A 49987-nucleotide genomic window follows, 5' to 3' on the forward strand; every position below is an offset into this window, starting at 1 on the left:
TCAATTCGCGGCTCCATGTCTAACTCATCTCCTTTTATCTTTCGTTCTAGAAGATGATTGATCTCGTTTTTTAAATTATCATTTAAAATCATAGCTTGTAGTAATTCATGAAAGTCAATTGGTGGTACTGTTTTATACTCTTCAATCCATTTGCAGGCCAAGATAGGTCGAAGCACATAAAAGTACTTCTTTATTTTCACTTCAGAGCCTTGTAGATATTCTCGATAATTGTTTTTCGCCATATTTAAGTAATGGTACAAGCTTGCATTTGGATAAAAGACTTCAGATTCTAAGGCTCGCAATTTGTCGACAAATGAGTACTGTTGAAAATAAATAATATTACTCCGCATCCACTCCAAAAGAGGTGGATTACTCTTTCTAAACAAACGCAAAGCTTTTGTGATTTCCCAACCACTTATATCTAATAAATCATTGATCGGTACTTCAATTACATCTCTCTTCTTACCAATTCCTTGTGGATCAATCGAAAGATACCACTCTGGTTGATGAACATAAATAAATCGTACATCGTAATCGCTATCTTTAGAAGGAAAACCCCAAGCACGGCTTCCCGATTCGACAGCATATAAAACCTTTACTTGAAATTTTTCTTCAATTTCTAGCAATTTTTTTAGGATAATTTCATTCATTAAAAGAACCTCCCCAAATTTAAATTTATATTTTATTTACGTTAACTTTATTCTTTGTACTTTTGGACAGTCAGAATGCTTATCGTGTCTACCGATCTTTCACTTAACTATGATATATTAGCCTGGTTGTTTTGGGCATCAAAGAGGTATTCTAACAATATTTGCTAAAGTTAGGTTTGGTTACGGCTACTCACTCTACCAAATCAATATCGCGTTAGCAAGCATAAAAAGCAGGGAGTTCATTCGTAATTTCCCTGCTTTTTTATATTATTTTTTTGGCTTTAAAGAGAAACGTTACATCGTTGCTGCCGAAGAAGCAGCTGCTTGATCAGCCTTGACACAATCGATAGCGACAACGATCGCTATGATGACGCCCTCCATTTCTTGATCCAATATTTGAACTTGGTAGCTATCGCCCCAAGTAAACCATTCCTTACTTACTTTTCCTACAACTTTTCCATGCTGTAACACTTGAAAATCCATATCCCACCAGTTACCATGTACCTCCACACCTGCTGCATCAATCGTATAGCGGGCCTTAAAAAAGGAAAACTCCTTCTTTATCGTTAACACTTCCCGGCCATCTACTTCTACAAAAAACTTAGGTAAAAAACTGAATACCTTTTTTGTAATGAGCGCTATTTCCTCTCTTGTTGTATCCATAATGGAGAAAGTCTTTGGAATTTGCATAAAGCTGCCCTCCACAAAGTAAACATCTCTCTCCTGCTGATCCTTTACCGTAAATTTGCCACCTAGGCTGAATACCTTTTGTTTTATATAAAGTTGCTTCATACGACGGCCTCCCTCCGATATAATATAGTACTTAAATTATACCATTGTTCGAATTTTGGTACTCCGAAGACAAGCATAAATAGGATACATTAGAGAATGAAGTTACTCAGATGGAGCATATAAAGCAACAAACACTATTATCAAATGCACAAAAATCCTTTGATGAATTACTTGCTTTAATTGAGAGTATTCCCTTACGAAATAGGAAATTATCGATTGAGACAACCGAGAGAGATAAAAATTTCCGTGATATTTTGATGCATTTATATGAATGGCATGCAATGCTTGAAAGATGGTATCGCGAAGGAAGGGATGGGGATTCACCCGAAATGCCAGCTCCAGGTTATAAATGACGCAATATTGACGATCTTAACTTACAAATCTGGCGAAACTAGCAAGATGTAAAATTATCTACAGCTATAAAAAGAGTAAAACTCAGCCATCAGCGAATTATGCGACTAATGGAAGGTCATAATGATGAAGAAATATTTACAAAAAAGTATTACAAATGGACAAAAACGAGCAACCTCTATAGTTATTTTGCAGCCAATACTACCAATCACTACAAGTGGGCAATTAAAAAATGTGAAATCCTAGCGGAGCAAATTAAAAGTAAAAAAACCACCTAAGACGATATAAAATCAAGGTTTTAGGTGGTATTTTTATTGATTTCATATACTTTTGTTATTCCGTATTAATCGAAAATGGAACGATTAAAGCATTTTACCTGTATAGAAAGAGCTAGCTAATTGGTCAAAATCATAGTCTTTCAATTCTTCTAAAGTAATATTTGCATGCGAACCTTCATGTACCATTAAATTACTGTTTGGACCAAGATGGATTAAAATAACTGGTTTGTCAGTGGCGTAAGCATAACCAAGTTCCCACGCTGTTCCACTGTCCGAATAGTTACCATGATAGATACCTACAACTATTTCCGCCCACTTAATATGTTTTATATCGTTCATAAATGTTTCAATGGACCATTGACGTGAACCCACCTCAACACGTTCATCAATTGGATTTCGAAGCGGTGAAAATACTTTCAAACCTTTTTCTGCCAAAATTGCCTCCACCTGTTCTAAGCATTCAATCTCCTTCTCATTAAAAAAGGGACTAGCTAAATAAACTCTTTTCATTATTTTATTCTCCTTCCATTTTCGATAATTATTTACAACGGTTGAACCTTTAACACTTCTTAGCCAATTGTATCCCAAATGCTCTTCCATTCAAACACCTCGAATAAATACTAAAATCCTTTTTAGAAATTAGCTACCAAGCAAGGATCTATTTGCCAATCTTTTATATTAAGGTTCTCTGTTACTAATGTAAATGCGTTTTCCCAATAAACACTTATAATATTTAGAAGAGTGATACATGTGCAAACAAATAAGCCTGCCTTAATAGGTGAGCGAGAAGTAAACTTCTTGAAATATAAAAAGTATTGATACAGGGATTCTTACTTCCGGAAGAAAAATATTTTCCTCCCCACCCTTTTCTATACAAAAAAACTTCTAGCCGATAAACAGGGGCTAGAAGCTTTTTTAAAATCAGAGTAGTTAATCTGGAAACAGTCATTCCAATAACTCACTTGAACAAGTTAATGGTCGTTATAATGATCGGCGCGCTAAATACAACATCGATCAGGAATGCACCAACAATTGGCACGACCAGGAATGCCGTGCGAGAAGGACCATACTTGCTCACGGTTGCGGACATGTTCGCCATTGCGTTCGGTGTTGCACCAAGTCCGTGGCCTAAGAATCCAGAGATCATAACAGCCGCATCATAATCCTTGCCAAGCATTCGGAACATCACAAAAATGGCATACAAGACGAGGAAGCTAACTTGTATCAGTATAATGCCGATGAGTGGTAGTGCAAGATCTGCTACTTCCCATAGCTTGATGCTCATCAGTGCCATCGAGAGAAAGATCGCAAGCGAAACGTCACCGATTAAGTTGATCTCTTTCATATTCACCGTACCCTTTATAAAGCGATCGGCAAGATTCCGAACAATAACCGCCACGAACATCGCCCCTATATAGGACGGCAGGACGAAGCCGGTCACATTCGTAAACAAATCACCAAGATACGTTCCCGCTGCCATGGAGAACGTGAGAAGAGCAACCTGGACCATGAATGACCACTCTTGAATCGGCTTCTCATCTTTCTCTACATACCCTTCTATTTTACCCGATGACGGCTTTAAGTCATGTTTTTTAATTAGGTACCGCGCAACCGGACCACCGGAAAGGCTTCCGCAAATCAGGCCAAGGGTGGCGGCGGCCATCCCAACCGTCAAAGCTGAGGAAATGCCCAAGTCCTCAATCGTCTGTCCGTATGCCGCAGCTCCCCCATGTCCACCGTTCATCGAAACTGCTCCAGCCATGACACCTAGCAGTGGGTCAATTCCAAACAATTGAGCAAACGAAACACCGATGACGTTTTGAACGAACACCGTGACGCCACACAAGAGCAAATAGATGACTAAGAGCTTCCCCCCCAGTTTGATGAGCTTGAAGCTTGCCCCAAGACCGACCGTCGTAAAGAAGGCGATCATGAACAGCGACTGTAGCGATGTATCCAATGTAATCTCGACAATCCCCGTAGTTTTCAATACAAGCGCTAAAGTAGCGAATATCAAACCGCCGACGACAGGCGCAGGGATCAGGAACCGATTAAGCAATCCTATCCGGTTGACAAGTGCCATTCCCAACAAATAGAGAGCTACTGCAAGGAACAGAGTTGTAATTTGATTTAGTTCAATCATATATCTTCACCTTTCTTAAAAGCTTTACCTCTTCATTGATGAATTTCCCACAGCCGAACCTTCATTCAGCCGTTTCCATCAAAATTTAGGTTAACTTTGGATATTTTAAAGCTTGTCGTTTTATTACTTACACATATGTACCGAATGAATGTAGCCAAGCTGGTCACGGCATGATACGAATTCCGTTTCTCCCACAAACACATATATGAAGCCGAGCTTATCTGCTAGTGAAAAAGCTCTGACATGTTGCACTCGTCTCACTGCAGATTTTCTATTCAAAGATTGCAACTACTTTCCTAATAAAAAGATTTACCCCAAAATAATAAGGGTACACAAGGAAACATCCTCATACTATAACAATCAATCCTAGTATTAGCACGGTAAAAATTTGATATGCCTTAGTAAATTTTAATTTTTTCTCCATTAATAAGTTACTCTTTTCAATCGGTAAGCGCTTTCATCCATAAAAGATGGATTTATACTAGTATTTTACGGGAGACCTATTGAATCCTACAAAATCCGACATTTTCAGTTATATATTTTAAAAACGGTGCATATTACTCTTTTATTCAATTAGCTGTCGCTAAACTTTTCATTTGCTTCAGCATCGTTCGACTTGATAATTTGCATAATATAAAAGAAAAACCACCTAAATCGTTGTCATTTCAACGTTCCAGGAGGTCTTCTCTATAATTCGAACTTACTTATGATAAGGTTCACCGTAACGCATCTAAATGAGGTTTTTACCTTTTTTGTTAAAATGATTTTACTAGAAATTAAATAAAGAACAGTACTGATAAAAATGCTATTAACCTCTCAAAGTATTTACATCTAATCAGAAGTATATATCTCCCCAATCTGTGCAAAATTGAGAGGCACTGCAATTGGCCAAGCTCAAAATTATTTGGCTTTTAACCGCATTGCTTAAGGGCAGAATAAACATACTCTCTCATGTAAACCTTCTAAGACTTCTTCTGGCACTTCCCTGACCTTGATATCCTCGCCTAGGAAAAGCAGCCAATTTGTTATTTCGGTCAATTCTCCTGAATTATTAACATTGATAAAAGTCTTTAGAATGGCTGTGGTTTGGTAAGGATTTGTATAGGAAATTGAAACTTTTAAAGGATGGTATTTTTTGAACTGGGCAATTGCCTTTGGGCCAAGTTCAAGGACAAGGTTGATTACTTCTTCCTGCTTACTTAGTTTTTCTAAAATATTTTTCTTACTTAATCTTTTTTTCGTAGGGTATGGTTCGACATTGGTGAGATTGTCGACGGGAAAAATCTCCCTATTCTCTTCCTTTAAGTCAAATCCTTCAATCAGCCAAAGGCTTTTTTCACGATAAAGGTGCAAGAGATAAATTGGATAAGTCTTTACTATCTTCTCTTCTTCGATAGTAATCAATAAATAGCGATCCAAAAGAAGGATTTGGATAAGTTTTTCTAAAATAGGATGGGGGAGGTCTGACAGATCAAGTAGGTCGGGATTATTAGGGTTAGTTCCTTCAAAAAGCAAGATTTGATTTAAAAGAACGAGGTCATCTTGCTGGTTTTCTGAAATGAGGCCTAGTAATTTTTCAGCTAAAGACTGACGGCTCTTTAGATAAGGGAGTTGTTGATTTCTTGTGGCCATAAAGGCAATAAAGAGAGCTTTAATCTCATTATCGGTGAAGCGGACAGTGGGCAGGACAGAATTGTTCATGACAAAATAGCCCCCATCCCTTCCAACTTCAGCAACAAGGGGCATCCCCATGGCTTCAATTTCTCTGATATCTCTAATAGCGGTTGAACGAGAGATGTTAAATTCTTGCATGATCTCAGAAATTGTAAAGTGGGATCGGTTGTTGATATACCGCATGATAATATTAATCCGTTCAACTTTTTTCATCTGGACCTCCTAAACAGTATCATTTTTTGACTCTATTAAAGACTATTATAAACTCATCAAGTGAAAAGACAAATCATTTGATAAATTTTAAAAAAGAGGAAGGTTTTGAAAATGGCAAATTATACTTTAGAAGAAAAAGACAGCTTTATCGTTTTAGGTTTGGGAACTGAGCTTACGAGCGATTACACAGACTATGCTGGCATAAACAAGGAAAAGTCAGTCTTTTGGCAGTCAGTCAAACAAGATGGACGGCTTGACACGTTAAAAGCCCTAGCCACAAATGAATACATTTTCGTCGTTAACGAAGCCGTGAATAACAAGATGATGCATTATGCTGGTGTCATGACAGAGGGAACATTACCAGAAGCAACTAGAGTTATCCAATTTCCTAAGGGAGAATACCTCGTTGTTAAAGGGGAAGCGAATACAGATGAAGAGTTGAGTAACAAACTTACTGGCATTGCCTTTGGAGAAGCCTTGCCAGAAGCAAATAATGTTGCCTATGTTGGTGGCCCAAATACAGCTGTTGTGATGGGGCAGCGAAACGGCTTAGTATTTGGTGAAATGTGGATTCCTGTTGTTAGGAAATAAAGGGAGGTGTCTATTTAGGAGTTGATTATTCGGAAAATTTGTAACGTTTAATAAATTTCCACTTAAAACAATGATTAGGAGGGATCAAATGAGTAAGGTTATTGGTGCGGAAACAACCGCGAAGTTAGAAACCCAGCTCAATGGAAAATTGATTGCATATTGGTCAGTCACATTACTACTCGTAGGATCAATTTCGTTAAGTGGTATCGGGCAACTGATGCAATTGGGGGGAAACATTGAGTTAGTGACGAATATTGGTTACCCATTATACATCACGAATATTCTTGGGACTTGGAAAATACTTGGAGTCATCGCTATCGTCGTGCCACGCTTTCCTAGACTTAAAGAATGGGCTCACGCTGGTCTCTTCTTTTTAATGACTGGTGCGGCTTTGTCTCATGCGTTTGCTAACGATTATGGGGAATACGGGTTTCATATTATCCTTCCTCTTTCATACGCTGCACTCAATATCGCTTCATGGGCGCTGCGTCCGAAGAGCCGCAAACTATAAAGAGGGTTGAACTTTTTGGTGAAATGTGGATTCCTGTTGTTAAAAAAAGATAAATGGAGGATTGGGAAATGTCCTATATAGTTGATTTTAAAAATGTGTCTACGGTTGATTTAGAGTCTTCACCTGTAGTAGAAGCGCTTGCTGGTTTACGTGCGAACGAGGCCCGTTACTTTATGAACAAATATAAGCATGAATTTACGGTTGTACCTGCTAGCGAAAGTCAGGAGACCCTTGATTATGTGAACCGAATTTTGAAAGAAGAACGTGAAATTGAGTTTGCTGCCAAACCTTTAGAGACTTCACGTTTTCAAGTGGAAAATATCAAATTTGCCTATGTCTTTTATGAGGATGGTCTTGCGATCAACGTCATGTATACGGTTGATGACCCTAAGAAACGGGCCGTTGGTTTTAAGCTTTCTGAGGGGATGGAAGTACCAAAGGAATTAGAAGGAAAGTTTAAGTTTGCTAGGCAGAAGTCTAAACTTGCTGGAACAATTCGAGGCTCATTTTTTGTAATTAAAGGCGAATATTAAAGTCTACAAAAGTGCATATGGAGGATTCAACCATTTTTTGTAGTTGTGTTCAATCAGGATTTTTTTCATTTTGATAAGAAAATCCTGATTGAACAAAAACAACCATTCATGTTACAAATGTTCATCTAGTCACTCAAAAATTAAAATAGCACTTCTCCCATCAAACTTTTTCTAAAAACCTCATTTACTTATGATACGGTTCATTTTTAATGATTCGAAAAGCACGATAAATCTGCTCCACCAACACTAACTTCATCAACTGATGAGGTAAAGTCATTTTACTAAAAGATAATTGTTCATCCGAACGCTTCATCACGTCCTCATGCAAACCAAGAGATCCACCAATAACAAAAGCAATTTTGCTTCGTCCATATGTCATTAACGACTCTAAATCACTGGCAAGCTGCTCGGATGACTTCATCTTTCCTTCAATCGCGAGCGCAATTACATAAGTATCTACTCCGATTTTAGAGAGAATGCGATCTCCTTCTTTTTTCTTCACGATTTCCATATCGGCTTCACTTAAATTTTCCGGTGCTTTTTCGTCCGGCACTTCCACCAAATCGATTTTTGCATAGCTACCTAATCGCTTTGAGTATTCCTCTATCCCTAATTTTAAGTATTTTTCTTTTAACTTCCCTACTGATACAATTTGTATATTCACAAGTTATCCACCTTTACATTCTGTTTACAAACAAGTTATACACATAACTTATACACATATCCACAATAGTTATCTACATATTGTGTCTTATTTTTCATTCTCTACAATATATATTGCGGCGACATCACAGTATGTGCATTTTGTGGATAACTTTTCATCCTCTTTTAATTCTTCAAGCATTGGAAAGGTTTTTTGTTCTGCAACGAACATGTCCAAAGCTTGATTTATATGGGTTTCACAACTGAATATTCTCAATTTTATACTTCCTTTCGTTTTCCGAATAATTTAATAAGTTATACACAAATCATTCGTGCTTATCCACAATCTATTTTATCAAATGAAAAACGAGTAGGAAAGAACAGCATTTCTTTTCCTACTCGTTGTGTAAAACTTTTATTTACAATTCACAGTTATCCACATGTTTATAATGTATCTGTTTCTTTTAATGCAATCGTTAGTTCCACTAATTTTCCTTGGCGATATACTTTTACTTTCAGCTCATCTCCAATTTCTTTTTCATTGTATAAATGTTTTCTTAGCTCAATCGTGTTTTCTATTTTTTGACCATCCATTTCCACAATTACATCATAAGGCTTCATTCCCGCTAAAGCTGCTGGAGTGTTTTCTATTACTTGATCTACCACAACTCCTGTTGTTACTTCAGCTGGTAATTTTAATGTATCACGTTGATGAATCGCAGGTACATTTGTTACATCGACCAATGTAATCCCCATAGATGGACGATTTACTTTTCCGTTAGCCTCTAAGTCTTCTATAATTGGAATAGCGGAATTAACTGGTATTGCAAGTCCCATACCTTCTACGGTAGACTCTGAAATTTTCATCGAATTTATTCCTATTAATTGTCCTGCTAAATTGATCAATGCTCCACCACTATTCCCTGGGTTAATCGCTGCATCTGTTTGTAAAACTTCTGCTTGCCAATCTTCTACACCATCTCCGTTTATATCAGTAGGTATAGCACGATCTTTACCAGATACAACACCTGTTGTGACAGAACCATAGAAATCAAGCCCTAGTGGGTTTCCAATCGCAATAACAGATTCTCCTTGCTTTAATGCATCTGAATCTCCAAACTCTATGACTGTATCCACACCCTTATCATCGATTTCTAAAACTGCTAAGTCTGTCCATACATCACTACCAACTAATTTAGCTTCCACTTTTGCACCATCTGCTAAAGTTACTTCTACTGCCTTTGCACCTTCGATTACGTGATGATTCGTAATAACATATGCTTTACCATTTTCTTTTTTATAAATTACACCGGAACCTGTTCCAGCTTCCTGTTCTGATTGGGATTGACTCCAAAAATTCGTTACTGATTGGATATTTGAAACTCCAACTACGGCACCCGACGCTTTTTCTACGGCGCTTGTCACGTCTGTAGTTATATCAACGGAAAGTTGTTCTGTTTTTGCATTAGTATTAGTTGTTTTGGTTGCATTGTCGGCTGGTAAATTTGGCACGACGGAAGGTACTAAAAACCATACAAGTAAAGCTCCGACTAATACACCCGCTAATGCACTAAAAAAATAACCAGCTACACCTCGTTTCTTTTCCCTCTTTACTTCTCGTTTTTTTACTACTGTCTCTTCTATTTTCGATTCTTCTTGTGGACCGTATGGATTATTTGGTTCCATGTTTTATCTTCCTCTCTTTTTTATGTAACTGTTTGTACAGTTACTTTACCCAACTCACATTAAAATAAGATGAAAATTGGTTGAAAGATAAATAAAAAAGTTCCAAAGCCTGAACTTTGGAACTTTTACTATTTAAACGGAGACCAATTCGGTTGGAATATTCGCATCTGTATCGTGAAGATGTACATATTCTCCTGCAACTACTCCACAAGATTCTAATGTTTGTGCAACACTCATTCGTGCAAGATCTTTCATATTATTATCTTTACTTAAATGCGATAAATAAATATGCGTATTTTTGATATCCACCACTTCACTCATGGCAACTGCTGCATCTTCATTGGATACATGCCCTACGTCACTTAATATTCTTCTTTTAATTGACCAAGGATATCTTCCCATTTGAAGCATACTCACATCGTGGTTGCTTTCAAAGACAAATGAATCTGCTCCTTTAATATGTCCTTTCATCCTGTCGCTAACATACCCGGTGTCGGTTATTAAGACAAGTTTGCGACCATTTTCATGAAAGATATAAAACATTGGATCTGCTGCATCATGTGATACTGCAAAAGATTGAATGTCCATACTACCAAATGATTTCACCGCTTCCATATCAAATTGGAATCGTTGTTCAACCGGCACATTCCCAATAAGGTGATCCATTGCTAGCCACGTTTTTTCATTTGCATAAATAGGAATCCCATGTTTTCTTGCTACCACTCCTAGTCCCTTAATATGGTCACTATGCTCATGAGTAATAAAAATACCTGATAACTTTTTTATATCTCGATCGATCTCACTAAAAAGCTGCTCCATTTTCTTTCCACTTAAGCCCACGTCCACTAAAAAAGAATGCTCCTCGTTTTCCACATAAATAGCATTCCCGCTGCTACCACTTGCTAAAACACTAAACTTCATTATTAAAACTCCTTACTTTACTTCTGGTTGTTCCGTCTTTTTAGGAATTTCACTAACTGTTCCTTCTACTGCGTTGACAAAATACTCTTCTTTCGTCCCATCTGAAAGTTCCACTGGTACATACCAAGTTGGCGCAAATACATATACTTGCGTTTCCGTTAGTGTAGCTAACGTGGAGTAACCAAGTTTCAGATCTTTTACAGTCGAATCCTCTTTTAATAACGAGCTAGAGTACAAAAGTCGAAATACAAACATAGGAGACACTAATTTTTTCGATTCGTCGTACTCCTCCAGATTATCTAATACTGTTTGTTCGTAACGAATAAGCTCTTTTTCATCGTTCCAATATACGATTAGTTGTGCATTTTGATTGTGGTAAACAAGCCGATCATTTACTTTTTGAAAAAACGTTGCAGATTTTTTCTCTTCATCTATTTTCCATAATCCGTATGAGTTACCACGGATCATATTTTCTTTTACTAGCTTTTCTAAAGAATTTTCTGTAGTGATCGGCATTGGCTCTTTGAATGTACCAATTAATGCATAACCATCTTCAACTTCTAAGGTCTGGTTTTTTAATTGATTCAACTCTTCTACACTAAACAGATGTGCGTTCCCTGAAACGTACGAGGCTTCTTGTATTAATGATTCTGTTTTTGGTACTTTAATATTATCCAGCAATAGTCGTTCCTCAATAGGAGTATCGATGCGCTCCTTCACATTCAACGCTTCATTATATCTATTGGAATAAAGCCAAAATAGAAATACATTTAAAATAGAAAATACAATGATAAATATCGTTTTCGTTTTATTCCAATCCAAATTTGCCGCCTCCTAATAGTTCGGGAGTGATTCTAGTCCAAGAACCATTCGACAAATAATACCAGGAAGGTTCTAGATCTACTATTCGTTGCTGATCGTTTCGTGACAAGTTATATCCTATTGTAATATCATCTATGGACAGCACTTTATTTTCATGAAGGGCATGGATCAAGTCATATATATCTTGTCCAGACCGCAACGGAATCTCTCCTTGTCTAAGAGTATCAGCTATCGAAACATACGGTCTAATATACCGATAAACACGATTGGTTCCCCAATGTACACTAATCTCGGTTTCTGGATCTTTGCTGAAGACTGGCATTCCATGAAAATAGAGCTGGTAACTTACTTGTTTTGTAGAATTATTTATCTTACTATATCGATAGTCATCTGTCCATCCGCTATGCTCATTAATGAAGTTCAAGCTTTGCTGAATAAGCTCATCTGGTTTACCAACTTTATCACTTTCAGAAGCCGGATACACATAACTTAATCTTTTAAGTAAATAGTCGACATTCATAAGTGCGCTATCATCCGAATACTCCCGTCCACTTGTGCCTAATGGATTACTACGAACGAGGCTTGGATTCGCGAATAACGCATTTTTAAATTTTTCTGGCGCAATTTCTTCTTCTATATACGTGTAGCTAGGAATAGCTTTGGGACTAGCAGAAACATATAGCGAAAGTCGCTTTTCTCTTACTATCTCATTATACACGGGTAAGTCCATCGTTTCATTTTTTAAGCGACTAATAAAATCTTCCTGATTAGCCTGTCCGATACTAGCCATATACACCTTTTTGGTGATCGTATTAATGAAGTATAAATTCATTTGACCTCTAGTATCTTTACCCCAATCAACGGTTAACCGATCAAAAGAAGCATTTGGCAGATTATAATCATTAAAGGTTAAGATATTATTATATATTTTAAAAGGAACTTCGGCTGGAAAAAAGAAGGTAAGAGCATTCGGCGTTTTTATGTAATCATTAATTTGCTGATCACTTGCTTGATTATTTAAAAGCTCTACCGTTTGTATTTCCCATTTTGTCATCCAATTTAACACATCTTCAATTATTCGCGTATTATCGGAACCTTTGAATGACGCTTCCTGACTGAGCAGTAATCGATAAGGTTTCACCACATCTTCCAGTTTCTTTTTCTCGGCAATTGCAATATCTACTACTGGTGTGCCACTCAGATCATAGGAAGGTGAATATGTCCATATCGAAAAAGTCAGTGTTAAGCTAAGAAGGATGAGTAGGAGTAAAATAAATGATTTCACTTGTTCAATGTACTTCAATCCCACTCACCTTCCTCATCCATTTCAACTTTTAAAGTAAAGAATATAGTCGTACCATATCCTTCTTCACTTTCTGCCCAAATCCTGCCACCATGCGCTTCTATCATTTCCCGGGCAATAGCAAGTCCCAGACCAGTTCCACCCATCGACCTTGCTCTTGCACGATCGACTCGATAAAAACGATCAAAAATTCGATTAACATTTTCAGAAGGTATTCCCATACCTTCATCTGAAATCATTACCGTTAATACATGGTCTTGCTCAGCGACGCCAAATCGAATGTTTCCTCCATCTGGTGAGTATTTCATAGCATTGGAAATGATATTATCCAATACTTGCGTCAATTTATCTGTATCGATATCCACATAATATGCTTTATCGGACAGCATCCGTTGAAAAGTAACATGCTGAGATTTAGAAAGTTCAAATCGGTCTATAATTCGATTGAAAAATTGGTTGAAATTCACAATCTCACGGTTCAAATCATAATCTCTACTATCCATTTTAGACAGTTGTAGCAAATCATTCACAAGACGAATCATCCGCTGCGTTTCGGTTTGTGTTACTTGTAAAAATGCTGGAGCAATTTCATCATCTTTCCACGCACCATCTGCAAGTGCTTCTAAATAACTGCTCATTGTCGTTAATGGAGTTCGCAATTCATGAGAAACATTTGCAACAAATTCTCTTCTTTCCATATCTATCTTTTCTTGTTCCGTGTTATCGTGTAGCACCGCAATCAGTCCATTAACAAAACCTGTTTCTTTTTGAATAACGGAAAAGTTCGTACGTAATATAAATGGGCGTTCTTGTGTACTTAAATCTAAATTCATCGATTCCTTTAAATGAATTAAATCTTCAAATGAATAGGCAGAATCAATTCCAAGAACAGATATAATCGGGCGATTTAAAACCATTTCTCTTGGAATACGCAATAATCTGATGGCAGGGTCATTAATAAGGATAACTCTTCCTTTGCGATCCGTTGCAATAACTCCATCGGTCATATTAGCCAGTACCGATGCAAGTTTTCTACGCTCTGCCTCTGTTGTGGATTGCGCTTCTTGTAAACGATTTGTCATATGGTTAAAAGCTATTGCTAATTGGCCGATTTCATCATTCCCGTATACACGTACTTTACGAGAGAAATTCCCTTTCGCCATAGCTTGCGCTTGCTTTCTCATATCGGATATTGGTCTAGTTATCGTTTGTGCGATTAATATACCAAGAATAATCGTAATGCCAAGCGCAAAGGCCGTGCCTCCAGCAAGAATTTGATTTATCTCATTCATCTGCCCGAAAACATTTTCAATATTCGATTCTATATATAAAGAACCCTTTACTTCTCCCTGATAGATGATTGGAGTTGCAAAAACCCAAATTCGATCACGAGTGTCTCGATCGACGAATATATTATCCTCCGGAGTTGCTGCTGTGATAGATAGCTTCACTAATTCATCCATGGATCTTTGTCCAACGATGGATTGATTGTTTACGTCCGAAGTTGCAAGAATTTGATAGTTTGCATCAATGACACGTACTTCTTTAATATCGTCTGAATCTATACCAGATAAAATCGATCGCAGGCTTTGTTGTACTGTTGGATCATCTTCATTTCTTACTCTTATCATTTCTTCTCTTGCACTATACTCCAGTAAACCGACTCGGTCTGATATAGAGGTTTGAAAATTCCCTTTTAACGTTTGCTCTAGCTCTCGCACAAAATATAAACCAATAATTTGCATCGCAATAATTATTAGTAATATATAGATGAAAACAATCTTCATATGAATTGATTTAAAGTAACCAACCTTTTGCATATGTTTACTCCTGTTCAGGATTTCGTAAGTAGTAACCGACGCCTCTTCTTGTTACAATCCAAGTAGGATGACTAGGATTATCCTCAATCTTCTCACGCAGACGACGAATAGTTACGTCTACTGTTCGAACATCTCCAAAATAATCATATCCCCATACCGTTTGTAACAAATGCTCACGAGTCATCACTTGTCCAACATGCTTTGCTAAATAGTGCAATAGCTCAAATTCACGATGGGTCAGTTCGATGGTTATATCTCTTTTTAATGCTAAATACGCATCTGGCTGTATCGTAAGTGGTCCAATTACAATGTCATTTGTTGTCGTTTCGGCATCATCAGTTATTGTTTGATGTCTACGCATATTCGCTTTCACTCTTGCAATTAACTCTCTTGTACTAAATGGTTTTGTCACATAGTCATCCGCCCCTAGCTCTAGGCCAAGCACTTTATCGATCTCTGAATCCTTTGCTGTTAGCATAATGATTGGGAAATCATATTTTTTCCTTACTTCTCGACAAACCTCCATACCGTCCCGATTTGGAAGCATAATGTCTAACAACATTAAATCTGGTTGTAGCTCCTCTACCTTTTTCATCGCATCATCGCCATCGTAGGCACAAAATACTTGGTAACCTTCTTTTTTTAGATTAAATTGCAATATATCTGCAATCGGTTTCTCGTCATCTACTACTAATATTTTTTTACTCATTTATAGAACCCCTTTCGTTCTTTTCTCTGTATTTTATAGAAATGAATTATTTTTTTCTTCATATATTTACTCTATCATGCTTTTAGACTCTTCGCATCCTTAAAGGAAGTAGTTGGTAACAGGATAAGAAAAGTCGATGTTTGTCGAATTATTTCCCAGGAAATTTTCAAATGCCAAATCTAACAGAAAATAATTCGCCATGATTAAGTAAAAAGATTGTGCTAAGTACGATCGCATCCTTGTAGCAATGGCTTACTCGCATGTAGAAAACTTTCCTTTTGACGCGATGTTCTTAGCAAAAGTTTCTTGATTGTTCAGCAAGATCTATAAATCCCTGTCAAATAAAGTTAAAATTAAAAAAGAGACAGCCAAACTAGTGACCGTCTCTACCTTTTTTAGTTTAACACAGATAATGGATCAATCGTTACTCCATTTTTCTTCACTTCAAAATGCAAGTGCGTACCCGTTGAACGACCAGTACTTCCCATTATACCTAACTTGGAACCTTGAGGCACAACATCCCCTACACTAACGCTTATAGAAGAAAGGTGAGCATAGGTCGTTTTATAACCGTTTTGGTGATTGACAATTATTCGGTTACCATATGTTCCATCCCATCCTGCTGCTTCCACAACACCATTATCAGAAGCTTTTATCGTGTAACCATTAGGTCGTGCAATGTCTATTCCCTCATGCTGGCGGCCCCAGCGATAACCCATTTTACTGGATATATATCCGCCTTCAGCTGGCCAAGCAAATTGACCGGAACCACGAGAAGGTATTACTTTGGTCCCTTTTAAGACGATATGCTCCTTAGGTTCTTCAAGGATTGTCTCTTCGATGACTGATTGGCCAACTTCAATACCATTTTCTTTACGTACTAAATAAGTAGCTATCTTCTTTCCATCAGAGCCTTCTTGTTTTACTTTAGTATCACCTTTATACATTTCATCTGATTCTACTACTTTTTTCGTATGTTTGATGACTTCCTCAGCCTTTTTTTCATATAAAACTTCTACATTAATAAGCGGTTTTAAGACAGTTACATTTAACTCTTGCCCTATTTGCAATAAGGTAGATTCAGTAAGCCCCGGGTTTAGCTCCATAAGCTCAGCAGATGTTAAATTATGCTTGCTAGCTATAGTTCCTAATACATCACCTGTAGTTACTTTATATGTTTCTTTTTCTAAAGTTCCTTCTAAAAGAAGCTTAACTGCCTCATCTGGTGAAACAACTTTTTCTGGGTTAATATTTACACTAACACCTGATACTTTTTCTTTTAAGATTAAATCCCTAATACGAGTTTCATTTTCTTTTAATTCGGGTAAAGCTTCAGTAGAATCTTTTCGTACTTCAATTGCTTGTAGCTCATCTTCCGAAACAAAATGTAATTTCAATTTATGTACGGCTTCTTGGTAAGCATCCAAGTCTTTGACGTAAACCGCCATCTCGTCATTAACGGATAATGCAAATGCCTTGGCTTCTACTTCCATTAACTCATCTAGTTTTTGAAGTGTTGCTTCGTCATTTGTAGAAGCTGTAAAAACTTGTTCTGGTACAATTGATAAGTTAGAGCCAGCTTTTAAAGAAAAACCCTTGTACTGAGAATGCAGATCTTGAACTTTTTGTTCCATCATTTCTTTCATCTCTGTTTGATCAGATAATGCCCCTATGTATTGTCCATTAGAATATATATGGTAAATTTCTTTCAACAAATGACTGTCATCTTCATTTGCAAAAGCGATATTAAAGGATAGACTAGAAATGAGCAAAATTGATACGGTTGCTTTTTTCACTATACTTGACTTTCTGTTTGCCAGAACAGTTTGTTGAATTTCCTGTTCCTTTTTCTTTCTTTTCAAAAACATGGTAAAGCCCCTTCCAAACTAATTACAATCTACTCTATTTTTACACTACTTTAATTTAACATATTTGAAATAAGGAAGTGAACAAATTACATCAGTTGTAAAGAAACTGTAGTATTGGTTCCAATATATTCTATTAGATTCCAAAAAAAGGTGAATTACTAATCTATTTTTCTAGCTTTTTAATTCTTTTATTTGACTTGTTCCTATATTAATTTCCTATTATACAAGAATTTACTTTATTCTTTGTTATATTTGTCATATTAGAAGCGTTAAAATACTAATTTTCCTGTAACTTTTGAACGAAACGACAAAAAGCTGTCAAGAAGTCTTCACTTCTCAACAGCTCTTACTTTTTCCCTATCTCCAAACGCTCGAAATGATATTAGTTTGTGTACGATCTGGGCCAACTGAAAAGATGGATATTTGTACGCCCGTGAGTTGTGCGATACGCTCTAGATAATGACGTGCATTTGCCGGTAACTCATCAAGCGTTTTACATTTCGTAATATCTTCGTTCCAACCTGGTAACTCTTCATATACAGGTTCACATTCAGCAAGCATACGAAGATTCGCTGGATATTCCGTGATTAACTCATCCTTGTATTTATAAGCAGTACAGATTTTTACCGTATCTAAGCCAGTTAACACGTCAATGGAGTTAACTGTTAAATCCGTTAAACCACTTACACGCACTGCATGTCTGATCACGACAGTATCAAACCAACCAATTCGGCGTGGTCTACCAGTAGTCGTTCCATACTCTTTCCCAACTTCCCGAATTTGATTCCCTACATCATCAAATAACTCTGTCGGAAATGGTCCATCACCTACACGAGAAGTATAGGCTTTACATACGCCTACCACATGAGAAATTTTGGTTGGTCCAACTCCTGCACCAATCGTTACCCCTCCAGCCACTGGATTGGAGGAAGTTACAAATGGATACGTTCCTTGGTCAATATCCAACATGACGCCTTGCGCTCCTTCAAAAAGTACTCGACGACCTTCGTCTAATGCATCGTTTAATACTTTTGAAGTATCTGTTACATACTTCTCAATTTCTTTTCCATAACCATAAAACTCTTCTAAAATTTCCTCTACAGTAAAACCTTCAGTCTCATAAAACTTTTCAAACATTCTATTTTTTTCAGCTAAATTATGTTCTAACTTTTCCTTAAACACTTCATAATCGAGAAGATCTGCAATACGAATACCAACTCGTGCTGCTTTATCCATATAGGCTGGTCCAATTCCTTTGCCTGTAGTACCAATTTTATTTGCGCCTCTACGTGCTTCTTCTACTTCATCTTGTTTAATGTGGTACGGAAGGATGACGTGTGCACGGTTAGAAATACGTAAATTATCCGTTTGTACGCCTCGATCATGTAGTCCTTTTATTTCTTTTACTAGTGCCCTTGGATCTACTACCATGCCGTTTCCAATGACAGAGATTTTATCTTTGTAAAAAATACCGGAAGGAATGAGATGAAGCTTGTACGTTTCGCCTCCAAAAATAATTGTATGTCCTGCATTATTTCCACCTTGATATCGTGCGATTACTTCTGCATTTTCCGAAAGAAAGTCTGTAATTTTTCCTTTTCCTTCGTCTCCCCATTGTGTTCCAACAACTACTACTGATGGCATTGCCGACACCTCCGTCGGACATTTATATGTCCTAAATAAAATCAGTGTTATTGTACCAATCATCTAATTCTCCGTCAACTAATTTCATTAAAAAACACGAACGATTAATGAGTTAAACATTAATACGTTCGTGTTATTAATTAGGCTGGTGGAGCTTGATGCTGACTCCAATCAATATTAACGAATTTGTTAAATTCTTTCACAAAAGCAAGCGTTACCGTACCAGTAGGACCATTACGCTGTTTTGCAATAATAATTTCAATCATATTTTGATTTTCGGTTTCTTTATCGTAGTAGTCCTCACGATATAAGAAAGATACAATATCCGCATCCTGCTCAATTGATCCAGATTCACGTAAATCGGACATCATCGGTCGTTTATCTTGTCGTTGCTCTACCCCTCGAGATAGCTGTGAGAGTGCAATGACGGGAACTTTTAACTCACGAGCTAAACCTTTTAGAGAACGAGAAATTTCGGAAACCTCTTGTTGACGGTTTGCTTGACTGCCACCGCTTCCTTGAATTAGTTGTAAGTAATCAATTAGTATCATTCCAAGACCAGATTCCTGTTTTAAACGACGACATTTAGCACGAATTTCATTTACACGAATACCAGGTGTATCATCGATATAAATACCGGCGTTTGATAAGCTTCCCATCGCCATCGTAAGCTTACGCCAGTCTTCCGTTGTAAGCGTACCAGTACGAAGCACTTGCGCATCTATATTTCCCTCTGCACAAAGAATACGCATTACTAACTGTTCTGCTCCCATCTCCAAGCTAAAGATGGCTACGTTTTCATCGGTCTTTGTTGCTACGTTTTGGGCTACATTGAGTGCAAATGCCGTTTTCCCAACAGAAGGACGTGCAGCTACGATGATTAAGTCGTTTCGTTGGAAGCCGGCAGTAATACGATCTAAATCACGGAATCCTGTAGGTATTCCCGTAACTTCACCTTTTTGTGAATGAAGCTTTTCGATATTATCATACGTTTCTACTAATACATCTTTTATATGCTTAAAGTCACCAGCATTTTTTCGGTTGGCAACTTCCATCATTTTTCTTTCCGCTTCTGATAGCAAGGCTTCTACTTCGTCTTCTCTAGTAAATCCGTCCTCTACGATTGTAGTTGCCACGCGAATAAGTCTCCGTAAAATAGACTTTTCTTCTACTATCTTTGCATAGTGACCGATATTGGCAGCAGTAGGAACACTATTTGCAATCTCACTAATATACGAAATACCTCCGACATCTTCCAACTCTTTTTTAGCTGAAAGTTCTTCAGTCACAGTAATGACGTCTATCGCTTTTCCTTGATCACTTAACCGTAACATCGTTTGAAATATCTTTTGATGTGCGACCCGATAGAAGTCCTCTGGCATTACAATTTCTGCTGCAGTTATTAATGCTTGTGGTTCTAAAAATATGGCTCCGATGACAGATTGTTCAGCTTCTTGGTTATGCGGCGGTACACGGTCCAACAATGGATCGCTCATTCTTCTCTCTCCTTACGCTTCTTCTGTAACATGGACTTTTAATGTTGCTACTACCTCATGATGTAGTTTAACTGGAACATTTGTATATCCTAATGCACGAATAGCATCTTCTAATTCCATTTTGCGCTTATCTAATTTGATACCGTGTGATTTCTCTAATTGTGCTGCAATTTGTTTAGTTGTTACGGAACCAAATAAACGACCATCGCTACCTGATTTTGCCTTCAGTTCAACTGTAAGTTGCTCTAATACTTCTTTTAATTTTTTTGCTTCTGCTAGCTCTTCGGCAGCTTCTTTTTCAGATTTTTTCTTCTGACCTTCTAATGCACTAATGGCAGCTGTATTTGCTTCTACTGCAAGTTTGTTTTTTAATAAAAAGTTATGTGCATAACCGTCTGCTACGTTTTTTATTTCCCCTTTTTTCCCTTTACCTTTTACGTCTTTTAAGAATACGACTTTCATTCTGTATTTCCTCCTTTAGTTGTTTCCGTAATAGCATCTTTTAATAATGTTATTGCCTCTTCTATTGTTTTATTTTCTAATTGGCATGCTGCATTCGTTAAATGCCCCCCGCCGTTCAATCTTTCCATTACTAACTGTACATTTACATCTCCTAGCGATCTTGCACTTATACCTATTTTAGAATCACTTTTACGCCCAACAACAAACGAAGCAGTAATATTATTCATCGTCAATAATATATCGGCTGTTTGTGCTAGTAATACTTGACTATAAGTAATATTATCTTCACCGTGTGCAATGGCAATGCCTTCACCAAAAAATTCAACTGTTTGCACGATTTTAGAACGCTCAATATACGTATCAATATCTTCTTTCAGTAAACGTTGTACAAGTACCGTATCAGCTCCATTTGTACGTAGATAGGACGCTGCTTCAAACGTTCTAGCTCCTGTACGAAGGGTAAAGCTTTTCGTATCAACTATTATGCCTGCAAGCATAGAAGTGGCTTCTAAGCTTGTTATCTTTTGATGTTTAGGCTGATATTCGATTAATTCTGTAACAAGCTCGGAAGTAGAGGATGCGTATGGCTCCATATAAACAAGCATCGTATTAGATATAAATTCTTCTCCTCGTCGGTGATGATCAATGACGACTATTTTTTCTGCTCTTTGAAGCAATTTCTCATCAATAACTAAGCTTGGTTTATGTGTATCTACCACCACTAGAAGTGTTTTATCCGTCATTTTACTCATTGCTTCGTCTGGGCTGATAAAACGATCATAGAGCTCTGGCTTTTCTTTTATTTCATCCATTAATCGAGTAACACTATTATCTAGTTCATTGAAGTCGATTACGACAAAGCCCTCTACTTTGTTCATTTCGGCCATTTTTCTAACTCCGACAGCAGATCCAATCGCATCCATATCGGGCATCCGATGTCCCATTACAAACACTTGATCACTATCTTGGATTAGATCTCGAAGCGCATGTGAGATAACCCTAGCCCTGACACGAGTTCTTTTTTCTACTGGATTTGTTTTACCACCGTAAAACTTTACTTTTCCACTTGGATGTTTGATAGCTACCTGATCTCCACCGCGTCCTAATACTAAGTCCAAGCTCGATTGTGCTAGTTCTCCAAGTTCTACAAGCGAAATCGATCCTGCACCAACGCCTACACTTAACGTTAAAGAGAATCCAAACTTAGCCGTAGTCTCTCTTATGTCGTCTAAAATCGAAAATTTATTTTTCTCTAGTTCTACTAAGATCGATTCATTAAAGACCGCTAAAAAACGATCAGATGAAATTCTTTTCACGTAAATTCCGTATTTGGCACCCCAGTCATTCACACAGGAGGTAACAATACTATTTAATTGTCCTCGGGTTTGATCATCCATCCCTTGGGCAATTTCATCGTAGTTATCGATATATAGAACCCCAATAACTGTTCGATCCCCATAATATAAGGATTCTATTTCTACTTGTTCTGTAATATCAAAGAAGTATAATAACTTTTCTTCTGCTTTATACAATACTTTATAGTCATTATCATCAAATGATATAACCATTTCTTTTAAATCTTCTTGTTTCAAAAGCTGTTTAAAATCTTTGGAAATAGAAAATAACTCTTCACCTATGATTGTATCGAACGGTAACTTTTGCATCATATATGGATTTGCCCATTCAATGACATATTGATCATTTATCAATAATATACCAATAGGCATTTCTAATAGTGCTTCTTCCCCTACTTTTTTCATACGATAAGAGAGTGTTTCTATATGTTTTTCTGTCTCTTCATATACGCGCTGTTCTATAATCCATGCATAAATAGATACTCCTATTACTAATAAAGTAAATAACAATCCGACTAATAAATTGTTAGATAACAGTATATAAGCTGCTACTCCACCGAGTAATATGAACAAAACGAGTGGATATCGAATTGGTCGTTTCCTAAAAAAAGATGCCACTTGATCAGCTCCTTATTTTTTGTACCTGTCTTTTAAATACGCTCGCAAATTAAATCCTAAATCTAAAACCCCTAATATAATCGTGAACGTAAAAAGTGGTACGGCAAGAATGCTTGCCAAAACCATCGACCATTTCGGCCACCCTTGCACATAAAAATAGTAGTGAATGAGCGAAACACCTTGTAAAAACAAAAGTACTCTTAAAATAAGTGCTGCATTCACAAATAATAAATACCCAAAAGTGCCCATTTCAAATTCCATAAATAAAGAGAAAATGGATACGATTAAATAATACCACAACACCACTCTAGGTAGTCTAAAATCCATGAACCTTGAAAATTTTGGAACATCTAGTTTTAACTTTTTCAGTAAGGATAGATTAATCACTAGGTAAAGAAAAGCAGTTATGAAAGTGCCTCCAATAAAGTAGGATGGCATAATTGCTTGAATAAGCAGTATGCTTTGTCTCACCATTTCATCATAGTCTTTTGGTAATTGTCCGACAGATGCCATAATATTTCCTATTTGTTCATAGTATATTTCAATACCCTTTAATAGTTGTTCTAAAATATTTATATTTAATACTAAAATAGAAATTATGTATTGTACTGCCGCCATGAATAATAGAAAAATCCCTGATGCCATCAGCATATATAACTTAGATTTTTTATTTCGAATAGAATCACCTATTATAAATCCTAACGGGCTGACTAATAATCCAAATACAAAACCAAAAAATCCACCGATTATAAAAGATATGATAATAGCAATAAACATAACAAAAATCGCTTGCTTCCTTAAAAACCTTGCACTATACCAAGCAATAGGTAATGGAACAATAAACGACGTGAAAAAACCTACAAATGGCACATATACAGACATCGCCAAGAGGATAGCAAATAGGGCAATCATCATAGATCCATACGTTAAATAGTTTGTCTCATTTTTTTGCATGAAGTACCTTCCTTTTTTTAATCATCTATTTATTGTAACAGATTTACCACGACAACTAAAACCCCATACACTGAAGGATTACCTTTTTAAAAAATAGAAATAAAAAAAAGACCGGTTTCCCGGTCTTTTGAATTATAAACTTATCTCTCTTCAGAAGAGAATGGAAGTAAAGCCATGATACGAGATACTTTAATAGCTCGTGTTAACTTACGTTGGTACTTCGCGCTAGTTCCTGTCACACGACGTGGAAGAATTTTCCCACGTTCTGACACGAATTTTTTCAACAAATCTACATCTTTGTAATCGATGTGTGTGATGTTGTTAGCTGTGAAGTAACAAACTTTACGGCGTCTTTTGCCTCCGCGACGTGGTGCCATAATAGATTGCCTCCTTTTCGGTTAAAGTAACATGTGTGCTGTCCTATTAAAATGGTAGATCGTCATCCGAAACTTCGATTGGTCCACTACTATTTGCAAAAGGATCGTCATCTACACGTGTATAATTTTGCTGATTCATTGGTTGGTTTTGCTGATATGTTGGATATGGATTTTGCTGTTGTTGCTGTTGTCCGCCACCGTATGGTTGTCCCGATTGGCCACGGTCTCCAGAACTACTACGTGGTTCTAAAAACTGAACACTGTCTGCGACAACATCCGTCGTATAAACACGTTTTCCATCTTGTCCTTCATAACTGCCTGTTTGAATACGCCCTTCGACACCAGCTAAACTTCCTTTTTTCAAAAAGTTAGCTGTGTTTTCCGCTTGTTTTCTCCAAACGACACAGTTGATAAAATCAGCTTCTCTTTCACCTTGTTGGTTAGAAAATGTTCGATTGACAGCTAGTGTAAATCTTGCCATTGCCACGCCACTTGGTGTATAGCGAAGTTCCGGATCTTTTGTTAGTCTTCCAACTAAAACGACACGGTTAATCATCAGTGTACAACCTCCCTCATTCAGCTTTTGTTAGTCGATTTTATTATTTATCGTCGATACGAACAGCAATGTGACGGATAATGTCCTCATTGATGTTTGCTAAACGAATGTATTCATCGATTGCTTTAGAATCAGCGTTTGCTTTAACGATTTGGTAGTAACCTTCACGTAAGTCATTGATTTCGTAAGCTAAGCGGCGTTTACCCCAGTCTTTTGCTTCGATGATTTCAGCACCGTTTGAAGTTAGGATTTCGTTAAAACGCTCAACTAAAGCTTTTTTAGCATCCTCTTCGATTGCTGGTTGAATAATGTACATTAATTCGTACTTTCTCATCTATTTACACCTCCCTATGGTCTTTGGCCGATTGTTACCAATCGACAAGGAGCAAGTAATTCTATTACTCACATCAATGAATTGTACCATAAGGTGTTTATTATTTCAAGAATGATTGTCATTACTTTTTTAAATCATGTATATTTATTAATTGGAGGGGTCGTTCATGGAAAAAAGAGAGGATTATTTATCTATAGTTGAAATTGATTTGAAAAGGGTCGCTTGGTCTAGCTTATTGATGACCGTTATTCTCTCCATTGTAGGACTAGTTATCTACACCTTTTTACAAGGCGCTATACAACTAACTCTTACATTTTGGGGATTTTTCTTATTTTGTATCGGATATATACTTCTTATTGTTTTACATGAATGTTTTCATTTAATCGGTTTTTATTTTTTCGGGAAAGTTCCATGGAGTAGCATGGATTACGGTGTTAACTTGAAAATGGGGATTGCTTACGCAACAACTACCGTTCCTTTACCTAATCACGCAATGAAAAAAGCATTGTTGCTGCCTTTTTGGATGACTGGTGTTCTTCCAATGCTTTTCGGATATATAATAGAAATGCCAGTACTTGTTCTGTTGGGAGCATGGCTTATAGCTGGTGCAGCTGGTGACTTTGCGATGTATAAAGAGTTAAGAAGATATCCAAAAGATGTTCTAATAAAAGATGATCCTATAAAACCAAAACTATATATACTAAAAAAAGATTAGCGAGAGATTTCGCTAATCTTTTTTATTAAACGTTGAAACGGAACAGCATTACGTCGCCGTCTTGTACAACGTATTCTTTTCCTTCTAGACGAACTTTTCCTGCCTCTTTTGCGGCTGCCATCGATCCAGTACCAACTAAATCATCGTAAGCAACTGTTTCTGCACGGATAAATCCTTTTTCAAAGTCAGAGTGAATGACACCAGCACATTGTGGAGCTTTCATCCCTTTGCGGAACGTCCATGCACGTACTTCTTGTACACCTGCAGTAAAGTAAGTAGCTAGTCCTAGCAATGAATACGATGCTTTAATTAGTTGGTCTAATCCTGATTCTTCAATTCCTAGTTCTTCTAGGAACATTTGCTTTTCATCGTCTTCTAGAGCTGCCATTTCCTCTTCGATTTTTGCACAAACTACAATTACTTGTGCCCCCTCTTCAGCTGCAAATGCGCGTACTCTTTGTACATATTCGTTTTCTTCGTCTGCCATAATATCGTCTTCCGATACATTTGCAACGTATAACATCGGTTTAATAGTTAATAAGTGCAGACCTTTTACCACTCGAAGTTCCTCTTCCGTAAAGTCGACGGAACGGCCAGACTTGCCAGCTTCAAAAGCTTCTTTTAAGCGTGAAAGAATCGGTTCTTCTATCATTGCATCTTTATCTTTTTGTTTTGCCATTTTCGCAACACGTGCTAAACGTTTATCTACACTTTCTAAATCCGCTAAGATTAACTCCAGATTAATTACTTCTATGTCGGAGATTGGATCTACTTTACCGGAAACATGTGTAATATTTTCATCATTAAAGCAACGTACTACTTGGCAAATTGCATCTACTTCGCGAATATGAGCTAGGAACTTGTTTCCAAGACCTTCTCCTTTACTAGCGCCTTCTACAATTCCTGCAATGTCTGTAAACTCAAATGCCGTTGGAACTGTTTTCTTAGGTGTTACTAACTCTGTTAATTTATCTAAACGTGCATCTGGAACTTCTACAATACCTACGTTCGGATCGATCGTAGCGAATGGATAGTTAGCTGCAAGTGCCCCCGCTTTTGTTATTGCATTAAACAATGTGGATTTCCCTACGTTTGGTAATCCTACGATTCCTGCCGTCAGTGCCATATATGTCACAACCCTTCTCTATATTAACTTACACTTTTTTAAATTATAACCAGTTCATTATATTGATTTTAATGCTAAAAGTCTATCTTTACTCAGTATCTGCTTGTTTTAAAAGTCGCTTCATTTTTTTTTCAAACTCTTTTCTTGGGATGAGCACACTATGCTGGCAACCTTCACATTTAATCCGAATGTCCGCTCCCATTCGGATAATTTTCCATGCGTTTGTCCCACAAGGATGTTGCTTTTTCATCTCTACTATATCATTTAATTGAAATTGCTTACTTTCCATTTCAATCACCTTCTTTTACTAGAATTAATATCGCTATATAATTATGAAATTTGAATACCTTTATGTTCCAAGAACTCTCTTAAATCTCTTCGTACCTTTCTAGCAACCCCGGCTTGTTTCGTCGGTATTGTTTCAGCGGTAATACGGACAACTATCTCTGTTGCACTAAAGCTTTGTACCCCTAAAAAACTTGGTGGTTTAACAAGATCCTCGTATTTGCTCGGTAAAACTTTCAGGAATTCTTGTATATTCTTCTCTAATGCCAAAAGATCTGTTTCAGATGCCACGCTAAAATCTATTAAAGCCAATGAATTAAAAATGGAATAGTTAATAACGTTTGTAATGCTTCCATTTGGAATAATATGAAGTTCCCCTGTATAACTTTTCACTTTCGTTGTACGTAAACCAATTTCCTGCACAATTCCATTAGCTGTACCAATTTGTACTTGATCTCCCACAGCAAACTGGTCTTCAAATATTATAAAAAATCCTGTAATAATATCTTTTACTAAGCTTTGCGCACCAAAACCAACTGCAAGACCCACAATTCCTGCTCCGGCAAGTAGTCCTACCACCTTTATGCCAAAAGTACTTAAAATCGCTATGATGGCAGTAAAATAAACTACATTAGCTAAAATATTTTGTAATAGCTTCTCCAAAGTATTTTGTCTGCGTTCCGAATACCCTAAAGGACTTTTTTGTCTAACGAAAAACATTTTTTTGATAACACGTTTACCGACTCTCACTACAACTGTCATTAGCAATAAAATAACAATTATTTTTATACTAATAATTCCAAGCTGTATCCATGTGTCCTCTGTAAATAAGTAATCCTGTATTTTCTGAGTAGTTTTTTCCATAAAGTCGTTTATCACCTCTACTTGAATAAATAATCTTCTAGATGCATATACTATGCTAAAAAGAAAGCGAGTAAAACTCATGAATTCTGAAGCGACAGTTACTAAAAATCCCTCTACTATCTATTATAAAGAAACAGGAGTAGTTTGGCGATTAAGCAACTACTTTTTAGAACATATTCCTTTTGATCACCAAAACTTAGTTTTTTGCTGTATAGGAACGGATCGCTCTACAGGTGATGCGCTTGGACCAATGACTGGCTCCTTTTTAACACAACTCGTTTCTTTTCCGTTTCAAGTTGTCGGAACCTTGGATAATCCTTTACATGCTTTGAATCTAGAAGAAATAACAGAGGAATTAAAAAGGTCACCTGATTCACCTTATATTATTGCTATTGATGCTTGTTTAGGAAATGCAAACAATATTGGACAGATTATTGTACATCCTGGTCCGCTATTCCCTGGAAAAGCAGTAAAAAAAGAATTACCACCAATCGGAGAAGTCTCCATTAAAGCTGTCGTGAATATTGGAGGTTTTATGGAATATAATGTTTTACAAAGTACCCGTCTCAATCTAACATTCGAAATGGGAAGAGTGATTTCACGCTCTCTTCTTTTAGCATGGCATCGTTATAATTTAAAAGACATAAATAATAGCCACCGCAATGCCAACAACAACTAAACTAGGTAAGAGATTCGCCACTCTAATATTAGTTAAGCCAAGTAAATTTAAACCAATTGCAATAATCATAATGCCGCCAGTAGCTGTCATTTCTTGGAGAAATAAATCGAGCGCAGCTTCTGGTATAACTTTTGTAATCTGTGTTGCGAATAAAGCAATTACTCCTTGGTAAATTGCAACCGGAATTGCTGACAATAATACGCCTATTCCAAGCGTTGCTGATAAAATAATAGAAGTGAAGCCGTCTATAATTCCTTTACTTATGAGTAATTCATGATCATTTTGAAGTCCACTATTCAATGCTCCTAATACTCCCATAGCGCCAATAACAAATATAAGTGTACTCGTAACAAAACCTTGTGCGATACTTCCTCCTTGAGAAGCTTTTGAACCAAATTTTTTTTCTAAAAATTGACCTAACTTGTTTAACCATTTATCTATATCTATCCATTCACCTATAACTGCTCCAAACACTATACAAATAATGATTAATACAAAATTACTGCTTTCTAAGCCCATCTGAATACCCAAAACAGTCACCACTATTCCAATTGCCCCTATAACTGTTTGCTTCATATTCTCAGGTATCCCTTTTAATAACCGTCCGGCAATAGCTCCTATAATTATTAATAGAGCATTTACTAAAGTCCCTAACAATACCATCCGTAATCCTCATCTCGTCTCTAAAAATACAACCTATTCCTAGGTTGCCCTAGAAATAGGCTGAATTAATTCTCTAATAGTTCTAATATTCTTTCTAAATCATCTTCTGAATAAAATTCAATTTCAATTTTTCCTTTTTCTTTACCCTTTGTTATCGAGACAGATGTACCGAAAATATCTCTCAATTCAGATTCCTTTTCTTTTGTGAATATATCTTTTTCTTCTTTTTTTGTTTCACGTGGAACATTTTCATTTAGCCTTTGTACTAAAGCTTCTAATTGACGTACATTTAAGTTTTCTTTAACCGTCTTTTGCATGATTATTGGAATGTTTTTTTTCTTTTTTAAACCTAGCAAAGCCTTCCCATGTCCCATTGTGAGAACACCATCCGAAATGGCATTTCTTACGACTTCGGGTAATGTAAGTAATCGTACATGGTTAGCAATATGTGGTCTACTTTTTCCTAATCTAAATGCAAGTTGTTCCTGTGTTAACTTCAAATGTTCCATTAAATTTTGATAAGCTTCTGCTTCTTCTATTGGCGTTAAATCTTCACGCTGTAAGTTTTCTAATATAGCGAGCTCCATCATCTGCTGATCCGTCAGCTCTCGAATGACAGCTGGTATTATATCTAAACTAGCAAGCTGAGAAGCTCTAAATCTTCTCTCCCCAACAACTATTTCATATTTTGAACCTTTTTTACGAAGAATAATAGGTTGTAATACACCGTGTTCTTTAATAGACTCAGTAAGCTCTTTCATCGCTTCTTGATCAAAAATTTTTCGAGGTTGATAAGGATTTGGCTTGATATCTGTTAAACTTATTTGTTCAACTTTCTCTGTTTTTATTTGATCTTCACCCGGAAAGAGTGCGTTAATACCTTTTCCTAAAGCTTTAGCCATTACGAATCACTTCCTTCGCTAGTTCTAAGTATACTTCTGCTCCTCTAGACTTCGGGTCGTAAATAATAATTGGTTCTCCATGACTAGGTGCTTCACTCAAGCGTACATTTCTAGGGATTATCGTTTTATATACTTTCTCTTGAAAGTATTTTTTTACTTCTTCAATGACTTGGATACCTAGATTCGTTCTAGCATCAAACATAGTTAATAAAACACCGTCAATCTCTAGGTTTTTGTTTAAATGCTTTTGTACAAGTCGTATAGTACTTAATAATTGACTTAAACCTTCTAAGGCATAAAACTCACATTGAACCGGAATAATAATAGCATCTGAAGCAGTCAACGAGTTTATAGTCAACAATCCAAGAGATGGTGGGCAATCAATAACGATGTAATCGTATTGATTTTCTACTTCCTGTAATGCTTTTTTTAATCGAACCTCTCGAGAAATAGTTGAAACTAATTCTATTTCTGCTCCTGCTAAAGAAATTGTAGCGGGAACAATGTAAAGATTCTCCACCTTTGTTTCTTGAATTGTTTCCAAAACACTTACATCATCTATTAAAACATCGTAAATACATTGACTTATATCGCCTTTATTAACACCTACGCCACTGGAAGCGTTTCCTTGTGGATCAATATCTACAAGTAAAACTTTCTTACCTAAGTAGGCAAGGCAGGCACTTAAGTTAACAGATGTAGTAGTCTTTCCCACACCACCTTTTTGATTGGCTATTGCAATAATTCTTCCCACTCTTGCACCTACTTTCGTCGTAATTTTTTGACTCTATTCCATTCTATCAAATTTCTCAAGAAAATTGGATATTATTCTTGTAACAAAAGAAAAACTCTTGCAATAATGCCAGAGTTTGAATTTGATAATATATTATGATTTCTTTTTAGGTATTCTCACAGTAATTTGATAAAATTCTTCCATATCTTCTTCTTCTGTTTTGATATTAATACCACTCTTGGTAACCATTGATAAGGACTGTTTTATCGTATTTAAAGCAATTCGTACGTCTTTGCTGACGGCTTTTCTTTTTGGTTTTGTTGCTTTTTTATCCTCCTTCATAGGAGGGTTTATAATTTCTTCTACTTTTTGTTCCAATTGTTTCACATTCCAATGATTTTCTATTGTCATATTCATCAATTGTATTTGTGTTTCTTTATCCTTAATTTGCATTAACGCTCTTGCATGTCTTTCCGATAACTCTTTTTTCAGAATTGCTTCTTGCACTTCTTCAGGGAGTTTTAACAGTCTTAGTTTGTTGGCAACAGTAGACTGACCTTTCCCAAGTCGTTGTGCTAATGCTTCTTGTGTAAGCTCATGTAGTTTTAGCAACTTTTGATAAGCCACCGCTTCTTCAATTGCGGTTAATTCTTCTCGTTGTAAGTTTTCTATTAATGCAATAGAAGCAGTTTCTTTGTCGCTTAAATTACGAATTATTGCTGGTACTTCTGCCCACTGCAATTTTGACATTGCTCGAAAACGCCGCTCCCCAGCAATAATTTCATACTTTTCATCATCCATTTTGCGGATGACTATTGGTTGAATTACACCATGCGTATGAATAGTCCGAGCAAGTTCCTCTATTTTTGCTTCATCAAAAACAGTTCTCGGTTGATATCTATTGGGTATTATTTTTTCAATCGCTATATTTACTACTTCTTCTAAATGATGTTTTGTGGGTTCCACAACTACATCTTGTCCTTGTTTTTCAGAGCTTCCGAAAAAACGAGAAAAAGGACTTTTCATCTAACAAGCACCACCTTTTAGAAACTCTATACACTTAATATTCACGAAAAAATTACACTACTATAAATGTTTCACGTGGAACGTTCCTCAACTTAATGCACCTTAACATACTTGCTTCTTATCTCTAATATTTAAGAATATAAACTCGTAATATTCTACTAACTTATAGATAGAAACAAGATGTTTAGTAAGGTTAAATAATAGGCGTTTTATTTGGAATACCTGGCTTTCGAGGGTATCTTTTCGGTGTGCTTTTTGTTTTAGAAAAGACATATAACGTTCTCTCACTATTTTCTATAGGTAAAAGAAATGAATTCTCTCCACTTTTCTCAGCACCTAGCACATCTAGTGCTTTTTTCGCATCTTTTAACTCATCGGAAGCACTAGCAGCCTTCATCGCAATAAACCTGCCCCCCACTTTTACAAGAGGGACACACAATTCGGATAAGACAGAGAGCCTTGCTACAGCCCTTGCAGTTACAATATCATATTTTTCTCTATATTCACTGTTTTGTCCAAATTCCTCCGCTCGAGCATGCACAAATTGAACATTGGATAAGTTTAATTCTTTACTTAAATTAGTTAAAAATTGAATTCGTTTATTTAATGAATCAACTATAGTCACTTTTATATTTGGAAAACAAATTTTTATCGGAATACTTGGAAATCCAGCCCCTGCTCCTACATCACAAACAGAGAAAGGGCCATTAAAATCTTCATAAAAGGAAGCACTAATAGAATCAAAAAAATGTTTTAAATAAACAGAAGGTTCATCTGTGATAGCTGTTAAATTCATTTTTTCATTCCACTCAACTAGTAGTTCATAATATTTTTTAAACTGTTCTAGTTGAACATCACTTAGTGAAATCCCTCTTTCATGAAGGGCTTGTTTAAATTGTTCTTCGTTCATGTAGTTCTCCTTATCATTTAAGACTATCCAGATATTTTAGCTATTTTTCCTTGTTCAATATAGATAAGCAAGATAGAAATGTCCGCTGGATTTACTCCTGATATACGAGATGCTTGTGCAATAGATAATGGACGTACTTGCTTCAATTTTTGTTTAGCTTCCGTAGCAATTCCAGAGATTGCATCATAATCAAGTTGGTCAGGAATTTTTTTGTCTTCCATTTTTTTGAGTTTTTCTACTTGTTGAAGAGATTTTTCAATATACCCTTCATATTTTACTTGAATTTCAACTTGTTCTTTTTCTTCTAATGTTAATTCTACTTCTGAAGGAACCAATTCGGCAACTAAATCATAGTGCATTTCCGTTCGCTTCAGCAAATCAGCAGCACGTATACCGTCTTTTAGTTCACTACCTTCTACACTACGTATTAATGCCTGTGTTGTTTCATTTGGTTTAATGATTAGTGTGCGTAGACGAACTAATTCATCCTCTATTCGTTTCTTTTTAGCTAAAAATTGATCATATCTCTCTTGAGGGACCAAACCGATTTCATAGCCTATTTCAAGAAGTCTTAAATCAGCGTTATCATGACGTAATAACAATCGATATTCTGCACGTGAAGTAAGTAAGCGATATGGTTCATTTGTTCCTTTTGTTACTAAATCGTCGATCAGTACTCCAATGTACGCATCTGATCTGCTTAATACTTTTTCTTCCTTGTTGAGTACTCGAAGTGCTGCGTTTATACCAGCCATTAAACCTTGGCCTGCTGCTTCTTCGTATCCAGAAGTTCCGTTAATTTGACCTGCAGTGTATAAGTTTTTAATCTTTTTCGTTTCAAGTGTTGGCCATAATTGAGTTGGTACCATTGCATCGTACTCAATTGCATAACCAGCACGCATCATTTCCGCATTTTCAAGTCCAGGAACAGAAGCTATTAGTTGTCGTTGAACATGTTCTGGTAGACTAGTCGATAAACCTTGAACATATACTTCTTTTGTATTTCTTCCCTCTGGCTCTAAGAAAATCTGATGACGCGGTTTATCATTAAATCGCACTACTTTATCTTCAATAGAAGGACAATATCTTGGTCCAGTTCCTTTAATCATACCAGAATACATAGGAGATAAATGTAAATTCTCATTAATAATTTGATGGGTTTTTTCACTTGTATATGTTAACCAACATGGTAATTGATCCATGATAAATTCAGTTGTTTCAAAACTAAATGCTCTAGGAACGTCATCACCAGGTTGAATTTCTGTTTTACTATAGTCTACTGTTTTACTATTTACACGTGGTGGTGTACCCGTTTTAAATCGAACCAAATCAAAGCCCAAATTTCGGATGCTATCCGCTAACTTAATAGAAGGTTGCTGATTGTTTGGTCCACTTGAATATTTTAAGTCACCAATGATTATTTCTCCGCGTAAAAATGTACCCGTCGTAATAACCACTGTTTCTGCTCGGTAAATAGCCCCTACTTGTGTTACTAATCCGATGATTTTCTCATCTTCGACAAGTAATTCTTCTACAACTGCTTGGTGAATCGTTAAATTATCTTGTTCTTCAAGTAGTCGTTTCATTTCATGTTGATATAACACTTTATCCGCTTGTGCACGTAGTGCTCGAACAGCTGGACCTTTCCCAGTGTTCAGCATTCTCATTTGAATATGTGTCTTATCTATTACTTTTCCCATGGCTCCGCCTAATGCGTCAATTTCACGCACAACAATTCCTTTCGCTGGCCCTCCGATGGATGGATTACATGGCATAAATGCAATCATATCAAGATTAATTGTCAAAACAAGCGTTTTTGCACCCATTTTAGCAGCTGCTAGTGCTGCTTCCACGCCTGCATGTCCTGCTCCAACAACAATCACATCGAACTTGCCTGCTTCAAAGTTTGGCATGTTCGTTACTTCCTCTCACTTTTTTATTTTCCTAAACAAAACTGTGCAAATAACTGGTCAATTAGGCTTTCTTCCACTGTATCTCCAACTATCTCGCCTAGTATTTCCCAAGTTCTTGTCACATCTATTTGAATCATATCCACTGGCACTTGATTGTGTGCAGCTTCAATTGCGTCTGTTACAGTTGCTTTTGCTAAATGTAATAAGGATATATGACGAGCATTCGATACATAAGTTAAATCCGATGCTTCAATAGATCCTTCAAAAAATAGAGTAGCTATTGCTTCTTCTAATTCATCGACCCCTTCCTCCTGAAGTAAGGAAGTCGTGACTACTCGTTTATCTCCTGCCAACCGCTTCACTTCGTCCATGTTTATTTCGGACGGTAAATCTGTTTTATTAATGATAATAATGCAATCCATACCTTCAACTGCTTCAAATAGTCGTCGGTCTTCTTCGGTTAGTTGTTCAGCATTGTTTAACACAAGCAAAAGAAGATCTGCTTCTTTTAATACTTGTCGTGACTTTTCTACACCGATTCTTTCAACAATATCTTCTGTTTCTCGAATTCCAGCAGTATCTACTAATTTTAACGGAACTCCGCGTACATTAACATACTCTTCTATAATATCTCTTGTAGTTCCCGCTATATCCGTAACAATAGCCTTGTTTTCTTGTATCAAACTATTTAATAAAGAAGACTTTCCAACGTTCGGTCTTCCGATAATTGCAGTTGAAAGTCCTTCACGAAGTATTTTTCCTTGAGATGAAGTAATTAATAACTTATCAATTTCTTCTTTTACCCAAGTACATTTATCTATCATCAGTGGAAGTGTCATTTCTTCCACATCATCATATTCTGGATAATCAATATTTACTTCTACCTGTGCCAAAGTCTCAAGAAGAGCTTGTCTTAATGTGTTAATAAGTCTAGATAATCGTCCGTCCATTTGCCCTAAAGCAACATTCATCGCTTTATCTGTTTTTGCTCTTATTAAATCCATGACAGCTTCTGCTTGCGATAAGTCGATTCTTCCATTTAAAAATGCACGTTTCGTAAACTCACCTGGCTCTGCGAGTCGTGCACCATTTATTAAAATGAGTTGTAAGACACGATTGACCGATACAAGTCCTCCATGACAATTTATCTCTATTACATCTTCTCTTGTAAATGTTTTTGGTCCTTTCATTAAGGATAGCATTACCTCTTCTACTACCTCATTCGTTTTAGGATCAACTAAATGTCCATAATGTATCGTATGAGATGCTTGTTTGAGTAAATCTTTTTCGTTTGGTGAACGAAAAATTTTATTTGCTATGGCTACTGCATTAGACCCACTGATTCTTACTATTGCTATAGCCCCTTCACCAAGCGGTGTAGAAATAGCTGCTATTGTATCAAATTCCACTAGTGTCTACCTCCTTACAGTTTACCACTTATCCACATGTGAATAAGTAAACGAACACGACTATCTAACATATAACGATACCACAAAATACCCAAAATCAGAAGCATAGATACTTTTATTCGTGTGAACAAAATGTACCAATTTAACCATATCAATTATCCTTCGTATAAATGGGACGTACCCAGGCTGACATTATTCTCCTACTTCCTTTACGATTCGCGGTATTTGCTAATAAGGTGAAACCTCAATCAGTCGGGGTTTTCCGACGCACAGTCCGCTTTCCTTCCACTGATTGTTAGTTGTGTCTCACATGATGTTACGTACTTAGTCTGGGATCATTTTATCGGGCGCATGCCAGCAGTTGACCTCACACTTATCTTTTCGCTTTAAAATTTAAAAAATGGATTTCAGCTATAGAGAGCTAAAACCCATTTATTTTTTACTTTATTGGTTCTATAACTAAATAACGATTTGGATCTGTTCCCATTGAATAGGTTTCTATATCCACTCGAACAGTTAGTGCATGATGAATTATTTTTCTTTCAAAAGAAGACATTGGTTCAAACTCTACCTTTTTACCAGTACGAACAGCTTTATCTGCCATTCTTTCTGCAAGCTGCTCGAGCGATTCTCTTCTACGCTCTCGGTAATTTCCAACATCTAATTTAATAATAATAAAGGAATTAGAAAACTTATTAGCGACAAGCTGGGATAAATTTTCAAGCGCATTTAGTGTTTGTCCACGCTTTCCTATTAGTAATGCCGCTTTTTCACTATTTAGATGAAGATGAACAAACTTTCCATCTCTTTTTTCAGTTATTACTAAATCATCTATTTTCATCTCTTTAGCGATTTTCTCTATATATTGAATAGTTTCCTCTACCGCTAACTCGTTTGTTTGCTGCTTTACAGGTGCTTCTTCTTTCACAATTAGATCACTTTCTTCTGTGTTATGAGCCTGGACCTGTTGGGGTTGTTCTATTTCTACTTTTTCCGTTTTAGGAATTTCTTCTACTATTTCTTCTTTTAAAACAGTTACTTGTACAACTGCAGGCTTTACTCCAAATCCTAGAAAGCCTTTTTTACCCTCTTCCACTACTGTAATCGACACATCTTGCATGGGTACTCCTAGCTTTTCTAGTGCAATAGTTATAGCTTCTTCTTTTGTAGGTGCAGTTTGCGTAATCTGATTCATTTTTTAGCCCCTCCCGATTTAACAGGTTCCTTTGCTTTCTTGTTCCAAGGTTTATAAATGAATAAATTTTGAATAATAGAGATTATGTTTCCGATAACCCAATATAATGTTAATGCAGCCGGTAATACAATACCAAATCCGATAATCATAAACGGCATAATATACATCATAATTTTCATTTGCGGATTATCCATAGCCGGACCTGTACGTAAAACGATCAATTGCATAATACCAGCAAGAACTGCAAGTATTATACTAGGCTCTGCTAATGCAAATCCTAAAAAGTCACCTAGATTGATTTCTGGTGTATTATTCATACGGCTAATTGCATGATAAAAACCGATTAGTATTGGCATTTGGATAAACACCGGCAAACATCCAGCAGCTGGATTGATTCCTCTTTCTTTAAAAAGAGCCATCATTTCTTGCTGATACTTTTGCTGAGTTACCGCATCTTTAGAACTGTATTTTTCTTTTAATTTTTGTAATTCAGGTTGTACTTCTTGCATGTTTTTCGAGCTTTTTGTCTGTTTAATCATTAAAGGTAAGATTATTAAGCGAATAATAATGGTTACCGTAATAATTCCTAAACCATAAGTGCCTAGTAAATCTTTAAAGTAAGTAATAGCTGAAACTAATGGCCAAACGATGTAATGATTCCAAAATCCTTCTGAATCAGAATAGATCGGCTCATTAAATTCAGAACAACCAGCAAGTAGTGCAGTTACTACTACTAGTAATAGTACTAATGATAATCTTTTTTTCAACCTTCTTTCCCCCTAATTATATATCTTCATTTCATCTTACCATTTCTAAGAAAGTCTACACTAGCTTTTCTTTTTGATTGCCTTTGCAATTTTTAAAACATGTTCCAAACTTTTTTTGGTTTCATGAAAATCTAGCTTGGCCGCCGGATTTCTGGCGATAATTATATAATCCATTTTCGAATACACTTGATCATGTATTTCTAAAAAGGTTTGTCTAATATATCTTTTTATACGATTTCGAACTACTGCATTCCCTACTTTTTTACTGACCGACAATCCTACACGATAATAATCATCTTCTTTTGCTAGGCAATAGACAACGAATTGTCTATTAGCAAATGACTTTCCTTTTTTAAAGATCTCTTGAAACTCTGCATTTCTTTTTATTCGTTGTCTTTTATTCATCGTTTCACCTGCTCCGACTAATCGTTATAAAAGAAAAAAAAGACCACTGAATGGTCAGTGGACTTATGCTGATAATACTTTTCTTCCTTTTGCACGGCGTGCTGCTAATACGCGGCGACCGTTTTTAGTACTCATACGTGCGCGGAAACCGTGGTTTTTGCTACGTTTACGGCTATTTGGTTGGAATGTACGTTTCATCTATATGACACCTCCTGAGTGATCATCTTACAAATTTCTTTAGACAGTCTCCGATATTATATATAACTACTGTGATTATGTCAATCACTTTTCCAATACTTATAGTCCTATTTTATAAAGATAGTTTATCCACAATTATTATTACTCCCCCTTTTTGTTTGTGTATAAAAAAATAAACACAAAAAATATCCACAAGACTTATGAACATGTTCTAAACATAATCATACCTTGTGGACAACCTGGAATGTTAATAATTTGATAATTGTGGATAACTCTTAAATCTCTTGTAATTACAATGTTTTTTTGTTACGATATTTGTGTTTTACTTTTTCAATTAAATTTTACCATTTTTTCTTATCCACAGTTGTTAATAATCTGTGGATAAGTTTTTCCACGTACGTTTACAATATTTATCCACAGGAAGTGGATTTGTGTATATGTCTTAAATCTATACATATTAATTATTTTTGCAAGTTGTAAATATGAACGTTTTACTACTCGAAAAAAGGAGACTAGATTATTGGAACATTTAGAAGAACTTTGGGCAAAGGTTCTCTCTGAAGTAGAAAAGAAAACATCGAAACCTAGTTTTGAAACTTGGTTAAAGTCGACGAAGCTACTTTCATATAAAGGAGAGACTGTTACAATAGCTGCGCCGAATTCCTTCGCAAGAGACTGGCTTGAAAACCACTATGTCCATTTAATTGCTGGAATTTTGACAGAAGTGACTGGTAACGAACTTCTTATTTCTTTTGTTGTACCAAAGAACCAAGACGTAGAAGATTTTGATATACCAAAACCGAAAATCCCTAACAATAATGGAGAACAATCTGAGTTTTCCCCTGGAATTTTAAATTCTAAATACACGTTTGATACTTTTGTTATTGGATCAGGAAACCGCTTCGCTCATGCTGCTTCTTTAGCTGTAGCAGAGGCACCTGCAAAAGCATATAATCCTCTATTCATATATGGAGGAGTTGGACTCGGAAAAACCCACTTAATGCATGCGATTGGTCATTATGTACAAGAACACGATCCCAATGCAAAAGTGGTTTATTTATCTTCTGAAAAGTTTACGAATGAATTCATTAACTCTATTCGTGACAATAAAACCATTGAATTTCGCAATAAATATCGGAACATAGATGTCCTGTTAATAGATGATATTCAATTCCTTGCCGGAAAAGAATCAACTCAAGAAGAATTTTTTCATACTTTCAATGCGTTACATGAAGAATCCAAACAAATTGTTATTTCAAGTGATAGGCCACCAAAAGAAATACCTACATTGGAAGATCGACTCCGTTCTCGCTTTGAATGGGGCTTAATAACCGATATAGCGCCACCAGACTTAGAAACAAGAATTGCTATTTTACGTAAAAAGGCAAGAGCTGACGGACTAGACATTTCGGATGAAGTAATGGCCTATATAGCAAATCAAATCGATTCAAATATTCGGGAATTAGAAGGCGCACTAATACGTGTTGTTGCTTATTCTTCTCTTGTCAATAAGGATATAAACCCTGAACTTGCAACAGAGGCTCTAAAAGATATCATGCCTAACGCACGTCCAAGAATTATTACTATTTTAGACATCCAAAAAGTAGTTGGGGAACATTTTCATATTAGACTGGAAGATTTTTCCGCTAAAAAACGAACTAAATCTATTGCATTTCCTCGTCAAGTTGCCATGTATCTTTCTAGAGAATTAACCGACTTTTCTCTGCCGAAAATTGGGGAAGAGTTTGGTGGTCGAGATCATACGACTGTTATTCATGCACACGAGAAGATTTCTAAAATGCTTAAAGATGATACAAATTTGCAAGATGACTTAAAACAAATAAAAACTATTTTAGGGAGATAAAAAATATTGTGGATAAGTTTATTCTTTATCCTTTTACTTAAGAACAACTTATTCACATGTGGATAATCAGTCATAGCAGGGTTAAGATACACTTATCAACATATCCACAAGCCCTATTACTATATCTATTATTCTTTTAAATAAATAATAACTATATAAGTGAGGTACAAAAATGAAATTCGAAGTAATGAGAGATAGTTTATTAGAGGGATTAAATGACGTGATGAAAGCAGTAAGTTCGAAAACAACTGTCCCAATATTAACTGGTCTTAAATTAGAAGTTTCACAAAAAGGACTCTATATCACGGGCAGTGATTCAGACATCACTATTCAAACGTATATTCCGACAGAAAAAAATGGAGAACAAATTATTAAAGTAACAGAATCAGGAACTATAGTTCTACAAGCTCGAGTGTTCAATGAGATTGTACGAAAACTACCTACTAACGAAGTGGAAATCGAAGTAACCAATCAATTTCAAACACATATTCGTTCAGGTAAATCAGAGTTTAACTTAATTGGTCTAGATGCATCTGAGTATCCATTGCTTCCTCAAATTGAAGAGGATCGCCAATTCTTTATTCCTTCTGATTTATTAAAATCAATTATTAGAGAAACGGTATTTGCTGTCTCTACTTCAGAAAGTCGCCCAGTACTAACAGGTGTTAATTGGCAAGTAAAAGAAGGAGAGCTTCACTGTGTAGCAACAGACAGCCATCGTTTGGCTAAAAGAAAAACAGCACTAAAAGATTTGCCTCAAGAAGAATATAGTGTTGTTATTCCTGGGAAAAGCTTAAATGAATTAAACAAAATATTAGAAGAAACGTCCTCTGAAGTAGCGATTGTTATGACACAACAACAAATACTGTTTAAAACAGGAGATGTGTTATTCTATTCAAGGTTGTTAGAAGGAAATTATCCTGATACGTCAAGGTTGATTCCAAATGAATATAAAACAACGATTTTAGTTAACGGAAAATCATTACTTCAAGCAATTGATCGAGCTTCTTTACTGGCGAGAGAAGAAAGAAATAATGTTGTTCGTTTTTCAACTATCGGTGACGGTTTTGTTGAAGTGTCCTCCAATTCACCTGAAATAGGAAATGTAGAAGAACAAATTCAAGCAGAATCTATAGATGGTGAAGAGTTGAAACTTTCTTTTAGTGCAAAATATATGATGGATGCTTTAAAAGCAATCGATGGTCAAGACGTAAAAATCTTGTTCTCCGGAGCAATGAGACCTTTTGTACTAAAATCTGTTCACGATGATTCTATTTTGCAGCTTATATTACCGGTAAGAACTTATTAATTAAGTTGAAAAATTTAATAATAAATGGGGATAGTCACTATCGTGGCTATCTTTTTTACGCTGGAGAAAATTATCAACAATGTGGATAACTTTGCATGTAACTAAACGGTTTATTTATACAGCTTAGTTTTGTAAAAAGTATCTGAAGTGGAATAGAGGAAATAGTTCACTAAACTAAGAGGTTACTTGTCGTAAGATTACAATGACTATTACGTATAAAACTTCGAAAACAAGCTACATTGCAAACCATTTACACTTTTTTTTACTTATTCGGTTATTTGGAGTAAAATGAAGGGATAATGAAAATGAGAAGAGGTTGAATTATTGTTGGAAGAGATTCGTTTTGACTCAGAATTTATTACACTTGGTCAACTATTGAAAATGACAGATGCAATAGATTCAGGTGGAATGGCCAAATGGTTTTTAAGTGAACATGCCGTTTACGTGAATGGTGAAGTAGAAGATCGAAGAGGCCGTAAGCTACGTCACAAAGACGTTGTAAATATTCCGGGGGTAGGAAGATTCCAGATGATTGGACCAGAGAACGGGGATTAACATGTATATTGAACGGTTAGAGTTAAAAGATTTCCGTAATTATGAATCAATTGAGTTGGACTTTTCCTCCAAAATAAATGTCTTTATCGGAGAAAATGCACAAGGGAAAACAAATTTGATGGAGTCCCTTTATGTGTTGTCGATGGCAAAATCCCACAGAACTTCCAATGACAAAGAATTGATACGTTGGGAAGCAGACTATGGTAAAATAAGAGGGGCTATTCAAAAAAAGTATGGTCATTTGCCTTTAGAATTAACGTTGTCAAAAAAAGGTAAAAAAGCGAAAGTTAATCACTTAGAACAAAAAAAACTAAGTAATTATATCGGGCAGCTAAATGTCGTCATGTTTGCCCCGGAAGATTTGTACTTAGTAAAAGGAAGTCCACAAGTTAGAAGGCGGTTTCTGGATATGGAAATCGGCCAAATTTCCCCTGTTTATTTACATGATTTACTTCAATTCCAAAAGATATTAAAACAACGAAATCATATATTAAAACAAAATCAAGGGAAACCTTTTCTTAAGGATGTTATGTTTGATGTGTATACGGAACAATATATAGATGCTGCAGTGAAAGTAATCCAAAAAAGATTTCAATTTATGGATTTACTGCAAAAGTGGGCAGAACCAATCCATTTTGGTATATCTAGAGGTTTAGAAAAGTTGACCGTTTCATATAATTCCACTTCTGGCATTAAAGCAGATTGGACAGAGAACGAGATGAAAGAACATCTTGAAAAAAAAATAACAGATAATCAAAAAAGAGAACTTGATCGTGGAGTGACCTTAACAGGTCCGCATCGAGATGATCTTCAATTTTTCGTTAATGATTATGATGTTCAAATATATGGATCACAAGGCCAACAACGAACAACGGCTTTGTCTTTAAAATTAGCTGAAATCGAATTGATAAAACAGGAGGTAGGTGAAGCTCCTGTTTTATTGCTGGATGACGTTCTATCAGAATTAGATGACTATAGACAATCGCATTTGTTAAATACGATTCAAGGTGATGTCCAAACGTTTGTTACAACTACAAGTGTAGAAGGCATTGCACATGATACGATTCAACATGCAAAAATGTTTCATGTGGAACAAGGAGCAGTTATCGATTAATAAAAATTATACTTTTAAAGACATGAGTCACCATTATTGAAGTGATGAAAGAGTAGGTGAGCAAGTTGGCTATGGAAGAAAAAGAGTTAGAAAAATCTTATGATGCCGATCAGATACAAGTATTAGAAGGGTTAGAAGCAGTTAGAAAACGTCCAGGTATGTACATCGGTACTACCAGTTCGAAGGGACTTCACCATCTTGTGTGGGAAATAGTGGATAACAGTATTGACGAAGCACTTGCTGGATACTGTGATCATATTATCGTAACAATTGAAAAAGACAATTGGATTCGAGTAGAAGACAATGGTCGTGGTATACCTGTAGATATACAAGAAAAAATGGGTAAACCTGCCGTCGAAGTTATTATGACCGTCTTACATGCAGGTGGTAAATTTGGTGGTGGCGGCTACAAAGTATCAGGTGGACTTCATGGTGTTGGGGCCTCCGTAGTAAATGCTCTTTCCGAGTTTACAGAAGTATATGTAAAACGTGATGGAAAAATTCATTGTATCAAATTTGAACGTGGTGCTGTGATCGCTCCTTTGGAAGTTATTGGAGAAGCGGATATAACTGGTACAACTACGCGATTTAAAGCAGATGCGGAAATTTTTACGGAAACTACTATATATGAATTTGATATATTGGCCCATCGTGTTCGTGAATTAGCTTATTTAAATCGTGGTTTGTCGATAACAATTGCTGATGAAAGAGAAGGCCAAGAACAATCCGTTAAGTATTTCTATGAAGGCGGAATAAAATCATACGTTGAAGATTTAAATAAAACAAAAGAGCCGATTACGGAAGAAGCTATTTTTGTAGAAGGAGAAAAAGATGGAATTGCCGTTGAAATTGCTATGCAATACAACTCTGGTTACGCGTCTAATATATTATCCTTTGCAAACAATATTAATACGTATGAGGGTGGAACGCATGAGTCTGGATTTAAGACAGCACTAACTCGTGTGATTAATGACTATGCTAGAAAAAATGGTTTGTTAAAAGAAGCAGATGCCAATTTAACCGGGGATGATGTTCGTGAAGGATTAACAGCCATTGTTTCTGTAAAACATCCAGATCCTCAATTCGAAGGACAAACAAAAACGAAACTTGGTAACTCCGAAGTGAGTACCATTACAAATAGCTTGTTTTCAGAGGGTTTTGATCGGTTTTTGTTAGAAAACCCACAAACTGCCCGTAAAGTTGTTGAAAAAGGACTTATGGCTGCAAGAGCACGAGTTGCTGCGAAAAAAGCTCGTGAATTTACACGTAGAAAGTCAGCATTAGAAGTTTCTAGTCTACCGGGGAAACTTGCAGATTGTTCTTCACGTGTACCTGCGGAAAGTGAACTGTACATCGTAGAAGGTGACTCTGCTGGTGGATCGGCTAAATCAGGTCGTGACCGTCATTTTCAAGCTATTTTACCTTTAAGAGGAAAAATCCTAAACGTAGAAAAAGCACGCTTAGATCGAATTTTAGGAAATGCTGAAATTCGAGCAATGATTACTGCACTAGGAACTGGCATTGGCGAAGAGTTTACATTAGAAAAAGCCCGTTACCATAAAATTATTATTATGACGGATGCTGATGTTGATGGAGCGCATATTCGAACTTTATTGCTTACTTTTTTCTTCCGTTTCATGAGACCGCTAATCGAAGCTGGTTATGTATATGCTGCACAACCACCTTTGTATCAAGTGAAACAAGGGAAACACGTCGAATATTGCTATAATGATGAACAATTAAAAGAAATTTTAGATCGCTTACCGAAAACGTCCAAACCGAATATTCAGCGTTATAAAGGTCTCGGGGAAATGGATGCAGAGCAACTTTGGGAAACAACAATGGACCCAGATGCACGTACATTACTCCAAGTGAACTTAGATAATGCAATGGAAGCAGATGCGGTATTTGAACAGCTAATGGGTGAAGAAGTAGAACCGAGACGTCTATTCATCGAAGAAAATGCTGTATATGTGAAAAACTTAGATATTTAAGAATGTGTGTGACTGGAGGTCTTTAGGATGTCAGAAATACCGAATAAAGGTGTCAAGGGGATCAATATTAGTACAGAAATGAGAACCTCATTTCTAGACTATGCGATGAGTGTTATTGTATCCCGTGCCTTACCAGACGTACGTGACGGGCTAAAGCCTGTACATCGTCGAATTTTATATGGTATGCAAGAGTTGGGGAATACACCTGATAAACCTCATAAAAAATCAGCTCGTATTGTAGGAGACGTAATGGGGAAATACCATCCACATGGTGACTCCTCAATTTACGAAGCAATGGTACGTATGGCACAGCATTGGAGCTACCGCTATATGTTAGTAGATGGACATGGTAACTTTGGTTCGGTTGATGGTGATGGAGCAGCTGCAATGCGTTACACCGAATCTAGAATGTCTAAAATTGCGATGGAGTTATTGCGTGATATTAATAAAAACACAATAGATTACAAAGATAACTATGATGGACAGGAAAAAGAGCCTGTTGTATTACCAAGTAGATTTCCTAACTTGCTTGTAAATGGAGCTTCTGGGATTGCAGTTGGTATGGCAACGAATATTCCTTCTCATAATTTAGGAGAAGTAATTGATGGAGTTTTAGCATTGTCTGAAAATCCTGCGATTACGATAGAGGAATTGATGGGAATAATCCCAGGTCCAGACTTTCCAACAGGCGGTATTATTTTAGGGAAAAGTGGTATTCGTCGTGCATTCGAAACGGGTAGAGGTTCTATACTAATTCGTGCAAAAGTCGAAATTGAACAAAAAGCTAGCGGTAAAGAAGTAATTATCGTTACAGAGTTACCATATCAAGTAAATAAGGCTCGTTTAATAGAAAAAATTGCAGAATTAGTTCGTGATAAAAAAATTGATGGAATTACACATTTAGCAGATGAATCTGATCGTAACGGTATGCGAATTGTTATTGAAGTAAGAAAAGATGCAAACTCCCACGTACTTTTAAATAATTTGTATAAACAAACGGCATTACAATCTAGTTTTGGCGTTAATATGCTAGCCCTTGTAGATAACCAACCAAAAGTATTAAACATAAAAGAAATGCTTTATTATTACTTAGAACATCAAAAAGTGGTTATCCGTCGTCGTACACAATATGAATTGAATAAAGCGGAAGATCGAGCTCATATTTTAGAAGGTTTACGAATTGCTTTAGATCATATTGACGAAATCATTGCTTTAATTCGTGCATCTCGAACAGGAGAAGAAGCGAAAAATGGCTTGATGGAGAAATTTAATTTATCTGAACGCCAGGCCCAAGCAATTTTAGATATGCGTTTACAACGTTTAACGGGCTTAGAAAGAGATAAGATTGAAGAGGAGTATACAGCTTTAGTTAAACTAATCGAAGAACTAAAATTCATCTTAGCAAATGAGTATCGAGTAGTTGAGATTATACGAGAAGAAATTACAGAAATTAAAGATCGTTATGCAGATAAGCGCCGAACTGAAATTGTTGCCGGTGGAGCAGAAGTTTTAGAAGACGAAGATTTAATACCTGTAGAAAACTCCGTACTTACTTTGACAAATAAAGGGTACATCAAACGATTGCCTGCTAATACGTATAAGAGTCAAAAACGTGGTGGTCGAGGAGTTCAAGGGATGGGTACAAACGAAGATGATTTTGTAGAACATCTATTGTATACATCCACACACGATACTATTTTATTCTTTACGAATAAAGGTAAAGTTTTCCGTGCCAGAGGATTTGAAATACCTGAGTACGGTCGAACAGCAAAAGGATTACCGCTTATTAACTTACTAGGTGTGGATAAAGATGAACAAGTTACAGCAATGATTCCAATGGCATCCTTTGAAGAAGATAGCTATTTCATTTTTACGACAAAGCATGGTGTAACCAAACGTACACCTGTCTCTGGGTTTGCGCATATTCGAGCAAATGGTTTGATCGCCATTTCATTGCGTGAGGATGATGAATTGATTGCTGTTCGTTTGACGGATGGTAATAAACAAATAATCATTGGAACAAGGCAAGGTAAGCTAGTTCGATTTGAAGAAACTGATATACGCTCTATGGGTAGAACTGCCGGTGGGGTAAGAGGTATCCGTTTAAAAGACGATGACTATGTGGTAGGTATGGAAATTATAGAACCGGACCAAGAAATATTAGTTGTTACAGAAAATGGCTATGGAAAACGTACACCGGAATCTGAGTATCGTTTACAAAGTCGCGGTGGTATGGGTGTGAAAACATGTCAAATTACCGATAAGAACGGGCCTTTATCCGCTGTTAAGGCAGTAGATGGAACAGAAGATTTAATGTTAATTACGATAAATGGTATGCTCATTCGAATGGACGTAAAAGATATTTCTATAACGGGTAGAAGTACGCAAGGTGTCCGACTAATGAGACTTGCAGATGATGAGCTAATAGCTACCGTTGCAAAAGTTGAAAAAGAAGAGGATGAAGATATAGAGGTAGAAGAAAATCCTTCTACTGATACGGAATCTTCCTCTACAGAAGAAATAAGTGAATAAGTAAATGAAAACACTCTTAAACAAATTTGTTTAAGAGTGTTTTTCATACATATACAGTAACCAATAATATTTAGTATAATTAAAGAAACATTTAGAAAAAGGAGGGAATGGAATGTACCAGGCTTTAGAAAAGTTAGAGGAATTGAGATTGGGAAGTGTCCTTGCTGAAGATATTTTGGTTAATACAAAAAACCCCATTATTCGAAAGGACACGAAAATAACAAGAGAGCATATTCAAGTGTTACGTGCCTTTAATGTTAAGAAAGTACCTATAATAATAGAAAATGTATTTGGTAGAACGGAAGAAGAAATAAATAAATTAAACGAAGAGCAAGTAAATACTATACAAAATAAAGATGAACCGGCTATCCAAACAAATTTTATAAAACTATACAATGATGCGATAAATAGTTTTTATAAAGAATTTTCTTCTTGGGAAGCTGGGATAAAAGTAGATTTAGCGAAATTACGCAATATAATTATGCCCTTAGTTGAAAGGGCTATGGACGACAAAAAAATCTTTTCTTACTTAAATAGTCTTTCTTCTATAGATAACTATATTGCCCATCATTCGATTGCTGTTGGTATAATAGCGGGTGCAATAGCAAAAAAAATGAACTATCCATCAGGAATGATTAAGCAAATAGCAACTGCCGGTTTGTTAGCAGATATAGGAATGGCAAAAGTGGATGTGAAGATTAGAGCGAAAAAGTCCTATTTAACTGAAGCCGATTTTTCAGAGATTAAAAAACATACTATATATAGCTTAAAAATGATACAAGATTCTCCTCTATTGAAATCAGAACTGAAGCTAGCAATCTTTCAGCATCACGAGCGTTTAGATGGCAGTGGTTATCCAAAAGGAGAAAAATTGGACAAAATATCGGTTTACTCTCAAATAATAGCTGTAGCAGATGTTTACCATGCCATGACATCTGAACGTGTTTATCGTGCGAAGAGCTCCTCATTCAAAGTATTAGAGATGATAAAAGAAGAAGAGTTTGGCAAATATAATATCGAAGCCGTTCATGCGTTAATTTCACTTGTGGGTGATTTGCCGATCTCCACTTGTGTAAACTTGTCAGATGGAAGTACAGGAGAAGTAGTATTTTCTCATAGAGATTCCCCAATGAGACCTATGATTCGTTTAACAGAAACTGGTCAAATAATTGACTTAGCTGCTAAAAGATCTTTGTACATAGAGAGTATTATAGAATGACTTAAAAATAACTCTTTCCTTATTTCTGCCTTATTTCTAGCTGAAAAGGAAAGAGTTTAATTTTTTTAGATTAAAGTGTTGACATATATGCGGAACCTTGATATTATATAGAAGTCGTCAAAACGAGACAACAACATGAACATTGAAAACTGAACATGCAAAACGTTAAGATATAGCTTTTCAGATTAACTTGTTAGTCTGATAGCAAAACAATTATGACATCATTTAATGATGATGCCAGCAAAACAAAATGAGCTTTTTAAGTTCTCTATTATGGAGAGTTTGATCCTGGCTCAGGACGAACGCT

General features: G+C 36.2%; 48 protein-coding genes and 1 pseudogene (1 of these 49 running past the window's edge). 13 read left to right on the forward strand and 36 right to left on the reverse strand.

Features of this window, described 5'->3' with window-relative positions:
• Positions 1-650, reverse strand: the 5' portion of a protein-coding gene (locus tag FG382_RS20875) for a nucleotidyltransferase domain-containing protein (protein ID WP_142540786.1). The gene continues 139 nt to the left of window position 1, outside the view; 650 of the gene's 789 nt are visible here — the first part of the coding sequence; the start codon lies at positions 648-650; the stop codon falls past the left edge of the window.
• A 294-nt stretch (positions 651-944) separates the two neighbouring features.
• Positions 945-1442, reverse strand: a complete 498-nt coding sequence (locus FG382_RS20880) for an LURP-one-related/scramblase family protein (RefSeq protein ID WP_142540787.1) — start codon at positions 1440-1442, stop codon at positions 945-947.
• Between the two features lie 110 nt (positions 1443-1552).
• Between FG382_RS20880 and FG382_RS20885 the strand changes: the two are divergent.
• Positions 1553-2071: pseudogene (locus tag FG382_RS20885) on the forward strand (ClbS/DfsB family four-helix bundle protein).
• A gap of 84 nt (positions 2072-2155) precedes the next feature.
• On the opposite strand, the gene FG382_RS20890 reads toward FG382_RS20885, so the two are convergent.
• The 3 genes from FG382_RS20890 to FG382_RS20900 form a co-directional block, all read right to left on the reverse strand.
• Positions 2156-2581, reverse strand: coding sequence for a nucleoside 2-deoxyribosyltransferase (locus FG382_RS20890; protein ID WP_142540788.1), 426 nt, complete (start codon positions 2579-2581; stop codon positions 2156-2158).
• Between the two features lie 448 nt (positions 2582-3029).
• Positions 3030-4214 (reverse strand): sodium/glutamate symporter, encoded by a 1185-nt coding sequence (gene gltS / locus FG382_RS20895; protein WP_142540789.1) that lies wholly within the window; start codon positions 4212-4214, stop codon positions 3030-3032.
• 924 nt (positions 4215-5138) lie between these two features.
• Positions 5139-6101, reverse strand: a complete 963-nt coding sequence (locus FG382_RS20900) for a helix-turn-helix transcriptional regulator (protein ID WP_142540790.1) — start codon at positions 6099-6101, stop codon at positions 5139-5141.
• Positions 6102-6212: 111 nt separating this feature from the next.
• On the opposite strand from FG382_RS20900, the gene FG382_RS20905 reads away from it, so the two are divergent.
• From FG382_RS20905 to FG382_RS20915, 3 genes are all read left to right on the forward strand, one after another.
• A complete protein-coding gene (locus tag FG382_RS20905) occupies positions 6213-6692 on the forward strand; it encodes a GyrI-like domain-containing protein (RefSeq protein WP_142540835.1) in 480 nt (159 codons plus the stop codon).
• Positions 6693-6780: 88 nt separating this feature from the next.
• Positions 6781-7203, forward strand: coding sequence for a DoxX family protein (locus tag FG382_RS20910; RefSeq protein WP_142540791.1), 423 nt, complete (start codon positions 6781-6783; stop codon positions 7201-7203).
• A gap of 68 nt (positions 7204-7271) precedes the next feature.
• Positions 7272-7736, forward strand: a complete 465-nt coding sequence (locus FG382_RS20915; protein ID WP_056831405.1) for a hypothetical protein — start codon at positions 7272-7274, stop codon at positions 7734-7736.
• A 184-nt stretch (positions 7737-7920) separates the two neighbouring features.
• Here the strand turns inward: FG382_RS20915 and rlmH are convergent, their stop codons facing one another.
• The 17 genes from rlmH to rpsF all read right to left on the reverse strand — a co-directional run bounded on the left by rlmH (position 7921) and on the right by rpsF (position 25303).
• On the reverse strand, positions 7921-8400 hold the full coding sequence (gene rlmH / locus FG382_RS20920; RefSeq protein WP_142540792.1) for a 23S rRNA (pseudouridine(1915)-N(3))-methyltransferase RlmH: 480 nt from the start codon (positions 8398-8400) through the stop codon (positions 7921-7923).
• 87 nt (positions 8401-8487) lie between these two features.
• Positions 8488-8655 carry a CxxH/CxxC protein gene (locus tag FG382_RS20925; RefSeq protein WP_142540793.1) on the reverse strand — a complete coding sequence of 56 codons (168 nt, stop codon included), beginning with the start codon at positions 8653-8655 and terminating at the stop codon, positions 8488-8490.
• Between the two features lie 167 nt (positions 8656-8822).
• On the reverse strand, positions 8823-10064 hold the full coding sequence (locus tag FG382_RS20930) for a S1C family serine protease (protein WP_142540794.1): 1242 nt from the start codon (positions 10062-10064) through the stop codon (positions 8823-8825).
• A gap of 132 nt (positions 10065-10196) precedes the next feature.
• Entirely contained in the window at positions 10197-10985 is a 789-nt protein-coding gene (locus FG382_RS20935; RefSeq protein ID WP_142540795.1) for an MBL fold metallo-hydrolase, read from the reverse strand.
• 12 nt (positions 10986-10997) lie between these two features.
• Complete coding sequence (locus tag FG382_RS20940; protein WP_142540796.1) at positions 10998-11807, reverse strand: two-component system regulatory protein YycI; 810 nt, start codon at positions 11805-11807, stop codon at positions 10998-11000.
• Positions 11794-13116: a YycH family regulatory protein gene (locus tag FG382_RS20945; protein WP_142540797.1), complete on the reverse strand. Its 1323-nt coding sequence runs from the start codon at positions 13114-13116 to the stop codon at positions 11794-11796. The genes FG382_RS20940 and FG382_RS20945 overlap by 14 nt, the downstream gene beginning before the upstream one ends.
• Positions 13107-14930 (reverse strand): cell wall metabolism sensor histidine kinase WalK, encoded by a 1824-nt coding sequence (gene walK, locus FG382_RS20950; protein WP_142540798.1) that lies wholly within the window; start codon positions 14928-14930, stop codon positions 13107-13109. The genes FG382_RS20945 and walK overlap by 10 nt, the downstream gene beginning before the upstream one ends.
• 4 nt (positions 14931-14934) lie before the next feature.
• A complete protein-coding gene (gene yycF / locus FG382_RS20955) occupies positions 14935-15639 on the reverse strand; it encodes a response regulator YycF (RefSeq protein ID WP_142540799.1) in 705 nt (234 codons plus the stop codon).
• 395 nt (positions 15640-16034) lie between these two features.
• Positions 16035-17507, reverse strand: coding sequence for a peptidoglycan DD-metalloendopeptidase family protein (locus FG382_RS20960; protein ID WP_142540800.1), 1473 nt, complete (start codon positions 17505-17507; stop codon positions 16035-16037).
• A gap of 357 nt (positions 17508-17864) precedes the next feature.
• Positions 17865-19151: an adenylosuccinate synthase gene (locus tag FG382_RS20965; protein WP_142540801.1), complete on the reverse strand. Its 1287-nt coding sequence runs from the start codon at positions 19149-19151 to the stop codon at positions 17865-17867.
• A gap of 140 nt (positions 19152-19291) precedes the next feature.
• Positions 19292-20647 (reverse strand): replicative DNA helicase, encoded by a 1356-nt coding sequence (gene dnaB / locus FG382_RS20970; protein WP_142540802.1) that lies wholly within the window; start codon positions 20645-20647, stop codon positions 19292-19294.
• A 12-nt stretch (positions 20648-20659) separates the two neighbouring features.
• The gene (gene rplI, locus FG382_RS20975) at positions 20660-21109 is read right to left on the reverse strand and encodes a 50S ribosomal protein L9 (protein ID WP_142540803.1); all 450 of its coding nucleotides are present in this window, start codon (positions 21107-21109) and stop codon (positions 20660-20662) included.
• On the reverse strand, positions 21106-23082 hold the full coding sequence (locus FG382_RS20980; protein WP_142540804.1) for a DHH family phosphoesterase: 1977 nt from the start codon (positions 23080-23082) through the stop codon (positions 21106-21108). The genes rplI and FG382_RS20980 overlap by 4 nt, the downstream gene beginning before the upstream one ends.
• Before the next feature lie 12 nt (positions 23083-23094).
• The gene (locus FG382_RS20985; protein WP_142540805.1) at positions 23095-24036 is read right to left on the reverse strand and encodes a YybS family protein; all 942 of its coding nucleotides are present in this window, start codon (positions 24034-24036) and stop codon (positions 23095-23097) included.
• A 140-nt stretch (positions 24037-24176) separates the two neighbouring features.
• Positions 24177-24413 (reverse strand): 30S ribosomal protein S18, encoded by a 237-nt coding sequence (gene rpsR / locus FG382_RS20990; protein ID WP_142540806.1) that lies wholly within the window; start codon positions 24411-24413, stop codon positions 24177-24179.
• Positions 24414-24459: 46 nt separating this feature from the next.
• Positions 24460-24969, reverse strand: coding sequence for a single-stranded DNA-binding protein (ssb, locus tag FG382_RS20995; protein ID WP_142540807.1), 510 nt, complete (start codon positions 24967-24969; stop codon positions 24460-24462).
• Positions 24970-25012: 43 nt separating this feature from the next.
• Positions 25013-25303, reverse strand: a complete 291-nt coding sequence (gene rpsF, locus FG382_RS21000; protein ID WP_142540808.1) for a 30S ribosomal protein S6 — start codon at positions 25301-25303, stop codon at positions 25013-25015.
• Between the two features lie 166 nt (positions 25304-25469).
• On the opposite strand from rpsF, the gene FG382_RS21005 reads away from it, so the two are divergent.
• Positions 25470-26018 carry a DUF3267 domain-containing protein gene (locus FG382_RS21005; RefSeq protein ID WP_142540809.1) on the forward strand — a complete coding sequence of 183 codons (549 nt, stop codon included), beginning with the start codon at positions 25470-25472 and terminating at the stop codon, positions 26016-26018.
• Positions 26019-26043: 25 nt separating this feature from the next.
• On the opposite strand, the gene ychF is transcribed toward FG382_RS21005, so the two are convergent.
• From ychF to FG382_RS21020, 3 genes are all read right to left on the reverse strand, one after another.
• On the reverse strand, positions 26044-27144 hold the full coding sequence (gene ychF, locus FG382_RS21010) for a redox-regulated ATPase YchF (protein WP_142540810.1): 1101 nt from the start codon (positions 27142-27144) through the stop codon (positions 26044-26046).
• Between the two features lie 88 nt (positions 27145-27232).
• Entirely contained in the window at positions 27233-27433 is a 201-nt protein-coding gene (locus FG382_RS21015; protein ID WP_142540811.1) for a DUF951 domain-containing protein, read from the reverse strand.
• A 41-nt stretch (positions 27434-27474) separates the two neighbouring features.
• A complete protein-coding gene (locus tag FG382_RS21020) occupies positions 27475-28374 on the reverse strand; it encodes a mechanosensitive ion channel family protein (RefSeq protein WP_142540812.1) in 900 nt (299 codons plus the stop codon).
• Between FG382_RS21020 and yyaC the strand changes: the two genes are divergently transcribed.
• The gene (gene yyaC / locus FG382_RS21025; RefSeq protein WP_142540813.1) at positions 28373-28972 is read left to right on the forward strand and encodes a spore protease YyaC; all 600 of its coding nucleotides are present in this window, start codon (positions 28373-28375) and stop codon (positions 28970-28972) included. The genes FG382_RS21020 and yyaC overlap by 2 nt on opposite strands.
• Here yyaC and FG382_RS21030 read toward each other — a convergent pair.
• The 11 genes from FG382_RS21030 to rpmH form a co-directional block, all read right to left on the reverse strand.
• Positions 28928-29635: a DUF554 domain-containing protein gene (locus FG382_RS21030; RefSeq protein WP_142540814.1), complete on the reverse strand. Its 708-nt coding sequence runs from the start codon at positions 29633-29635 to the stop codon at positions 28928-28930. The two genes, yyaC and FG382_RS21030, sit on opposite strands and share 45 nt — an antisense overlap.
• 65 nt (positions 29636-29700) lie before the next feature.
• The gene (locus FG382_RS21035; protein WP_142540815.1) at positions 29701-30537 is read right to left on the reverse strand and encodes a ParB/RepB/Spo0J family partition protein; all 837 of its coding nucleotides are present in this window, start codon (positions 30535-30537) and stop codon (positions 29701-29703) included.
• Positions 30530-31291, reverse strand: coding sequence for a ParA family protein (locus FG382_RS21040; protein WP_142540816.1), 762 nt, complete (start codon positions 31289-31291; stop codon positions 30530-30532). The genes FG382_RS21035 and FG382_RS21040 overlap by 8 nt, the downstream gene beginning before the upstream one ends.
• 132 nt (positions 31292-31423) lie before the next feature.
• Positions 31424-32296, reverse strand: a complete 873-nt coding sequence (gene noc, locus FG382_RS21045) for a nucleoid occlusion protein (protein ID WP_142540817.1) — start codon at positions 32294-32296, stop codon at positions 31424-31426.
• Between the two features lie 193 nt (positions 32297-32489).
• Positions 32490-33206 (reverse strand): 16S rRNA (guanine(527)-N(7))-methyltransferase RsmG, encoded by a 717-nt coding sequence (gene rsmG, locus FG382_RS21050; RefSeq protein WP_142540818.1) that lies wholly within the window; start codon positions 33204-33206, stop codon positions 32490-32492.
• Positions 33207-33229: 23 nt separating this feature from the next.
• Positions 33230-35119, reverse strand: coding sequence for a tRNA uridine-5-carboxymethylaminomethyl(34) synthesis enzyme MnmG (gene mnmG / locus FG382_RS21055; protein WP_142540819.1), 1890 nt, complete (start codon positions 35117-35119; stop codon positions 33230-33232).
• 23 nt (positions 35120-35142) lie between these two features.
• Positions 35143-36528, reverse strand: coding sequence for a tRNA uridine-5-carboxymethylaminomethyl(34) synthesis GTPase MnmE (gene mnmE / locus FG382_RS21060; RefSeq protein ID WP_142540820.1), 1386 nt, complete (start codon positions 36526-36528; stop codon positions 35143-35145).
• 439 nt (positions 36529-36967) lie between these two features.
• Positions 36968-37723 (reverse strand): RNA-binding cell elongation regulator Jag/EloR, encoded by a 756-nt coding sequence (jag, locus tag FG382_RS21065; RefSeq protein WP_142540821.1) that lies wholly within the window; start codon positions 37721-37723, stop codon positions 36968-36970.
• Entirely contained in the window at positions 37720-38490 is a 771-nt protein-coding gene (yidC, locus tag FG382_RS21070) for a membrane protein insertase YidC (RefSeq protein WP_142540822.1), read from the reverse strand. The genes jag and yidC overlap by 4 nt, the downstream gene beginning before the upstream one ends.
• A 60-nt stretch (positions 38491-38550) precedes the next feature.
• Positions 38551-38895: a ribonuclease P protein component gene (rnpA, locus tag FG382_RS21075; RefSeq protein ID WP_142540823.1), complete on the reverse strand. Its 345-nt coding sequence runs from the start codon at positions 38893-38895 to the stop codon at positions 38551-38553.
• A 63-nt stretch (positions 38896-38958) separates the two neighbouring features.
• Positions 38959-39093, reverse strand: a complete 135-nt coding sequence (gene rpmH, locus FG382_RS21080; protein ID WP_142540824.1) for a 50S ribosomal protein L34 — start codon at positions 39091-39093, stop codon at positions 38959-38961.
• A gap of 520 nt (positions 39094-39613) precedes the next feature.
• Here rpmH and dnaA point away from each other — a divergent pair.
• From dnaA to FG382_RS21115, 7 genes are all read left to right on the forward strand, one after another.
• On the forward strand, positions 39614-40957 hold the full coding sequence (gene dnaA, locus FG382_RS21085; RefSeq protein ID WP_229677448.1) for a chromosomal replication initiator protein DnaA: 1344 nt from the start codon (positions 39614-39616) through the stop codon (positions 40955-40957).
• 172 nt (positions 40958-41129) lie between these two features.
• Complete coding sequence (dnaN, locus tag FG382_RS21090) at positions 41130-42266, forward strand: DNA polymerase III subunit beta (protein WP_142540826.1); 1137 nt, start codon at positions 41130-41132, stop codon at positions 42264-42266.
• 327 nt (positions 42267-42593) lie between these two features.
• Positions 42594-42821 carry a S4 domain-containing protein YaaA gene (gene yaaA, locus FG382_RS21095; protein ID WP_142540836.1) on the forward strand — a complete coding sequence of 76 codons (228 nt, stop codon included), beginning with the start codon at positions 42594-42596 and terminating at the stop codon, positions 42819-42821.
• Position 42822: 1 nt separating this feature from the next.
• Positions 42823-43935, forward strand: a complete 1113-nt coding sequence (gene recF, locus FG382_RS21100) for a DNA replication/repair protein RecF (protein ID WP_142540827.1) — start codon at positions 42823-42825, stop codon at positions 43933-43935.
• Positions 43936-44006: 71 nt separating this feature from the next.
• Positions 44007-45929, forward strand: a complete 1923-nt coding sequence (gene gyrB, locus FG382_RS21105; protein WP_188713361.1) for a DNA topoisomerase (ATP-hydrolyzing) subunit B — start codon at positions 44007-44009, stop codon at positions 45927-45929.
• 27 nt (positions 45930-45956) lie between these two features.
• Positions 45957-48461, forward strand: coding sequence for a DNA gyrase subunit A (gyrA, locus tag FG382_RS21110; RefSeq protein WP_142540829.1), 2505 nt, complete (start codon positions 45957-45959; stop codon positions 48459-48461).
• Between the two features lie 112 nt (positions 48462-48573).
• Positions 48574-49680, forward strand: coding sequence for an HD-GYP domain-containing protein (locus FG382_RS21115; RefSeq protein WP_142540830.1), 1107 nt, complete (start codon positions 48574-48576; stop codon positions 49678-49680).
• Positions 49681-49987: the final 307 nt, after the last annotated feature.

This window comes from Psychrobacillus lasiicapitis, from assembly GCF_006861795.1.
GTDB classification, from domain to species: Bacteria; Bacillota; Bacilli; order Bacillales_A; family Planococcaceae; genus Psychrobacillus; species Psychrobacillus lasiicapitis.

Excerpts from the sequence above, each read along its gene's own strand:
- FG382_RS20880 (WP_142540787.1), bottom strand. The coding sequence starts at position 1,442 with ATGAAGCAACTTTATATAAAACAAAAGGTATTCAGCCTAGGTGGCAAA.
- FG382_RS20890 (WP_142540788.1), bottom strand. The coding sequence starts at position 2,581 with ATGAAAAGAGTTTATTTAGCTAGTCCCTTTTTTAATGAGAAGGAGATT.
- gltS (WP_142540789.1), bottom strand. The coding sequence starts at position 4,214 with ATGATTGAACTAAATCAAATTACAACTCTGTTCCTTGCAGTAGCTCTC.
- FG382_RS20900 (WP_142540790.1), bottom strand. The coding sequence starts at position 6,101 with ATGAAAAAAGTTGAACGGATTAATATTATCATGCGGTATATCAACAAC.
- FG382_RS20905 (WP_142540835.1), top strand. The coding sequence starts at position 6,213 with ATGGCAAATTATACTTTAGAAGAAAAAGACAGCTTTATCGTTTTAGGT.
- FG382_RS20910 (WP_142540791.1), top strand. The coding sequence starts at position 6,781 with ATGAGTAAGGTTATTGGTGCGGAAACAACCGCGAAGTTAGAAACCCAG.
- FG382_RS20915 (WP_056831405.1), top strand. The coding sequence starts at position 7,272 with ATGTCCTATATAGTTGATTTTAAAAATGTGTCTACGGTTGATTTAGAG.
- FG382_RS20930 (WP_142540794.1), bottom strand. The coding sequence starts at position 10,064 with ATGGAACCAAATAATCCATACGGTCCACAAGAAGAATCGAAAATAGAA.
- FG382_RS20935 (WP_142540795.1), bottom strand. The coding sequence starts at position 10,985 with ATGAAGTTTAGTGTTTTAGCAAGTGGTAGCAGCGGGAATGCTATTTAT.
- walK (WP_142540798.1), bottom strand. The coding sequence starts at position 14,930 with ATGCAAAAGGTTGGTTACTTTAAATCAATTCATATGAAGATTGTTTTC.
- yycF (WP_142540799.1), bottom strand. The coding sequence starts at position 15,639 with ATGAGTAAAAAAATATTAGTAGTAGATGACGAGAAACCGATTGCAGAT.
- FG382_RS20960 (WP_142540800.1), bottom strand. The coding sequence starts at position 17,507 with ATGTTTTTGAAAAGAAAGAAAAAGGAACAGGAAATTCAACAAACTGTT.
- FG382_RS20965 (WP_142540801.1), bottom strand. The coding sequence starts at position 19,151 with ATGCCATCAGTAGTAGTTGTTGGAACACAATGGGGAGACGAAGGAAAA.
- dnaB (WP_142540802.1), bottom strand. The coding sequence starts at position 20,647 with ATGAGCGATCCATTGTTGGACCGTGTACCGCCGCATAACCAAGAAGCT.
- rplI (WP_142540803.1), bottom strand. The coding sequence starts at position 21,109 with ATGAAAGTCGTATTCTTAAAAGACGTAAAAGGTAAAGGGAAAAAAGGG.
- FG382_RS20985 (WP_142540805.1), bottom strand. The coding sequence starts at position 24,036 with ATGCAAAAAAATGAGACAAACTATTTAACGTATGGATCTATGATGATT.
- rpsR (WP_142540806.1), bottom strand. The coding sequence starts at position 24,413 with ATGGCACCACGTCGCGGAGGCAAAAGACGCCGTAAAGTTTGTTACTTC.
- ssb (WP_142540807.1), bottom strand. The coding sequence starts at position 24,969 with ATGATTAACCGTGTCGTTTTAGTTGGAAGACTAACAAAAGATCCGGAA.
- rpsF (WP_142540808.1), bottom strand. The coding sequence starts at position 25,303 with ATGAGAAAGTACGAATTAATGTACATTATTCAACCAGCAATCGAAGAG.
- FG382_RS21005 (WP_142540809.1), top strand. The coding sequence starts at position 25,470 with ATGGAAAAAAGAGAGGATTATTTATCTATAGTTGAAATTGATTTGAAA.
- ychF (WP_142540810.1), bottom strand. The coding sequence starts at position 27,144 with ATGGCACTGACGGCAGGAATCGTAGGATTACCAAACGTAGGGAAATCC.
- FG382_RS21015 (WP_142540811.1), bottom strand. The coding sequence starts at position 27,433 with ATGGAAAGTAAGCAATTTCAATTAAATGATATAGTAGAGATGAAAAAG.
- yyaC (WP_142540813.1), top strand. The coding sequence starts at position 28,373 with ATGAATTCTGAAGCGACAGTTACTAAAAATCCCTCTACTATCTATTAT.
- FG382_RS21020 (WP_142540812.1), bottom strand. The coding sequence starts at position 28,374 with ATGAGTTTTACTCGCTTTCTTTTTAGCATAGTATATGCATCTAGAAGA.
- FG382_RS21030 (WP_142540814.1), bottom strand. The coding sequence starts at position 29,635 with ATGGTATTGTTAGGGACTTTAGTAAATGCTCTATTAATAATTATAGGA.
- FG382_RS21035 (WP_142540815.1), bottom strand. The coding sequence starts at position 30,537 with ATGGCTAAAGCTTTAGGAAAAGGTATTAACGCACTCTTTCCGGGTGAA.
- noc (WP_142540817.1), bottom strand. The coding sequence starts at position 32,296 with ATGAAAAGTCCTTTTTCTCGTTTTTTCGGAAGCTCTGAAAAACAAGGA.
- rsmG (WP_142540818.1), bottom strand. The coding sequence starts at position 33,206 with ATGAACGAAGAACAATTTAAACAAGCCCTTCATGAAAGAGGGATTTCA.
- mnmG (WP_142540819.1), bottom strand. The coding sequence starts at position 35,119 with ATGCCAAACTTTGAAGCAGGCAAGTTCGATGTGATTGTTGTTGGAGCA.
- jag (WP_142540821.1), bottom strand. The coding sequence starts at position 37,723 with ATGAATCAGATTACGCAAACTGCACCTACAAAAGAAGAAGCTATAACT.
- rnpA (WP_142540823.1), bottom strand. The coding sequence starts at position 38,895 with ATGAATAAAAGACAACGAATAAAAAGAAATGCAGAGTTTCAAGAGATC.
- rpmH (WP_142540824.1), bottom strand. The coding sequence starts at position 39,093 with ATGAAACGTACATTCCAACCAAATAGCCGTAAACGTAGCAAAAACCAC.
- dnaN (WP_142540826.1), top strand. The coding sequence starts at position 41,130 with ATGAAATTCGAAGTAATGAGAGATAGTTTATTAGAGGGATTAAATGAC.
- recF (WP_142540827.1), top strand. The coding sequence starts at position 42,823 with ATGTATATTGAACGGTTAGAGTTAAAAGATTTCCGTAATTATGAATCA.
- gyrB (WP_188713361.1), top strand. The coding sequence starts at position 44,007 with ATGGAAGAAAAAGAGTTAGAAAAATCTTATGATGCCGATCAGATACAA.
- gyrA (WP_142540829.1), top strand. The coding sequence starts at position 45,957 with ATGTCAGAAATACCGAATAAAGGTGTCAAGGGGATCAATATTAGTACA.
- FG382_RS21115 (WP_142540830.1), top strand. The coding sequence starts at position 48,574 with ATGTACCAGGCTTTAGAAAAGTTAGAGGAATTGAGATTGGGAAGTGTC.